57 protein-coding genes (1 of these 57 running past the window's edge) are annotated in these 54,990 nt (G+C 67.0%); 18 read left to right on the forward strand and 39 right to left on the reverse strand.

The features are described from left to right. The 8 genes from atpA to AGI3411_RS23555 form a co-directional block, all read right to left on the reverse strand. A protein-coding gene (gene atpA, locus AGI3411_RS23520) for a F0F1 ATP synthase subunit alpha (RefSeq protein WP_129529745.1) crosses the window boundary here: on the reverse strand, positions 1-428 show its beginning. It extends 1,114 nt beyond the left edge of the window; 428 of the gene's 1,542 nt are visible here — the first part of the coding sequence; its start codon is at positions 426-428; the stop codon falls past the left edge of the window. 28 nt (positions 429-456) lie between these two features. Next, positions 457-996: a F0F1 ATP synthase subunit delta gene (locus AGI3411_RS23525; RefSeq protein ID WP_129529746.1), complete on the reverse strand. Its 540-nt coding sequence runs from the start codon at positions 994-996 to the stop codon at positions 457-459. A gap of 12 nt (positions 997-1,008) precedes the next feature. Next, positions 1,009-1,479 carry a F0F1 ATP synthase subunit B gene (locus AGI3411_RS23530; RefSeq protein WP_013391129.1) on the reverse strand — a complete coding sequence of 157 codons (471 nt, stop codon included), beginning with the start codon at positions 1,477-1,479 and terminating at the stop codon, positions 1,009-1,011. 143 nt (positions 1,480-1,622) lie between these two features. Continuing rightward, positions 1,623-1,865, reverse strand: a complete 243-nt coding sequence (gene atpE, locus AGI3411_RS23535) for a F0F1 ATP synthase subunit C (RefSeq protein ID WP_003815363.1) — start codon at positions 1,863-1,865, stop codon at positions 1,623-1,625. Between the two features lie 118 nt (positions 1,866-1,983). Next, positions 1,984-2,865: a F0F1 ATP synthase subunit A gene (atpB, locus tag AGI3411_RS23540; protein WP_129529747.1), complete on the reverse strand. Its 882-nt coding sequence runs from the start codon at positions 2,863-2,865 to the stop codon at positions 1,984-1,986. Between the two features lie 84 nt (positions 2,866-2,949). Then, the gene (locus AGI3411_RS23545) at positions 2,950-3,417 is read right to left on the reverse strand and encodes an ATP synthase subunit I (RefSeq protein ID WP_129529798.1); all 468 of its coding nucleotides are present in this window, start codon (positions 3,415-3,417) and stop codon (positions 2,950-2,952) included. 313 nt (positions 3,418-3,730) lie between these two features. Further along, complete coding sequence (locus tag AGI3411_RS23550) at positions 3,731-5,290, reverse strand: DUF1254 domain-containing protein (RefSeq protein WP_129529748.1); 1,560 nt, start codon at positions 5,288-5,290, stop codon at positions 3,731-3,733. A gap of 458 nt (positions 5,291-5,748) precedes the next feature. Further along, on the reverse strand, positions 5,749-6,525 hold the full coding sequence (locus tag AGI3411_RS23555) for an enoyl-CoA hydratase (RefSeq protein ID WP_129529749.1): 777 nt from the start codon (positions 6,523-6,525) through the stop codon (positions 5,749-5,751). Between the two features lie 38 nt (positions 6,526-6,563). Between AGI3411_RS23555 and AGI3411_RS23560 the strand changes: the two genes are divergently transcribed. Beyond that, a complete protein-coding gene (locus tag AGI3411_RS23560; protein WP_129529750.1) occupies positions 6,564-8,336 on the forward strand; it encodes a M61 family metallopeptidase in 1,773 nt (590 codons plus the stop codon). Between the two features lie 37 nt (positions 8,337-8,373). On the opposite strand, the gene AGI3411_RS23565 is transcribed toward AGI3411_RS23560, so the two are convergent. After that, positions 8,374-9,261: a LysR substrate-binding domain-containing protein gene (locus AGI3411_RS23565; RefSeq protein ID WP_129529751.1), complete on the reverse strand. Its 888-nt coding sequence runs from the start codon at positions 9,259-9,261 to the stop codon at positions 8,374-8,376. Positions 9,262-9,379: 118 nt separating this feature from the next. Here AGI3411_RS23565 and AGI3411_RS23570 point away from each other — a divergent pair, with 118 nt between their 5' ends. Continuing rightward, entirely contained in the window at positions 9,380-10,339 is a 960-nt protein-coding gene (locus tag AGI3411_RS23570) for a Bug family tripartite tricarboxylate transporter substrate binding protein (protein WP_129529752.1), read from the forward strand. Between the two features lie 81 nt (positions 10,340-10,420). Continuing rightward, positions 10,421-11,182, forward strand: coding sequence for a maleate cis-trans isomerase family protein (locus AGI3411_RS23575; RefSeq protein ID WP_129529753.1), 762 nt, complete (start codon positions 10,421-10,423; stop codon positions 11,180-11,182). 16 nt (positions 11,183-11,198) lie between these two features. On the opposite strand, the gene AGI3411_RS23580 is transcribed toward AGI3411_RS23575, so the two are convergent. The 11 genes from AGI3411_RS23580 to AGI3411_RS23630 all read right to left on the reverse strand — a co-directional run bounded on the left by AGI3411_RS23580 (position 11,199) and on the right by AGI3411_RS23630 (position 22,978). Then, positions 11,199-11,828: an ANTAR domain-containing response regulator gene (locus AGI3411_RS23580; protein ID WP_129529754.1), complete on the reverse strand. Its 630-nt coding sequence runs from the start codon at positions 11,826-11,828 to the stop codon at positions 11,199-11,201. Beyond that, on the reverse strand, positions 11,828-12,982 hold the full coding sequence (locus AGI3411_RS23585) for a transporter substrate-binding domain-containing protein (protein WP_129529755.1): 1,155 nt from the start codon (positions 12,980-12,982) through the stop codon (positions 11,828-11,830). Before AGI3411_RS23585 ends, AGI3411_RS23580 begins: the two co-directional genes overlap by 1 nt. Before the next feature lie 97 nt (positions 12,983-13,079). Then, positions 13,080-15,053 carry a nitric oxide reductase activation protein NorD gene (locus AGI3411_RS23590; protein WP_244240436.1) on the reverse strand — a complete coding sequence of 658 codons (1,974 nt, stop codon included), beginning with the start codon at positions 15,051-15,053 and terminating at the stop codon, positions 13,080-13,082. A gap of 2 nt (positions 15,054-15,055) precedes the next feature. After that, complete coding sequence (locus AGI3411_RS23595; protein WP_129529757.1) at positions 15,056-15,862, reverse strand: CbbQ/NirQ/NorQ/GpvN family protein; 807 nt, start codon at positions 15,860-15,862, stop codon at positions 15,056-15,058. Positions 15,863-15,930: 68 nt separating this feature from the next. Further along, positions 15,931-16,968, reverse strand: a complete 1,038-nt coding sequence (locus AGI3411_RS23600; RefSeq protein ID WP_129529758.1) for an aliphatic amidase — start codon at positions 16,966-16,968, stop codon at positions 15,931-15,933. Positions 16,969-16,993: 25 nt separating this feature from the next. Beyond that, positions 16,994-17,683, reverse strand: a complete 690-nt coding sequence (gene urtE, locus AGI3411_RS23605) for an urea ABC transporter ATP-binding subunit UrtE (protein ID WP_129529759.1) — start codon at positions 17,681-17,683, stop codon at positions 16,994-16,996. A 14-nt stretch (positions 17,684-17,697) separates the two neighbouring features. Then, the gene (urtD, locus tag AGI3411_RS23610) at positions 17,698-18,459 is read right to left on the reverse strand and encodes an urea ABC transporter ATP-binding protein UrtD (protein WP_129529799.1); all 762 of its coding nucleotides are present in this window, start codon (positions 18,457-18,459) and stop codon (positions 17,698-17,700) included. 32 nt (positions 18,460-18,491) lie between these two features. Continuing rightward, complete coding sequence (gene urtC / locus AGI3411_RS23615) at positions 18,492-19,538, reverse strand: urea ABC transporter permease subunit UrtC (protein WP_129529760.1); 1,047 nt, start codon at positions 19,536-19,538, stop codon at positions 18,492-18,494. Between the two features lie 4 nt (positions 19,539-19,542). Continuing rightward, positions 19,543-20,445 (reverse strand): urea ABC transporter permease subunit UrtB, encoded by a 903-nt coding sequence (gene urtB, locus AGI3411_RS23620; RefSeq protein WP_129529761.1) that lies wholly within the window; start codon positions 20,443-20,445, stop codon positions 19,543-19,545. Between the two features lie 70 nt (positions 20,446-20,515). Beyond that, entirely contained in the window at positions 20,516-21,709 is a 1,194-nt protein-coding gene (gene urtA, locus AGI3411_RS23625) for an urea ABC transporter substrate-binding protein (protein ID WP_129529762.1), read from the reverse strand. Between the two features lie 354 nt (positions 21,710-22,063). Further along, positions 22,064-22,978, reverse strand: a complete 915-nt coding sequence (locus AGI3411_RS23630; protein ID WP_129529763.1) for a LysR family transcriptional regulator — start codon at positions 22,976-22,978, stop codon at positions 22,064-22,066. A gap of 100 nt (positions 22,979-23,078) precedes the next feature. On the opposite strand from AGI3411_RS23630, the gene pcaD reads away from it, so the two are divergent. Next, a complete protein-coding gene (gene pcaD / locus AGI3411_RS23635) occupies positions 23,079-23,876 on the forward strand; it encodes a 3-oxoadipate enol-lactonase (RefSeq protein ID WP_129529764.1) in 798 nt (265 codons plus the stop codon). Between the two features lie 5 nt (positions 23,877-23,881). Here the strand turns inward: pcaD and AGI3411_RS23640 are convergent, their stop codons facing one another. The 5 genes from AGI3411_RS23640 to AGI3411_RS23660 all read right to left on the reverse strand — a co-directional run bounded on the left by AGI3411_RS23640 (position 23,882) and on the right by AGI3411_RS23660 (position 28,256). Further along, positions 23,882-24,844, reverse strand: coding sequence for a Bug family tripartite tricarboxylate transporter substrate binding protein (locus AGI3411_RS23640; RefSeq protein ID WP_129529765.1), 963 nt, complete (start codon positions 24,842-24,844; stop codon positions 23,882-23,884). Between the two features lie 34 nt (positions 24,845-24,878). Continuing rightward, positions 24,879-25,577, reverse strand: coding sequence for a 3-oxoacid CoA-transferase subunit B (locus AGI3411_RS23645; protein WP_129529766.1), 699 nt, complete (start codon positions 25,575-25,577; stop codon positions 24,879-24,881). Position 25,578: 1 nt separating this feature from the next. Further along, complete coding sequence (locus AGI3411_RS23650) at positions 25,579-26,244, reverse strand: 3-oxoacid CoA-transferase subunit A (protein ID WP_129529767.1); 666 nt, start codon at positions 26,242-26,244, stop codon at positions 25,579-25,581. Next, a complete protein-coding gene (locus tag AGI3411_RS23655) occupies positions 26,245-27,213 on the reverse strand; it encodes a Bug family tripartite tricarboxylate transporter substrate binding protein (RefSeq protein WP_129529768.1) in 969 nt (322 codons plus the stop codon). Positions 27,214-27,353: 140 nt separating this feature from the next. Then, the gene (locus AGI3411_RS23660; RefSeq protein ID WP_129529769.1) at positions 27,354-28,256 is read right to left on the reverse strand and encodes an NAD(P)/FAD-dependent oxidoreductase; all 903 of its coding nucleotides are present in this window, start codon (positions 28,254-28,256) and stop codon (positions 27,354-27,356) included. Positions 28,257-28,380: 124 nt separating this feature from the next. On the opposite strand from AGI3411_RS23660, the gene folB reads away from it, so the two are divergent. Next, positions 28,381-28,740, forward strand: a complete 360-nt coding sequence (gene folB / locus AGI3411_RS23665) for a dihydroneopterin aldolase (protein ID WP_008164827.1) — start codon at positions 28,381-28,383, stop codon at positions 28,738-28,740. A 2-nt stretch (positions 28,741-28,742) separates the two neighbouring features. Then, complete coding sequence (gene ttcA / locus AGI3411_RS23670; RefSeq protein WP_129529770.1) at positions 28,743-29,708, forward strand: tRNA 2-thiocytidine(32) synthetase TtcA; 966 nt, start codon at positions 28,743-28,745, stop codon at positions 29,706-29,708. Between the two features lie 168 nt (positions 29,709-29,876). On the opposite strand, the gene AGI3411_RS23675 is transcribed toward ttcA, so the two are convergent. From AGI3411_RS23675 to apaG, 5 genes are all read right to left on the reverse strand, one after another. Further along, positions 29,877-30,833 carry a D-2-hydroxyacid dehydrogenase family protein gene (locus tag AGI3411_RS23675; protein WP_129529771.1) on the reverse strand — a complete coding sequence of 319 codons (957 nt, stop codon included), beginning with the start codon at positions 30,831-30,833 and terminating at the stop codon, positions 29,877-29,879. A gap of 64 nt (positions 30,834-30,897) precedes the next feature. Continuing rightward, positions 30,898-31,695, reverse strand: a complete 798-nt coding sequence (locus AGI3411_RS23680; RefSeq protein WP_129529772.1) for a DsbC family protein — start codon at positions 31,693-31,695, stop codon at positions 30,898-30,900. Between the two features lie 165 nt (positions 31,696-31,860). Continuing rightward, a complete protein-coding gene (locus AGI3411_RS23685) occupies positions 31,861-33,030 on the reverse strand; it encodes a UbiH/UbiF family hydroxylase (RefSeq protein ID WP_129529773.1) in 1,170 nt (389 codons plus the stop codon). Beyond that, a complete protein-coding gene (gene mltA / locus AGI3411_RS23690; RefSeq protein WP_129529774.1) occupies positions 33,027-34,325 on the reverse strand; it encodes a murein transglycosylase A in 1,299 nt (432 codons plus the stop codon). Before mltA ends, AGI3411_RS23685 begins: the two co-directional genes overlap by 4 nt. Before the next feature lie 36 nt (positions 34,326-34,361). Then, entirely contained in the window at positions 34,362-34,736 is a 375-nt protein-coding gene (gene apaG, locus AGI3411_RS23695; RefSeq protein WP_039882644.1) for a Co2+/Mg2+ efflux protein ApaG, read from the reverse strand. Positions 34,737-34,826: 90 nt separating this feature from the next. On the opposite strand from apaG, the gene rpe reads away from it, so the two are divergent. The 6 genes from rpe (at position 34,827) to trpC (ending at position 40,541) form a co-directional block, all read left to right on the forward strand. Next, positions 34,827-35,555, forward strand: a complete 729-nt coding sequence (gene rpe, locus AGI3411_RS23700) for a ribulose-phosphate 3-epimerase (RefSeq protein WP_129529775.1) — start codon at positions 34,827-34,829, stop codon at positions 35,553-35,555. Between the two features lie 15 nt (positions 35,556-35,570). Next, on the forward strand, positions 35,571-36,278 hold the full coding sequence (locus tag AGI3411_RS23705; protein WP_129529776.1) for a phosphoglycolate phosphatase: 708 nt from the start codon (positions 35,571-35,573) through the stop codon (positions 36,276-36,278). Between the two features lie 286 nt (positions 36,279-36,564). Beyond that, positions 36,565-38,085, forward strand: coding sequence for an anthranilate synthase component I (trpE, locus tag AGI3411_RS23710; RefSeq protein WP_129529777.1), 1,521 nt, complete (start codon positions 36,565-36,567; stop codon positions 38,083-38,085). Between the two features lie 60 nt (positions 38,086-38,145). Beyond that, positions 38,146-38,712: an aminodeoxychorismate/anthranilate synthase component II gene (locus tag AGI3411_RS23715; RefSeq protein WP_129529778.1), complete on the forward strand. Its 567-nt coding sequence runs from the start codon at positions 38,146-38,148 to the stop codon at positions 38,710-38,712. Between the two features lie 12 nt (positions 38,713-38,724). Next, positions 38,725-39,756, forward strand: a complete 1,032-nt coding sequence (gene trpD, locus AGI3411_RS23720; RefSeq protein ID WP_129529779.1) for an anthranilate phosphoribosyltransferase — start codon at positions 38,725-38,727, stop codon at positions 39,754-39,756. After that, complete coding sequence (trpC, locus tag AGI3411_RS23725) at positions 39,753-40,541, forward strand: indole-3-glycerol phosphate synthase TrpC (protein WP_129529780.1); 789 nt, start codon at positions 39,753-39,755, stop codon at positions 40,539-40,541. Before trpD ends, trpC begins: the two co-directional genes overlap by 4 nt. On the opposite strand, the gene AGI3411_RS23730 is transcribed toward trpC, so the two are convergent. Continuing rightward, the gene (locus tag AGI3411_RS23730; RefSeq protein WP_129529781.1) at positions 40,538-42,436 is read right to left on the reverse strand and encodes a sigma-54-dependent Fis family transcriptional regulator; all 1,899 of its coding nucleotides are present in this window, start codon (positions 42,434-42,436) and stop codon (positions 40,538-40,540) included. The genes trpC and AGI3411_RS23730 overlap by 4 nt on opposite strands. 328 nt (positions 42,437-42,764) lie before the next feature. Between AGI3411_RS23730 and adh the strand changes: the two genes are divergently transcribed. Continuing rightward, positions 42,765-44,294, forward strand: a complete 1,530-nt coding sequence (gene adh / locus AGI3411_RS23735) for an aldehyde dehydrogenase (RefSeq protein ID WP_129529782.1) — start codon at positions 42,765-42,767, stop codon at positions 44,292-44,294. A gap of 65 nt (positions 44,295-44,359) precedes the next feature. Beyond that, a complete protein-coding gene (locus AGI3411_RS23740; RefSeq protein WP_129529783.1) occupies positions 44,360-44,737 on the forward strand; it encodes a DUF779 domain-containing protein in 378 nt (125 codons plus the stop codon). Positions 44,738-44,759: 22 nt separating this feature from the next. On the opposite strand, the gene AGI3411_RS30185 is transcribed toward AGI3411_RS23740, so the two are convergent. The 3 genes from AGI3411_RS30185 to AGI3411_RS23750 are packed head-to-tail and all read right to left on the reverse strand — an operon-like array spanning position 44,760 to position 45,871. Further along, positions 44,760-44,918, reverse strand: a complete 159-nt coding sequence (locus AGI3411_RS30185; RefSeq protein ID WP_165359252.1) for a hypothetical protein — start codon at positions 44,916-44,918, stop codon at positions 44,760-44,762. 43 nt (positions 44,919-44,961) lie between these two features. Next, the gene (locus tag AGI3411_RS23745) at positions 44,962-45,615 is read right to left on the reverse strand and encodes a 2-hydroxychromene-2-carboxylate isomerase (RefSeq protein ID WP_129529784.1); all 654 of its coding nucleotides are present in this window, start codon (positions 45,613-45,615) and stop codon (positions 44,962-44,964) included. Between the two features lie 19 nt (positions 45,616-45,634). Further along, complete coding sequence (locus AGI3411_RS23750; RefSeq protein ID WP_341867921.1) at positions 45,635-45,871, reverse strand: DUF2917 domain-containing protein; 237 nt, start codon at positions 45,869-45,871, stop codon at positions 45,635-45,637. A 144-nt stretch (positions 45,872-46,015) separates the two neighbouring features. Here AGI3411_RS23750 and AGI3411_RS23755 point away from each other — a divergent pair, with 144 nt between their 5' ends. Beyond that, on the forward strand, positions 46,016-46,933 hold the full coding sequence (locus AGI3411_RS23755; protein WP_129529786.1) for a LysR substrate-binding domain-containing protein: 918 nt from the start codon (positions 46,016-46,018) through the stop codon (positions 46,931-46,933). Between the two features lie 21 nt (positions 46,934-46,954). Here the strand turns inward: AGI3411_RS23755 and selD are convergent, their stop codons facing one another. Next, on the reverse strand, positions 46,955-48,016 hold the full coding sequence (gene selD, locus AGI3411_RS23760) for a selenide, water dikinase SelD (protein ID WP_129529787.1): 1,062 nt from the start codon (positions 48,014-48,016) through the stop codon (positions 46,955-46,957). Between the two features lie 222 nt (positions 48,017-48,238). On the opposite strand from selD, the gene AGI3411_RS23765 reads away from it, so the two are divergent. Together AGI3411_RS23765 and AGI3411_RS23770 are read left to right on the forward strand one after the other, a co-directional pair. Further along, on the forward strand, positions 48,239-49,690 hold the full coding sequence (locus tag AGI3411_RS23765; protein WP_129529788.1) for a DUF1254 domain-containing protein: 1,452 nt from the start codon (positions 48,239-48,241) through the stop codon (positions 49,688-49,690). 50 nt (positions 49,691-49,740) lie between these two features. Continuing rightward, on the forward strand, positions 49,741-50,250 hold the full coding sequence (locus AGI3411_RS23770; RefSeq protein ID WP_129529789.1) for an acyl-CoA thioesterase: 510 nt from the start codon (positions 49,741-49,743) through the stop codon (positions 50,248-50,250). Positions 50,251-50,276: 26 nt separating this feature from the next. Here AGI3411_RS23770 and AGI3411_RS23775 read toward each other — a convergent pair whose 3' ends face one another. Beyond that, positions 50,277-51,242 carry a GlxA family transcriptional regulator gene (locus tag AGI3411_RS23775; protein ID WP_129529790.1) on the reverse strand — a complete coding sequence of 322 codons (966 nt, stop codon included), beginning with the start codon at positions 51,240-51,242 and terminating at the stop codon, positions 50,277-50,279. 106 nt (positions 51,243-51,348) lie between these two features. On the opposite strand from AGI3411_RS23775, the gene AGI3411_RS23780 reads away from it, so the two are divergent. Beyond that, positions 51,349-51,990, forward strand: a complete 642-nt coding sequence (locus tag AGI3411_RS23780) for an HD domain-containing protein (RefSeq protein WP_129529791.1) — start codon at positions 51,349-51,351, stop codon at positions 51,988-51,990. A 33-nt stretch (positions 51,991-52,023) separates the two neighbouring features. On the opposite strand, the gene AGI3411_RS23785 is transcribed toward AGI3411_RS23780, so the two are convergent. The 3 genes from AGI3411_RS23785 to AGI3411_RS23795 form a co-directional block, all read right to left on the reverse strand. Then, a complete protein-coding gene (locus AGI3411_RS23785; RefSeq protein ID WP_129529792.1) occupies positions 52,024-53,031 on the reverse strand; it encodes a sterol desaturase family protein in 1,008 nt (335 codons plus the stop codon). A 2-nt stretch (positions 53,032-53,033) separates the two neighbouring features. Further along, positions 53,034-53,825, reverse strand: a complete 792-nt coding sequence (locus AGI3411_RS23790) for a polysaccharide deacetylase family protein (protein ID WP_129529793.1) — start codon at positions 53,823-53,825, stop codon at positions 53,034-53,036. Between the two features lie 112 nt (positions 53,826-53,937). After that, complete coding sequence (locus tag AGI3411_RS23795; RefSeq protein WP_165359253.1) at positions 53,938-54,918, reverse strand: YVTN family beta-propeller repeat protein; 981 nt, start codon at positions 54,916-54,918, stop codon at positions 53,938-53,940. Between the last annotated feature and the right edge of the window lie 72 nt (positions 54,919-54,990).

The following is a 54,990-nucleotide window of genomic DNA, read 5'->3' on the forward strand; positions in this document are numbered from 1 at the left end:
GACACCGAGCGGCGGGCGATAACGCCAGGCGCCACTTTTTCGATGATGTCGGTAGCCTTGGCATTGACCGGGCCCTTGCCGTCGATGGGTTCACCCAGCGTGTTGACCACGCGGCCCTTCAGTTCCGGACCGACCGGCACTTCCAGAATGCGGCCGGTCGTCTTGACCTGGTCGCCTTCCGACACGCCGGTGTAGTCGCCCAGAATCACGGCGCCGACAGAGTCGCGCTCGAGGTTCAGTGCGAGACCGAAAACGTTGTTGGGGAATTCGAGCATTTCGCCCTGCATCACGTCGGACAGGCCGTGGATGCGGGTAATACCGTCGGTCACGGACACGACGGTGCCCTGAGTACGGACATCAGCCGAAGCGCCCAGGCCCTCGATGCGGCTCTTGAGCAGTTCGCTGATCTCGGAGGGATTGAGTTGCATATTGACTCCTGGAATCCTGTTAGTTGCCTTAAGCGGCGAGCTGATCGCGCATGCGGGCCAATTGGGCTTGTACGGAAGTATCGAGCACCTGGTCACCGACAGCCACGCGCACGCCGCCGATCAACGACGGGTCGACGGTGACGCTGGGCTTCAGCTTGAGACCGAATTTTTGTTCGAGCGCGGTAACCAGCTCTTTGACCTGGGCATCGCTCAGTTCGAACGCGCTGGTGATTTCCGCCTGCGCCGTGCCGTCGTGGCGATTCCGCAGCATCGCGAATTGCGCGGCGATTTCGGGCAGCAGCAGCAGCCGGTCGTTTTCGACCAGCAACGCGATGAAATTGCGGGCGGCGGGCGGCAGTTCGGCCTTGATCAGGCCGGAGAACAGCTCGACGCGCTGCTTGTCGCCCAGACGCGGGTCGGCCATGGCCTCGCGCACGTCGGGGTTGGAGGCGACCTGCGACATTTCGCCGACCAGGTCGGACCAGGCCGGCAAGCCGGCCTTGTCGTCGCGCGCCGCGCTGAAGAGCGCCTCGGCGTACGGCCGGGCAACAGTGGAAAGTTCAGCCATGGCGGTCCCGGATTAAAGCTGCGCGCGGAGCTGGTTGAGCAGCTCGGCGTGTGCGCGGGCGTCAACCTCGCGCTTGAGGATCTGTTCGGCACCCTTGACGGCCAGCGCTGCGACGTCGTCGCGCAGCAGGTCGCGGGCACGCTGGACTTCCTGCGCAGCGTCCTGGGCAGCCTGCGCCACGATACGGGCGCGTTCGGCTTCCGCTTCGCGGCGGGCCTGCTCGATCAGGGAGGCGGCTTGCTTCTCGGCCTCGATGATGCGTGCGTGGTTTTCGGACTTGGCAGAAGCCTCGATCAGACTGACACGCGCCTGGGCCTGGGCCAGATCGGCCTTGCCCTTCTCGGCGGCGGCCAGGCCGTCGGCGATTTTTTGGCGGCGCTCGTCCATCGCCTTCGTCAGGGGAGGCCACACGAATTTCATCGTGAACCAGCCCAGAACGAAGAACACGAGCATCTGGAAAATGATCGTCGCGTTCAGATTCACGGTCGTTCCTTTAACACCTTTCGGCTCCGGCCGCACCCGGGAGGGGCGCTACGGAGCACTCGATACCTTGCTGGGCGGCGATGCGCGGTAGACCTGCACCGCCGCCAGCGTCATGACCCGCCTTTTCGCCGGCGGGCGGTGCCTTAGCCGACGAACGGGTTGGCGAAGGCGAACAGCATGGCGATACCCACGCCGATCAGGAATGCCGCGTCGATCAGGCCAGCCAGCAGGAACATCTTCGTTTGCAGAGCGTTCATCAGCTCAGGCTGACGAGCCGAGGCTTCCAGATACTTGCCGCCCATCAGTGCGATGCCGATGCAAGCGCCGATAGCGCCCAGACCGATGATAAGACCGCAAGCGAGGGCAACGAAAGCGACGTTGGTCATGACAACTCCTTGGTTAGAAATCTGAAGTCAAAAATTGAAAAATAAGGGGTACTGCTCAATGCAAGATAATCTTGCTATCCCACGCTGGCCGGATGGCCAGCGCGGGAAATCGGGGGGATCAGTGACCTTCGTGAGCCTGGCCGAGGTACACCAGCGTCAGCATCATGAAGATGAAGGCCTGCAGCAGAACGATCAGGATGTGGAAGATCGCCCAGATGGAGCCGGCCAGGATGTGGCCGATGCCCAGGCCGATGCTGGCGCCGTTGAAGCCGGTCCAGGCGCCGCCCAGCAGGGCGATCAGCATGAAAATCAGTTCGCCGGCGAACATGTTGCCGAACAACCGCATGCCCAGCGAGACGGACTTGGCGGCGTATTCGATCAGGTTCAGCAGCAGATTGAAGGGAGCCAGGACCAGGGCGCCGATGCCATGTGCGTGGAACGGCGCGGTGAACAGTTCCTTGACGAAGCCGCCCGGGTGCTTGATCTTGATGCCGTAATAGAACATCAGCAGCAGCACGCCCAGCGACATGCCCATCGGCACGTTCAGGTCGGCGGTCGGCAGAATGCGGTGGTAGTAGAGCGGGTCGCCGTGTTCAGCGCCCAGGCCGGTCAGGCGCCAGATGGAGGGCAGCAGGTCGACGGGCAGCAAGTCCAGCGCGTTCATCAGGATGATCCAGAGGAACACGGTGAGCGCCAGCGGGGCGATGAAAAGACGGCTCTTGGCGTTGTGGACGATGCCCTTGGCCTGGTCGTCGACCATGTCGACGATCATTTCCACGAAGGCCTGGAAGCGGCCCGGAACGCCATTGGTGGCGCGGCGCGCGGCGCGCCACAGGAAGAAAATCACGATCAGACCCATCAGGCCGGACCAGAACAACGAGTCGTAATTGATGATGTCGAACTGAGCAATAGCGCTCTGTTTCTCGCCCGTATTGTTCAGATGCACCAGGTGATGCTGAATATACGCGGACTGAGGCGACACGTCGCTGGCAGCAGCCATTTGAATCCTACCCTATTTGCTGTATGCCCGACCCTTGCGAATCGGACGATTCCACGATTTCGTTTGCCGCAAACCTGCTCGGCGCTAAGACAACTTGCGGAACATCAAGAGCAGGAGATAACCCTTCAATGTGAGTATCAGACCGAGCAGCACGGCAGGCCATACGAGGCTATCCTGCGCCACACGCGAAAGCAGCCACAACAGCAATGCCGTTGCGAACAACTTGATCAACTCACCAGAGAGAAAGGTAAAGGGACTGGCTTTACCGGCCCGTACGCTGACAACAAGGCGCAATGCGAACAACGCATTGGGTATGAAATACGCCCCCGCCCCCGCCAGCGCCGACCAACCTGCCGCCGCCCCTCCGACAACCCCCGCAATTACCGCCGCTGCGAGCCCCATGGCACCTTGCGCAGCCAATGCCAATAGGAGCCCGCGGCTTGCTTGAGCATTCAGCGCCGCGCGGTCCGCGTCACTGAGTACCAGAACTTTATCCGCCTCGCCTTGGTCGAACACTTCCCTACCTCGGCTTTCAACCGGACCCTGCCGCATGTCGTGCTGCATGGAGTTCTGTTGCATCAAACTTCCTCGCTTTGCTTCTTGCCCCTATCAGAACCGGCGCATCCTGCCGCCACGTGTTCTTATCCCGCAAGCGTCAAACCCGCAGAGTATAGCTTGATTCTTTTTACCCGAGCAAATGACTTTCGGCCGTTTGTAAGGTGTAAACAACGCCCGGCCGGACGCAAGAAAATTAGGGACACGAACGGGGCCGAATGCCGCTTACGCCAGCGCCGTCTTGCCCCTGAAACACGGCGCCGGGCCGCCCCCCGGAAGGACGGCCCGGCGTCGGCGCGCCGCGCTGGACTCAGTCTTCTTTGACCGGCGGCGGCGCCCACTGGCCGTCCAGCGCCGTGTCCTGCGGCCAATACAGGCGCATGCTGAGCAGGAACGGCGCATCGGCGGCCGGGGCGGCCAGCCAGTTCGCGCGCTTGCGCTCGCCCGGATCGCGGCGCTGGATATAGATGTCCAGCGAACCGTCCGCGTTGTACTTCAGGCTGTCGGTGCTGCGCAGCACGTAGCGGTTGGCCGGGTTCTCGGCAAAGCCGTACTGGGCGTTATAGACGTGCAGCGACCAGAACGCGTTGGCCGGCGGCAACTGGCCTTTGTCGAAGTGCAGGACGTAGTCCTCGCGGGAATCCAGCATGCGGCCCTTGGAATCGGACACCGTCACCGGGTACAGAACGTCTTCCGGCGTCGGCGCGCCCAGCCCCGCATAGGCAATCGCGGCGCGGCGCGAATAGTCGGTGCCGTAGGTTCCGATGCCGGACAGCACGGTGTTCCAGCCATTGAGCGGCGTGCCCAGGCGCGATACGCCATCGGCGATGCGGCGCCCCGCCAGCGGCTGGGCCTCGGTCAGCGCCTGCTGCACGGCCGGGCTCAGGCTGCCGTACGAGAAGGGCCGCTGGCCGTCCAGGCCGATGCGGCGCATGCGATCGAGGATGGGCGCGTCATTGACGTGAGGCGGATTGTTGCGCAGCACGTCGAAAAACAACCCGAAAAAGGTAGCGGCGTCCATGGCGGCAGCCTGCTCGGCCGGCGTGCCGTCGGGCAGCGCCGGCACGGATGCCTGTGCCTGCAGCCCGCTGCCGATCGGAGCCGCCCCCACGCCGGGCCCCGTCTGCGGATACGCGGTGCCCGCATTGCGGCCGCGGGCAGGCCGCGTGACCGACGGCGCCGGCACGACCAGCGGGCTGGCGGTCATGGCGGCCTGGATCTGGTTGACCGCGGCATAGTCTTGCGGGCCGCCCGTCTGCGTCCAGCCGATCAGCCAGCCGGTGGCCGTCGGGCTGCGGATCACGTCCATGCCGGCGGGCGTGCTGCCCTGCCAGTTGGGGCCGACGATGACGAACGATTGGGCGCCCTTGCCGTTGGTGCGCGCGCCGCGCGAGGCGAACACGTCGCTCCACATGTCCAGCGCCGACAGTACCGAATAGCGGTCGCCCGTGGCGGGCAGGTTCACGATCAGCGGCGCCCGGGACACGTCGAACCACAGGCTGGAGTACAGCGCGTCCGCGCTGGGCCACGGCGTATCCGCGGCGCGCGGGTCCGGAAAAGAAGCCTTGTGGCCGAACTGGTTCATCGGCGCCTTGCCGTCCAGCGGGCTCTGCACCGCCGTGGCCTTGCGGCGGGCCAGTTCCATCAGGACCATCGGATAGGCGTAGACATAGGCATCGATGGCCGTGTCGCGCAACTCCTGCTCGCTCATTTGCGGCGCGGACGCCGAGGCGGCCGGATACGGCGTTTCAGACACGAGACGCAGGGTCGAACGCGGGGATTGAGCCTGGACGGCGGTGACGAAGCAGGCGCTGAGCGCGCCGGCGAGTACAGCGGCGGACCACCGGCGGGTAGCGATAGATGTACGCATGCAAGGCTCCTTCTTGGTGTTGTTGGCAGAAGAGCCGCCGCGCGGGACTTGCCAGTTCGGACAAGCCTCTCTGGCGCGGCACCTCAAGATGACGCCCATCCAGGATAGGACCGAACCCGGCAACAAGGTGCTGACCAAGCGTTTCAAGGCGCAACGCAGAGAAAATGGGCCCCCACGCCGCACTCGCTTCGCTCGCTTGCTGCCCCCCAAGGGGGCTGGCCCGCCCTTGGGGCGGCCCGGCGGGCGGGCCGGCCATTCTTGCGGAGGCCCCGTGGGGGGGCTGGGCCCCCTCGCCGCAATCGCTTCGCTCGCTTGCTGCCCCCCAAGGGGGCTGGCCCGCCCTTGGGGCGGCCCGGCGGGCGGGCCGGCCATTCTTGCGGAGGCCGTGGGGGGATGGCCACTCTCGCCGCAATCGCTTCGCTCGCTTGCTGCCCCGGTGGGGGCAGGCGTAACCAAGCTTAACGGTGTTTGAAGTCCGGTTTGCGCTTTTCGGTGAAAGCGGCCATCCCTTCCTTCTGGTCTTCCGTCGCGAACAGCGAGTGGAATACGCGGCGCTCGAACAGCAGGCCTTCGTTCAGCGAACCTTCGAAGGCGCGGTTGACGCATTCCTTGGCCATCATGACCGACGGCAGGGACATCGAGGCGATGATGGTGGCCGCGTCCATGGCTTCTTCCATGAGCTTATCGGCGGCGACCACGCGCGACACCAGGCCGGCGCGCTCCGCTTCCTCGGCGCCCATCATGCGGGCGGTCAGCGCCAGATCCATGGCCTTGGCCTTGCCCACCGCGCGCGGCAGGCGCTGGGTGCCGCCCGCGCCGGGGATCACGCCGAGCTTGATCTCGGGCTGGCCGAACTTGGCTGTATCGGCCGCGATGATGATGTCGCACATCATGGCCAGTTCGCAGCCGCCGCCTAGGGCGTAGCCGGCCACGGCGGCGATCACGGGCTTGCGGATGCGCTTGAGCGTTTCCCAGTTGCGGGTGATGTATTCGTTGCCGTACACGTCCATGTACGACCAGTCTTTCATCGCGCCGATGTCAGCGCCCGCGGCGAACGCCTTTTCGCTGCCGGTGATGACCACCGCGCCGATATCGGGGTTAGCTTCGAACGCCAGCAGCGCCGCGCCGAGCTCATCCATCAGTTGATCGTTCAGCGCGTTGAGCGCCTTGGGACGATTGAGCGTCAACAGGCCGACGCGGCCCCGGGTTTCGACCAGCACAAACGACTCGCTCATTGCATGTCTCCGAAATGGTATGAAAGTAAGATATGGCTATGGAAAAAGACCAAGCCCCGCCGCTACTTTACCGCCTCGCGCCCCATGATCCGGCCGGACACCGCTACCGGATAACCCTAACCATACCGGCGCCCTCCCCCGGCGGCCAGCGCCTGTCCCTGCCGGCCTGGATTCCGGGCAGCTACCTGATCCGCGACTTCTCGCGCCAGATCGAATCGCTGGCGGCCTATTCGGGCGCCCGCCGCCTGTCCGTCGACAAAACGGACAACCACACTTGGCAGGCGGCGCCCTGCGACGGCCCGCTGCGAGTGGAATACGTGGTCTACGCCTGGGACCTGTCGGTGCGCGGCGCGCACCTGGACGAAACCCACGGCTTCTTCAACGGCACCAGCGTCTTTCTGCGCGTGCATGGCCAGGATCACCTGCCCTGCCTGGTGGAGCTGGCCCCGCCCCGCGGCATCGACGGCTGGAAGGTCTACACCAGCCTGCCCGAGGCCCGCGGCCACCAGGGTGCGGCCCGCCGCCACGGCTTCGGCCTGTACCGGGCGCCGGACTACGATGCGCTGATCGACCATCCGGTCGAGATGGGTACGCCGCAAGTGTCGAGCTTCACGGCGCACGGCGCCGAGCACGAACTGGTGTTCACCGGCGTCGCGCCCAATCTGGACCTGGCGCGCATCACCGACGACGTGCGCAAGATCTGCGAAACGCAGATCGCGTTCTTCGAGCCCCGCACCCGGCGCGCGCCCTTCCTGGACAGCGCGGACCGCTACGTCTTCATGACGATGGTCACCGGCGACGGCTACGGCGGCCTGGAGCATCGCGCAAGCACGGCGCTGATGACGGCGCGCAAGGACCTCCCCGTCCTGGGCCAGCAGGGCCAGGGCGAAGGCTACCGCGGCTTCCTGGGCCTGGTCAGCCATGAATACTTCCATACCTGGAACGTCAAGCGGATCAAGCCGGAAGCGTTCGTGCCCTACGACCTGTCGCAGCCGGACCTGACCCGCCTGCTGTGGGTATTCGAAGGCTTCACCTCCTATTACGACGACCTGCTGCTGCTGCGCTCGGGCGCCATCACCCGCCCCGACTACCTGCGGCTGCTCGCCAAGACCATCTCCAGCGTGGCGCGCGCGCCGGGCCGCGGCAAGCAATCCGTGGCGGAGAGCTCTTTCGATGCCTGGACACGCTATTACAAGCAGGACGAAAACTCCCCCAACGCCCTGGTCAGCTACTACACCAAGGGCGCGCTCGTGGCCCTGGGGCTGGATCTGCTGATCCGCCGGGAAAGCGCCGGCGCGCATTCGCTGGACGACGTGATGCGGCTGCTGTGGGAACGCTACGGCCGCGACTTCTACCTGGGCAAGCCGCGGGGCCTGGCCGAAGACGGCCTGCCCGCGCTCATCCAGGAAGCCACGGGCGTCGACACCCGCCGCTTCATCGCCCGGCATGCCTACGGCACGGCCGACGTGCCGCTGGCCGAGCTGCTGGAATCGCAGGGCGTGACGCTGCAATGGAAGGCCGCAGCCAATATCCCGTCGCTGGACGTACGCACCCGCAAGCAGGGCGACTCGCTGGCGCTGGCCACCGTGCTGGAAGGCGGCGCGGGGCACAAGGGCGGCCTCTCCGCGGGCGACGTGCTGGTGGCGGTCGACGGCCTGCGCGTGGACGCGCCCGCCGGGCTGGACCTGCTGCTGGCGCAATACCGGGCGGGCGACCGGGTGACCGTGCATGTGTTCCGCCGCGATGAGCTCAGGACGTTCCGGGTGAGGCTCGCCGCGCCGGAAACCTCAGAGTGCGTGTTGACGGCCTGACGGGCTCCCTCGGGGCGGCGGCCGCGTGCCCGCCGCCTCAGGCCTTGCCGTCGCCCATCTGCGCTGCCGTCTGCAAAAAGGTGTCCAGCGCGCGCCGCCTGCCCTGACGCCGGGAGACGGCGTAGACCGTGGCGCGCGAGATATCGGCGGGCAGGCGGCACACCGCAACGCGGTCGTCGGCGTGACGGCAGGTCGAGCGGGGCACCAGGGCCACGCCCAGCCCCGCCGCCACCAACGCCAATTGCGCCGGCACCTCGGCCACCGTCTGCGCCACGGACAGCGGCAGGCCGGCGCGCGCGCAGGTCTCGGCCAGGAACCGCGCAAAACCGGAGGTGTCCTGTCGCAGCATGACGAAGGCATCGCCCGCCAGGTCGCTCAGTTCCAGGCGCTTGCGGCCGGCCAGCGGGTGCTGCCTGGGCAACACGGCCACCACGGGGTCGGGCCACAGGGGCATGGCCTGCAGCTCTTCGTCGTCGACTGCGGTGCGCGAAATGCTGACGTCGATGCGGTGCCCGCGCAGCGCCTCCAGTTGCGCCGCCGGATTCATCTCATTGAGCAGCACCGACACCTGCGGGTGCTCGGCCGTGTAGCGCGCGATCAGCGCCGGCACCGGCCCCAGGAAGTGCGACCCCGACAGCCCGACCTCGATGCGGCCCGCCAGCCCCTGGTCCACCGCGCGGACCCGCACCGTGGCTTCCTTCAGGCTCGCCAGCAAGGCGCGCACATCGTTCAGGAAGGCCTCCCCCGCTTCGGTCAGCGTCACCCGCCGGTTGTTGCGGTCGAACAGCCTGACGTCGAGTTCCCGTTCCAGCTGGGCGATCTGCAGGCTGAGCGGCGGCTGCGAAATATGCAGGCGCGCCGCCGCCCGCGTGAAATTCAGCTCTTCTGCCAGCACGGCGAAGTAGCGCAGTTGACGGATTTCCATGGCGGCCAGTTATTTGGAAAAGGTATGAAACCAGACAAAAACTATATTGGAAACTATCGTTCTCGGCGAGCAGAATAGGTCCCGCCATAGAGCACACGACAATAACCGGAGACCTGCCATGCAGAAACTGCTTGCCGCCGCCTTGCTGTCCGGGGCGGCATTCGGCGCCAACGCCGCGGAAGACTTTCCCAACCGCACCCTGTCCCTCGTCGTTCCCAACCCGCCGGGCGGGCTGGTGGACACGTCCGCCCGCATCGTGGCCGAGCCGCTGGCCGCCGCGCTGGGCAAACCGGTGGTGGTGGAAAACAAGGACGGCGGCAGCGGCAACATTGCCTATCAGTACGTCGCCCGCGCCAAGCCCGACGGCTATACCTTGCTGGTGTCGTACTCGGCCTATCACGTGGGCAACCCCAACCTCACGGCCAAGCTGCCCTGGGCGCCCAAGGACTTCGTGCCGGTCGGGCTGGTCACGGTGTCCAGCAATGTGATCGCCGTGCACCCGTCCATCAAGGCCACCAACATCACCGAGTTCGTGGCCGAGGTCAAGAGTTCGCCCGGCCGCTTCAACTACGCGTCGCAGGGCGTGGGCTCGCTGTCCCATCTGGGCACCGAAGTCTTCAAGCAGCAGACCGGCGCGGCGATGTTCCACGTGCCGTACCGCGGGTCGGGCGCCGCCATCCAGGACGTGCTGGCGGGCAATGTGCAGGTCTTCATCACCACCCCGCCGTCGGTGATGGGCCATGTGCAGACCGGCAAGCTGAAGGCCCTGGCGGTCACCAGCCCCAAGCGCCATCCCATGCTGCCGGACGTGCCCACCACCGCCGAAGCCGGCCTGCCCGAGTACCAGCTGGAATCCTGGGTGGCGCTGTTCGCGCCGGCGGGCACGCCGCAGCCGGTCATCGACAAGCTGGCCGCCAGCGTCGAGGCCGCGCTCAAGCAGCCGGCCACGGTGCAGCGCGCCCAGGCCGCCGGCATCGAAGCCCGCTTCGAAGGTCCTGAAGCGCTGAACCAGCGCGTCGCCACGGAACTGGCCTACTGGCAGCGCACCGTCGCCGCCGCGGGCATCACCGCCGACTGATTCCCACGCCGCATTGCCCCGTACCCTCGCGCCCGCGGCGCGAGGCGGGGCCTCTTTTCGCCTTTTTTCAGGAGCGCCGCCATGACGACATCCCCCCGCACCTTGCGCATCGGCCAGATCGTGCCCAGTTCCAACACCACCATGGAGACCGAGATCCCCGCCATGCTGCACCTGCGCGAAACCATCGCGGCCGAACGCTTCACTTTCCATTCCAGCCGCATGCGCATGAAACAGGTAACCGCCGCGGAACTGGCCTCGATGGACCGGGAATCGGACCGCTGCGCGCAAGAGCTCTCCGACGCCCGGGTGGACGTGTTGGGCTACGCCTGCCTAGTCGCGATCATGAGCCAGGGCCTGGGCTACCACCGCGTTTCCCAGGAGCGTTTGCACCAGGCCACCGTGGACAACGGCGCGCCCGCGCCCGTCATTTCCAGCGCGGGCGCGCTGGTCGAGGGCCTGCACGCCATCGGCGCGCGCAAGGTGTCCATCCTGACCCCCTACATGAAGCCGCTGACCCGCCTGGTCGTGGACTACATCGAAAACGAGGGCATCGAAGTGCACGACAGCCTGTCGCTGGAGATCGCCGACAACCTGAAGGTCGGCGCGCAGGATCCGATCGCGCCCGCCAGCCACGTGGCGCGTCTGGACACCCGCGGCGTGGACGCCGTGGTGCTGTCGGCCTGCGTGCAGATGCCGTCGCTGGCGTCGATCCAGCCCGTGCAAGACCGCCTCGGCCTGCCGGTAGTGACCGCCGCCGCAGCGACGGTCTATCGGATGCTAAAAGTACTGGACCTGGAAGCGCGCGTGCCCGATGCGGGCGAGCTGCTGACGGGCAAGTACTGAGCGCGGGCATACCGCCCTACTTGCCCAGCGACAGTATCTCGTTGGCGTTGACGATGGCGCCCGCGATCTCCTCGGTGGTCACGCGCTTGTTCATGGCCTGTTCCCGGATCAGGTCGTAGGCCTGGCCTTCGGTGACATTGCGCGTGCGCATGAGGATGCTTTTGGCTTCGGCGATGCGCCGCACGCCCAGCAGCTTGCCCTCGAGCTTGCGCAGGCGGCGGGCATGCGACTTGATGTCGTCGTAGACCTGCCGCGCCACCACGAGGGAAGACAGCAGCCCGAACGAGCGCACCGGCGAAGGCAGCACCGCCTTGGCGCCGATGCGCAGCACCGCTTCAACGATGGTGGGATTCTCGTAGGTCACGATGGCGATGACCATGGGCGCGTCTTCGCTCTTGGCCCATTCGAAGCCCAGGTCGATCACGTCCGGCCTCACGGCTAGAAACACCGCGTCCAGCCCTTCCGGCAGCGTGGGCGCAGGCGGCCAGAAGGTCTGCACCTGGCAGCCGATCCGCTGCAGTTGCTGTGTCAATTGGCGGCCATCGGCATCATCTGGATGGTAGACGGCGATCCGCAGCGTACGCAGGTCCTTGAGCAGGGAAGGCGTCGCGCGCACCGCGCGCTGGCGGCTGGCGGTCTCCCCCATCAGATCTCCAGCGAGCTCAGGGTGGCCGTCCAATCGCCAAGCGAATGGGTGACCAGATACGGATCGGGATGCACGGGCCGCGTGGCCTCGCGCACGATGGTGAACTGGCCCTTGGCATTGACCCGGCCGACGCGGGGATACAGGCAGGTGTGGTGGTTGGTGGGGTCGATGCGCACGCGCCCCTGGGGCGCCTGGAACTCGCTTTGCAGCACGCGCGGCAGGATTTGCGCGATTTCGTCGGTGCCGGTGTCGCGGAAGGCGTTAGCGAAGATGTGCATCTGGAAATACGCCGCCTCCCAGCACAGATTGGGCACGCAATCGTGGCCGAAACGCCGGCGCAACCGCTCCAGGCAGCGCCGGTTGACGTCGGAATCGATGGATTGGAAGTACGGCGCGGACGTGAAGTGCCCGGCCGCCACCTCGGGCTCCATCTGCGAGATCTCCGCCTCGGAGGTCGTGAGGCTGGCGATGGGCATGGCCTTAGGGTCGAAGCCCGCGTCGGCATAGGCGCGGTACAGGCAGGCGGTCGAGTTGCCCACCACCGTCGAGAAAATAAAGTCCGGGCGCTTGTTGCGGATGTCGTCCAGGATTTCCCGATAGTCGCGCTCGGTCGCGGTCAGCGGCACGTAGCGCTCGCCCAGCTTGGCGCTGTCCTGGCGCTGCAGCACCAGTTCACGCATGATGCGGTTGGATTCGTAGGGATAGATGTAATCCGACCCGATCAGGTAGACGCGGGCGCCGAAGTTGGCGGTCATGAACTCTGCCAGCTGCACACTGTTCTGGTTCGGCGCGGCGCCGGTGTAGATGATGTTGTTGGAAAACTCGAACCCTTCGTACAGCGTCGGGTAGAACAGCAGCTTGTTCCATTTTTCGACCACCGGAAGCACCGCCTTCCGGCTGCTGGACATATAGCAGCCGAAGATGACGTTCACCCGGTCTTGCGTGATCAGCTTTTCGGCCAGCACACTGTAGGTGCCTGGGTCGGATCTCGGGTCGTAGCGCACCGGCACGATCTCCCGGCCGTCCACGCCGCCGGCCTCGTTGATCTCGTCAATGGCCAGCAGCGTGCCCTGCAGCTGGGAACGGCCTATGGTCGATGTGGCCCCCGTTTCGGAGAACAACACGCCTACACGTATCGGATCTTTGTTTGCCATGATCGAGACGCCGGCTGACGCGGGCATCCTTCCTTTGTCGAGGTCAACAGTTTCAGCACAGGCGCATGCGGCGTCAACACGTGGATTCCTGGGGTCGTCATGACGTCGCGCGGGCGCAGGCGCGTACCAGCGCTGCCGGCAGCGCCGCCGGGTTCGTCACGATCCGGTATCCGCGGAAACCGAACATTGCGCGCAACTGCGGTTCGGCCCTGGCGTCCAGCGCCACGCAATGCACCCGCAGGCCTCGGCCGCGCAGTTCCAGCACCGCCTCGCGCGCGTCGTCAACCAGGTAGCGCGGATCGTGCGCGTCCACGTCCGATGGCTCGCCGTCGGTGACGACAATGATGGCGCGGCGTTCGCCCGGCGTGCGCAGCGCCAGCGCGCCGGCGTGCCGCAAGGCCGCGCCCAGGCGCGTCGAATAGCGGGCCTGGGCCGCGCCGATGCGCTCGACCGCCGCCGGCGCCGGAAAATCGCCGGCCTCCAGCAGGCGGTAGTAATACACGGCCGCGCGCGTGTCCGAGCAGAACCCATGCACGGCGATGCGATCGCCCTCGCCCGGCACGGCCCGCGCCAGCAGCGCGGCCGCCTGCTTCTCCAGGTCCAGCACGGTCGTCCCCGCCTCGGGAGCCGGATCGTTGGCCGACGCCGACAGGTCCAGCAGCAACAGCGTGCTGCACGCGCAGGGCTGGCTCCCGGGCCGCATGAAATAGCGGGCGTCCGGCGCCAGGTCCAGGCGCCGGTCGATCAGGACCTCGATCGCGGCATTCAGATCGATATCGTCCCCCTCCCACTGCCGCCTCAGGCGCCGCGCGCGGCTCAGCCGGCGCGAGCGCGGCAGGGCCAGGCGCTGCGCGCGGCCGGCGGGCGCGGATGCGACGCCGTTCCAGGCGGGCAGCGCCTCGATTACCGTGCACCAGTCGGGCCGGCTGCGGCCCAGTTTGTAGTCCCATTCGGGATAGCGGTAGCGCCCCAATTCCACGTCGGCGGCGGCTTCCATCGGCGCATCCTCCTGCACGGCATCGCGGCGTCCGGATGCCGCGCCCTGCATGCCCAGGGCCAGCTCGGACGCAGGATCCGCCGGGTCCCCGTAGTCCCACAGGCAGGCATTGTCGTCGCGGTAAGGAATGGGCACGGCATATTGCTGCGGGTTGAAGCGTACCCGCATCTGTCCCAGGTCGTTGGCCAGCACCGAGGCCAGGCGCCGGAAGGCCGCAGTGTCGCGCAAGTCCGCGGCCTGCGCCTCGAAGAGCGTCCGCGCCTTGTTCACCCAATGGTTGCCGTCGCGCAGGGCCGGGTCCATCAGCAGGCGGCTCATGCGCTGGATCAGCGCGGCGAACCCCAGGTCGGCGGGATCGGGCGCCGCCGGCACGAAGGGCCTGAACCAGCGGCGCACGCCAGGATAATCGGCCGCCAGCAGCCGTTCCACCCGGGCATCCTCGATGGCCGACACCACCGCCACGCCCATCGGCTTCAGGCCCTGGACCGGCTGCGCGGCCGGTGAATAGCGCAGGTGGGCAGCCGCGTGCGCCACCGCCGCGCGGTGCAGCGCCTGCCGGTCGGCGCCGTCCAGCACGGTATAGCTATCCGGCACCAGCAGGTGCGAAGGCGCCAGGACGGGGCGCGACGGCGGCCCGTCCAGCGCCGGCCGCCGTAAAGGCTCGACCGCCAGCTCCCGGCCCGACAGCCCGCACAGCAGCCACGACAGGCTCGCCTGCTCGGCTTCCAGCGCCTGCGCGCCCGCTTCGCCATTCAAAGCCTCGCGAGCATAGGGATCGCGCAGCTGGAAGTAGGCGCGCTGCAGCGCGGGTTGACGCTCGTAGCGCCGCAACCCCGCCAGCATCCAGCGCCCCAGCCCTCCGGCCGTGAGTTTCGCCATCAGCAGGTCCAGCCGGTCCGCCACCGCCTGGGCGCATTCGGAATCCTCGTTGCGCAACGCCTCGATCCATCGCCGCGCCTCGGCGGCCTGGTCCTCGCCGCTGCGCGCGGCCAGCCGTTGCAGCTTGTCGCCGAGCGTATCGGCCAGGCGCCTCCCGGCGCCAGCCCCCTCCTCCGCGGACAGAATGGCTCGCATCGTCATTCCAGGTTGGCATCGACGAGCGCCCGCAGGGCCGCGGCCATGTCGGGGTCGTCGGTCAGCGCGCGGGTCATGGTCATGTCGCAGCTGTCGACTGGGCTGACACCGTCGCGGATCAGGATGCCCGCATAGATCAGCATGCGGGTGGACACCCCTTCGTCGAGTCCATGGCGCTTGAGCTCGCGCGAACTGTGCGCGATGCGCACCAGCCGGTCCGCCAGCGCGGCATCGATGCCCGCCTCGTGCGCCACGATCTCCGCTTCCCGCTCCGCGTCCGGATAGTCGAAATCCAGCGCCACGAACCGCTGGCGCGTGGACGGCTTCAGATCCTTGGCGCTGCTCTGGTAGCCGGGGTTGTAGGACACGACCAACTGGAAGTCGGGATGCGCCCGCACCACTTCTCCCTTCTTGTCCAAGGGCAGGATGCGCCGCGCGTCGGTCAGCGGATGGATGACCACGGTCGTATCCTGGCGCGCCTCCACGATCTCGTCCAGGTAGCAGATGCCACCGTGGCGCACCGCCAGCGTCAGCGGGCCGTCGTGCCAGGCGGTGCCCGCGGCGTCCAGCAGATAGCGGCCAACGAGGTCCGACGCCGTCATGTCCTCGTTGCACGCCAGCGTGACCAGCGGAAGGCCTAGTTTCCACGCCATGTACTCTACGAACCGCGTCTTGCCGCAGCCGGTTGGGCCCTTCAGGATCATCGGCAGCCGGTGCGCGTATGCGTGCGCATACAGGGCGGTTTCCTGGCCGGTCGGGCGGTAGAACGGTTCTTGCGCGATCCGATAGGTATCGAGGGGAGACGGCACGGTTCATATCCTCGCTCAGAGTCCGGCCGGCTGGAAGCCTGGCCGGACGGGATGGGTGGCGGACGCGCCTAGCGGTGCTTGGAGGCTTCGTTGGGAATGCCTTCCATCGGGCATTCCGGCGTCCCCACCGTGGACCGGGTGAAGGACTCGACCATCTTGCGCGTGCCCTCCGGATCCTTGATCCAGTTCGCATAGAAGGTGTACGGGCAGACTGCGACGCCGTTGACCTCTTCGCCGGAGTTGATCTTGCCGGTGTATCCGCGATGGACCAGCTTGAACAGATGGTTTTGCGATTGCATGTTCTTGCGTGCGTCGCGGATCAGGCCGATCGAGAGCTCCGCGTACTGCACCCCCATGTCTTCCTCGCCGCACTCGCCCAGCGTGCGCCCGTCGAATCCGATGATGGCCGAATGGCCGAAGTAGGAGTAGACGCCGTCGAAACCCGCCGCGTTGGCCACGGCCACATAGACGTTGTTCATCCAGGCCATGGCCTTGGACACCATCACCTGCTGCTCCTTGGCCGGATACATGTAGCCCTGGCAGCGCACGACCAGTTCCGCCCCGCGCATCGCGCAATCGCGCCAGATTTCAGGGTAATTGCCGTCGTCGCAGATGATGAGGCTGATCTTCAGGCCCTTGGGGCCTTCCGACACGTAGGTGCAGTCGCCGGGATACCAGCCTTCGATGGGCACCCAGGGCATGATCTTGCGGTATTTCTGCACGATCTCGCCCTGGTTGTTCATGAGGATGAGCGTGTTGTAGGGCGCCTTGTTCGGATGCTCCTCGTGCTGCTCGCCGGTCAGCGAGAACACCCCCCATACATTGGCCTTGCGGCAGGCCTCGGCGAACACGGCGGTCTCCTCGCCGGGAATGGCCGACGCGGTCTCGTACATTTCCTTGGCGTCGTACATGATGCCGTGGGTGGAGTATTCCGGGAAGATCACCAGGTCCATGCCCGGCAGGCCCCGCTTCATGCCCACGACCATGTCGGCGATCTTGCGGGCGTTCTCCATGACTTCTGCCCGGGTATGCAGCCGCGGCATCTTGTAGTTCACGACGGCCACGCCCACGCAATCGTTGCTGCTGGAGATATCTCCGTGTCTCATGACAATGCTCCTCGGTGGTTGACGGTCATACCGTCAGGAAAGATCTGACTTTGTCCTGGTCCAGGCTCGTCCGGCATGCCTCGTGCACGATGCGGCCGCGATCAATCACCAGGAACCGGTCGGCCAGGTCCAGCGCGAAACCCAGCATCTGCTCCGATACGACGATGGCGAAGCCGCGCTCCTCCCGCAATGCGTTCAGGACCCGTGCGATGTCCTTGATGATGGAAGGCTGGATCCCTTCGGTCGGCTCGTCCAGGATCAGCACGCGCGGGTTCGAGATAAGCGCCCGGGCGATCGCCAATTGCTGCTGCTGCCCCCCGGACAGGTTGCCGCCCTTGCGCCGGCGCATCTCGTGCAGCACCGGGAAAAAGCGGTACAGGTAGTCCGGCACGGCCTTGAGCCCGCTGCGCTCCGCGCCGGTCAGGATGTTCTGTTCCACAGTCAGGAACGGAAAGATCATGCGTCCCTGCGGCACGAAGGCCAGCCCGTTGCGCACGCGCCGGTAGCTCGCCATGCCCGCCAGTTCGACACCGTCGAGCCGGATGCTGCCCGAACCCGAGGGCAGCATGCCGATCAGCGCCTTGAGCAAGGTGGTCTTGCCCATGCCGTTGCGGCCCATGATGGCCAGTGATTCCTTGGGCGCCACCTCGAAGCACACATCGTGGACGACGTGGGACTCCCCATAACTCACGTTCAGTTTGTCGATCCGGAACACGGCGCATCCCCTATTCAGTGGCCCAGGTAAACGTCCAGCACGCGGGGATCGGCCTGCACCTCGGCCACCGTCCCTTCGCTCAACAGGCGGCCCTGGTGCAGCACCGTGACCTTGTGCGCGATGCGCTTGACGAAATCCATGTCGTGCTCGATCACCACCACCGACTTGCCGCGCGAGATGCGCGCCAGCAGCTCGGCCGTCTGCTCCCGTTCGCGCGGGCTCATGCCCGCCACCGGCTCGTCCAGCAACAGCAACTGCGGGTTCTGCATCAGCAGCATGCCGATCTCGAGCCACTGCTTCTGCCCATGGCTCAGGCGGCCCGCCTTCTCCGCCAGCCGTTCCGCCAGGAAGACCTGCTCGGCCATGGCCTGGATGCGTCCGTGGATCTCGGCGGTGCGCCGGAACCGCAAGGAACGGATCACGCCATGCGCGTTCGGCAGCGAGATCTCGAAGTTCTCCCGCACCGTCAGGTCCTCGTAGACGGACGGCGTCTGGAATTTGCGGCCGACGCCGGCCCGCACGATGTCGAACTCCACCATCCTCACCAGATCCCGGCCCTGGAACATCACGCGCCCCGAGGACGGCCGCGTCTTGCCGCAGATAATGTCCAGCAGCGTGGTCTTGCCCGCGCCGTTCGGGCCGATGATGACGCGCAGTTCGTCCCGCGCCACGCGCAGGCTAAGGCCGTCCACAGCCCGGAAGCCGTCGAACGACACCGTCAGATCCTCGACGCTCAGGATGGCGCCGGGCGCCGGGCGGTCGCTGCTCATGTCCATGCTGGCGGACTCCTGCAGGTCCAGGGCGGCGCTCATCGCGTGCTCCCCGCGGCGCGGCGCGCCTGAATCTGGCCGAATACTCCCGCCAGGCCGTTGGGCATGGCCACGACCACCACGATGAAGATCGCGCCAAGGAAATAAAGCCAGACTTCCGGGAACGTCTCGGACAGGTATGACTTCAGAAAGCCGATCAACAGGGCCCCGATCACCGCGCCGGGAATGGACAGCCGGCCGCCGACCGCCGCGTAGATCACCATCTCGATCGAGGCCACCACCCCGATGGCCCCCGGAGAAATCAGGCCCACCTGCAGCGTGAAGAAAGCGCCGCCGATAGAGGACAGGACCGCGGCCACGCAGAATACGCAGGCCTTCACGTGCGCGGTGTCGTAGCCTGAAAATCGCACGCGGTCTTCGCGGTCGCGGATGGCGATCAGGATCTTGCCCAGCCGGCTGCGCACGATCGCCAGCGCCGCAAGCATCGCCACCGTCAGCGCGCCGGCCTCCACAAAGTAAAGCGCCAGTTTGCCGTCGTCGCCGACGATGTCCCAGCCCAGCAGCGTGCGGAAATCGGTGATGCCGTTAGCGCCGCCCGTGTCGCCCTGCTGGCCGACGATCAGCACGGTCAGCGTCATTGCCAGAGCCAGTGTCACGATCGCGAAATAAACGCCGCTGACCCGCTTGCGGAAGATTGCCAGCGAAAAGAGGTAGGCCGCCAAGCCGGGCAAGGCCACGATCAGCAGCAGGGTCAGCGTCAGGGAATGGAAGGGCTGCCACCACACGGGCAGACTCTCCACGCTGCTCCACACCATGAAGTCGGGCAACTCCGGAGCGGACGCCTCCAGCTTCAGGAACATGGCCATCATGTAGCCGCCCAGCCCGAAGAAGATGCCCTGCCCCAGGCTCAGCACGCCGCTATAGCCCCAGGTCAGCACGATGCCGATCGCCACGAAGGCGAACGCCATGTACTTGCCGACCAGGTTGAGCCGGAACGGATCCAGCGCCAAGGGCAGCACGGCCAGGATCAGCGCCGCGACCAGCAGGATCGCGATCTCCTCGGTTTTCCGGTGTAGAGATTTCATCGCGTCATCCCCGCGTCTTGTTGGCGAACAGCCCGTTCGGGCGGAAATAGAGGACCAGGATCACCAGCACCAGGATCGTGACCTTGGCCATGGAGCCGCTCATCAGGTATTCCAGCGTGGTCTGGGACTGCGCGATGGCCAGCCCGGAGAACGCAGTCCCCAACAGGCTCTGCACGCCGCCGAACACCACCACGATGAAGGAGTCGACGATGTAGAGCTGCCCCGTTCCCGGGTTGGTCGATCCGATCATCGTGAAGACACAGCCGGCTATGCCCGCCAGGCCGGAACCCAGCGCGAAGGTCAGCGCGTCCACCCGCCGCGTGTTGATCCCCACGGCGCCCGCCATCGCCCGGTTCTGCGTGACGGCGCGTACCCGCAAGCCCCACGCGCTGCGGTAGAGCAGCAGGTAGACGCCGACGGCCACCAGCAGCGTCAGGCCAAGGATGAAAATGCGGTTCAGCGGGAATTGCAGATCGGGGGTGGGCTCCCAGGCGCCGCTGAGCCACGACGCCAGCGGCACGCTAACCTCTTGCGCGCCGAACAACGAACGGTAGGTCTGCTGCAGGATCAGGCTCAGCCCCCAGGTCGCGAGCAGCGTGTCCAGCGGACGGTTGTAGAACCAGCGGATAAAGCCCCGCTCGAGCACATAGCCGAAGGCGAACGTGACCAGGAATGCCAGCGGGATGGCCGCGAACAGGTATATGCCCATCCATCCCGGCGCCCAGTGCTGGAACACCACCGAGACCAGATAGGTCGTGTACGCGCCCATGGCCATGAGCTCGCCGTGCGCCATGTTGATGACGCCCATCAGGCCGAACACGACGGCCAGGCCGATCGCCATCAGCAGAAGGATGCTGAACAGGCTGATCCCGTTGAACAGCTGCATTGCCGCGATGTCGAGATTCATGGTCACGTTCCAGGCTGCGCCGGCGGCATGGCCGCCGGCCGTTGGCTTGCCAGCGTCTTGCGGCGCCGCGCTACAGCTTCGGGAAGGGATTGGGCTCGATCAGATCCGCGGATTCCCAGACGATGTCGAACTGCCCGTCTGGCCGGGCACGGCCTACGCGCACCTTCTTCCAGACGTGGTGGTTGGTGTCATGCACGCGCACGGTGCCTTCGGGCGCCTGCAAGGTCAGTCCCGCCGAAGCGGCGATGACCTTGTCCGGCTCGAACGAGCCGGCCTTCTCCACGCCGAGCTTCCACAGGTACACGCTGTTGTAGGCAACCTCCATCGGGTCGCCGATGACGCGGTCCTGCCCGTACTTCGCCTTGAACGCCTTGACGAACTTCTCGTTGGCCGGATTCTGCAGGCTCTGGAAATACCCCATGCAGGCGTAGTAGCCCGCCGCATTGTCCTTTCCGATGCCTTCGATCTCGTTCTCGGACACCACGGTGGACAACAGCACGACCCGCGTGCCGTCGAGGCCGGCGGCGCGCAGCTGCTTGTAGAACGCCACATTGGAGCCGCCGACCACCGTGCTGTAGATGCACTCCGGCTTGGCCGCCTTGATCTTGTTGATGATGGAGGAGAATTCGGTGTGCCCCAGCGGCGCGTACTCTTCGCCCACCACCTTCGCACCCGTACGGGCGATGGCCGGCTTGGCGATCTTGTTGCACGTGCGGGGATAGATGTAGTCGGAGCCGACCAGGAAGAAGGTCTTGCCCTTTTCCCGGGCCATCCACTCCACCGCGGCGATCACCGACTGGGTCGCCTCCTGGGACGGATAGAACACGCGGGCATCCTGCTCCTGGCCCTCGTAATACGTGGGGTAATAGAGCAGCCCCTTGCTGCGCGACAGCACCGGCAGCAGCGCCTTGCGCGAAGCCGAGGTGTAGCAGCCGACAATGGCCGCGACTTTGTCCCGGTCGAGCAGCTTGCGCGCCTTCTCGGCGAATACGGCGTTCTCGCTGGCGCCGTCCTCCACTACCGGCTCTATCTTCCTGCCCATCACGCCGCCCGCGGCGTTGATTTCCTCGATCGCCAGCTTCTCCGCGTCCACCAGCGACGCCTCGGCGATGGCAATGGTGCCGGACAAGGAATGCAGCAGGCCCAGTTTTACGGTGTCTTGGGCGGAAGCCAGGCGGGGCAAGGTTGCCATCCCCGACGCGGCGCTCAGTAGGACCATCGAGCCGCTGTGCTGCAGAAAGCGGCGGCGGTTGTATTCGCTCATCATTGCGCTCCTGTGCGTTTCTGAAGGCAAGCCTCCGGCCAGGGCTTGCTCGCAAGCCCCAAACTGCCCGGGATTGGGCAGGCGCCTTTGCCGACCACATCGCGACGACCGCCGTCCGTCCGCTGCACCCTCGTTTCTCCGGGCAAAGCTCCGCCCACGGCGCATCGAAACGCCATTCGAAGAAAAGCGATGGACAAACGGAAAACGAAAAGGCCCGAGCCGGAAATTCCGGCTCGGGCCTTTTTGCCCTACGCCTGACTGGCAACACTGGCAGTCGGCGAAAATTTGAAGACGAACTCGCGTCTGGAAGGCATTCTGAAGAAGCGTACCGCGCTATGCCATGCGTATTTTCCCTTATCGTTTGCGCAACGCGCGCCGCAAGGCGGGCGCGGCATTCTGCAAGTAGCGCCACAGACGAGTCGATACCGGCCCTTGCGCCCGGTCCGTGCGCCGCACCATTACCAGCTCCTCGACGCTTCCCGGCAAATGGGGATTGGCGATCGAGCGCAGCCGGCCATCCTGCAACTCTTCCTCAATGAGAAAGCGCGGCATGTGGCCCCATCCCATGCCTTGCAGGATGATCTCTTTCTTCATCAGCTGGTCCGCGACCGTGCACTGCCGCGCGCCCGCGATGGTGAAGTAGTCGCGCGGCGGCGTATGCCTCGCGGTGTCGCGCATGACGCATTGCGTGTACTCGCGCAGATGCGCCGGGCGGACCGCGCGCGGCATGGGTTCGCGCAGGAAGCCTGGCGCCACCACGGGCACGAAAGGAACCTTGGCCAGGTCGACCCATTCGATCCGCGCATCGCTCTTGTCCACGCGATGCAGGATAAGGTCGGCCTCGCCGTCGTCCAGGCGTTCCCAGGGGCCCGCGACCGCCTCGAAGTACAGGTCCAGGCGCGTTCCGGGGCAGCTCGCGAAGAACCGGCTCAGCAGCCCCAGCACGTACGGCCGCGGGCAGAAATCGCCGATCACCACGCGCAGCTCGGTTTCCTCGCCCATGGCCAACTGGCCCGCATGCGCACGCAAAGCGGTCAGTTCGCGCAGCAGCGCCTGCGCGCGCTCGTGGAAGGACTGCCCGGCGCCTGTCGGGCGCACGCGGTAGCCGCTGCGGTCCAGCAGCGCGAAGCCCAGCTGCCGTTCAAGTTTCGCCACCGCCGCGAACACCGCCGGATGCGAGCGATGCAGCGACGCAGCCGCGGCCTGGAAACCGCCCTCGCGCACAACGGCGTCGAAGCATTGCAGGTCGTGCAAGGTGAATTCGCTCATGTCAGTTTTTCCAACAATGACTGTGCAAACTTTGTAATTTCTTCTTGAACGCCGCGCAACTACGATTTGCCTACCCCATCCACCGCGAGGCAGATCCATCATGCAGAGCACATCCTTCTTCACCACGGGCGACGGCGCCCGCATTGCCTACCGCTTCGACGGAGACGCCAGCCTGCCCACGCTGGTGCTGTCGAACTCCATCGGCACCACGCTGCACATGTGGGATGCCCAGATTCCGGCGCTGACCCGCCACTTCCGCGTGCTGCGCTACGATACCCGCGGCCACGGCGCATCCAGCGTGCCGGCGGGCCCGTATTCGCTGGACCGCCTGGGCCGCGACGTGGTGGAACTGCTGGACGGGCTGGGCATCGCCAGCGCGCATTTCCTGGGGCTGTCGCTGGGCGGCATCATCGGACAATGGCTGGGCGTACACGCCCCAGAACGGATCGAACGCCTCATCCTGAGCAACTCGTCTTCCTACCTGGGCCCCGCGCCGCAATGGGACGAGCGGATCGCCGCCACGCTGCAGGCGAGCGACATAACGGAAACCGCCGAGATCTTCTTGCAGAACTGGTTCCCGGCCGCCATGCTCGAGGCCGGCGGCCCCGCCGTGGAGAAGTTTCGCGGCATGCTGCTGCGCACCGACAAGCATGGCCTGGCGGGCGCGTTCGCGGCCGTGCGGGACGCCGACCTGCGCCGGACCATCGCCCTGATCCCCAATCCCTCGCTGGTCATCGCCGGCCTGCACGACACGGTAACGGCGGCCAGCCATGGCGAACAGATGGCCGCCACCATCCCGGGCGCCAGGCTGGTGGTCCTGCCCGCCGTACATCTGTCGAATATCGAATTGCCGCAGGCGTTCGAGACCGCCGTGCTGGAATTCCTGCTGGCGGCCTGAATCAGCTAGTTCAGCTTGGCGCCGGAGGTTTCGACCGCCCGCTTCCAGGTGACGAGTTCGCGGTCGATGTGACTGGCGAACTCGGCCGGGGTGGAGCCCACGGTTTCATAGCCGTATCCCTGCACCTGCTGCTTCAAGGCGGGCACCGCCAACGCTTCGGCAATGCCTCGGCTCAGGGCATCGACAATGTCGGGCGGCGTGCCCGCCGGCGCCAGCACGCCGTACCAGCCGTTCACCACGAACCCCGGCACGCTTTCGGCCACCGTCGGCACATCGGGCAGCAAGGGAGAGCGCCGCTCTCCCGTCACGGCGATGGCCTTCAGCTTCCCCGCCCGCACCTGCGGCAGCGACGTAGAAATGCTGTCGAACATCAGCGACACCTCGCCGCCCAACAGCGCCACCACGGCCGGACCGCTGCCCTTATAGGGCACGTGCATCATGTCCGTGCCAGTCTGGTTCTTGAACATCTCGGCGGCCAGGTGGCTAGTGTTGCCGTTGCCCGCGGACGCGAAGCTGAGCTTGCCGGGGTGGCTCTTGCCGTAGGCGATCAGTTCGCCCACGGTATTGGCCGGCGTGCTCAGGGGCGCCGCCACCAGCATCGGCAAGGTGGCCACCAGCGATACCGGCGCGAAATCGCGGCGCGTATCGTACGGCAGCGACGGATACAGGCTGGGATTGATCGTGTGGGCTGCCAGCACCATCAGCAGGGTGTAGCCATCGGGCTTGGCGCGCGCCAGCTGCGCGGACGCGATCGTTCCGCCCGCGCCCGGCTTGTATTCCAGCACCACGGGCTGGCCCCACTTCTTCTGCAGCTCCGCGCCCAATGGGCGCGCCAGCATGTCCGCGCTGCCGCCGGGCGGATAAGGGATCAGCAAGGTGATTGGCTTATCGGGATACGCGGGCGCGGCCTGCGCGGCGCCCAGGCACACGACGCCAAGCGTGGCTGCGGCCAGTAGGGAACGGATCATCAGAATCTCCTTGGCCCGGTTCGGGCGCAAAGCGTCAGGCGTAGCGGGGCGTGCCCGCGGCATCCACCACGATGCGGCGAGGCGCTGCCGGAAACTGCAGCGGCGCCCCGGTGGCCGAGCGCAGGAAAGCTTCGTCGATGCCGGAATGCATGGCGTGGACGCTCAGGCCTTGCGGCGTCACGTCGATCACCGCCAGGTCGGTATAGATGCGCGTCACCACGCCCTTGCCCGTCAGCGGATAGGTGCATTGCCTCAGCAATTTCGGCGTACCGTCGCGGCCGCGATGCTCCATCGTGACCAGCACTTGCCGGGCGCCCACGGCCAGGTCCATCGCGCCGCCCACGGCGGGAATGGCGTCGCCCGCATCGGTCTTCCAGTTGGCCAGGTCGCCTCGTTCCGACACCTGAAACGCCCCCAGCACGGCGTAGTCGAGATGGCCGCCGCGCATCATGGCGAAGGAGATGGTGTGCTCGGTGATCGACGCGCCTTCCCGCAGCGTGATCGGCTGGCGGCTGGCGTTGATCAGGTCTGTATCCACCGCCTCGCCGCTGGCAGCGGGCCCCATGCCCAGGATGCCGTTTTCGCTGTGCAGGAGAATGTCCTTGTCGGGCGGGAGGTAGTCGCCCACCAGGGTCGGCATGCCGATGCCCAGGTTGACGATGGATCCGTCCGGAATATCGCTGGCCAGCAGCTGCGCGATCTGCTGCCGGGTCAAGCCGATGGTTTCTTGCATGTCAGGCCTCCACCCGCACGACGGACTTCACGAAGATGCCCGGCGTCATGACCTGCTCGGGCACGAAAGCGCCCAGCGGCACCACCTCATCGACCTGCGCGATGGCGTGGGCTGCGGCCATGCACATCACCGGGTTGAAATTGCGCGCGGCGTGCCGGTACATGAGGTTGCCCCAGCGGTCGCCCAGATGCGCGCGGATCAGTGCGTAATCCCCCCGCAGCGGTTGTTCCAGCACATAGCCCACGCCGTCGATCACTTCCTGGCGACGGCCTTCGGCCAGTTCGGTGCCGTAGCCGGTGGGCGTATAGAACGGCCCCAATCCCGCGCCCGCGGCGCGCAGGCGTTCGGCCAGCGTGCCCTGCGGCACGCATTCCAGTTCGACCTCGCCCGCGCGGTAGGCGCGCGCGAACGCCTCGGAGTTGGGAGGACGCGGATGAGAGCAGATGATCTTGCGCACTTGCTTGCGGATCAGCAGCGCGGCGATACCGCGTTCGAACGTGCCCGCGTTGTTCGAGATGATGGTGAGGTCGCGCCGCCCCAGCTCCGCCAGGCAGTGCAGCAGTTCGTAGGGCACGCCCGCCTCGCCGAAGCCGCCCACCAGCACCGACGCGCCATCGGGAATCACCGCCACGACCTCGGCCATGGATGCTTGAATCTTGTCGATCACTTATTGCTCCTGCACCAATCCGGCCGTGTCCACGATCTGCTTCCAGCGGGCGCGTTCCTGGTCGATGAATACCGAGAATTCCGCGGGCGTGTTGCCTCCCGCCTGCCCGCCCATGGCTTTGAAGCGGCCGCTGATGTCAGGGCTGCGCACGACGTCGCGCGTGGCGACGTAGAGCTTGTCGATGACGGCCTCTGGCGTGCCGGCCGGCGCGACCAGGCCGAACCAGGCGGTGACCACCATGTCCTTTACGCCGGCCTCGGCCATCGTCGGCACGTCCGGCAGTTCCGCCAACCTCCTGTCGCTGGTGACGGCCAGCGCGCGCAGCTTGCCTGCCTGGATGTAGGGCATCGAACTGGGCAGGTTGTCGATCATGAAGGTGAACTGCCTGCCCAGCAGCGCCGCCACCGCGGGCCCCGCACCCTTGTAGGGAATGTGCGTGCCGGCGATGTCCGCGCGTTGCTTGAAGAGCTCGGCCGACAGGTGCGGCGACTGGCCCGCGCCGGAACTGCCGAAGGACACCTTGGACGGATCCCGCTGCGCCTCGGCCCGCAGGTCCGCCACCGTGCGCGCGGGCGAGGCTTCGTTCACCACCAACACGTTGGGCACCGAGATCACCAGCGTGACCGGCGCGAAGTCGGTCGGCTTGTAGGGCAGTGTTTTGTACAGGGCGTAGTTGATGGCGTTGGGGCCGATGTTGCCCATCAGCAGGGTATAGCCGTCGGGCTTGGCGCGCGCCAGCGCCTGCGCGCCGATGATCCCGGCCGCGCCCGCGCGGTTCTCCACAATGACCTGCTGGCCCAGCTTGGCGCTCAGTTTGTCCGCGATCAATCGCGCGGAGATATCGGTGGTGCCGCCTGGCGCAGCCGGGATGATGAGCGTGATGGGCCGTTCAGGCCAGGCGGCGTGGGTCGGGCTTGCGATGGCGGCGGCCATCGCGCCGGCAGCCAGCCAGCGATGCGCGTGCAACATGCTTGTCTCCCAATGCGATCATTGTTCGATCAACTTGTGGCACAGAGTGTGGGCGCCGCGCAGGCAAATGACCATTCTCCAATCTGGAGGAGAGGCTTCGCCTGAGCTTAACGCCGCGCCCGCCGGCGGAAGGTCCGCGGTTACGCGCCGGCCCGTTCCCAGCGCCGCTGGATAGCCTTGGCCGCGACCACGCCATCGGCCATGGACGTCACCACGCAGGGATGCATGCGGTTGGCCACCTCGCCCACGGCGTAGATGTCCGGCACGCTGGTTTCGGCGGTGGCGAAATCGGTGCGGATGTAGCCGCGCTCATCGCGCGCCAGTTGCAGGCTGTCGGCAAAGCCGGCCTGGGGTTCCCAGCCGTAGAAGACCAGGATCAGGTCGTACTGGCGGCCGTCGACGCTGCGGGCGGCGGGATCGACCTTGTACGGCCCGATGTGCACGCCGTCGCGGCCGGCGCGCGTTACCCATTGCTGCTGGGCGCGGACGCTGCGGGCATAGAGGTGTACGGCGCGGGCGCCGCGGTTGCGCACGTAGACGTAATTCTCGAAAGCGTTGTCGCCCCCGCCCAGCACCGCCACGGACAGGCCCGAATAGTCCTGCGCCACGATGGGCGAACCGGGTCCGATCAGCACGCCGGGCCACGACGAGCCCGGCGGATGATCGGGCAGGCCCTTGGCCCGCACGCCGGAGGCGATGACCAGGGTGCGCGCCCGCGCCAGCGTCTCGGCGCCATCCGGACCCGCCAGCGTGGCCTCGATGCCGCCCTTGCAGGGCCGGACCCTGGTGACGCGGGTTTCCAGGCGCAGCGGCACGCCGGCCGCGCGGACGCTCTCGTCGATGTTGGCGGCCACTTGCTGGCCCGTGACACCCGGCAGCACGGCGATCCAATCGTCGGCGAACGGATTGTCGTTGCCCAGCCCTCCCAGCCGGGCGCTGGCTTCGACCAAAAGCGGGGACAGGCCCAGCCTGGCCAGCCACAGGGCGCAGGAGGCGCCAGCCGGGCCGCCGCCTACAATGACCGAATCGTGCATCTGTTGCATTTCACCCCTTATTGACTGCGCCGGCGCCTCGCGGACGCCCGGACATGGCCGGATTGTAGCCAGCGGGCCGCCTCCTTCCCGCGTCCGCCTTACAATTCCCGCCTACCCCACCCAGGTTTTCATCATGCCTACACGCCGCATCATCCTTTCCGGGCTCGCGCTTGACGCCCGCATCGGCATCCTCGAGCACGAGCGCCGCGCCACCCAGCCCCTGCATGTCGACGCCGACTTCGACGTGGACATCCAGCGCTCGGTCGACGACCACGACATCCACAGCGTGCTGGACTACCGCCGCCTGCGCGAAGCCATCGTGGAAGAATGCACGCAGGCCCACGTGAACCTGATCGAAACCCTGTCCGAGCAAGTTGCCGCGCGCCTGCTCGCCGACTTCCAGGAAATCCGCGCGCTGCGCCTGCGCATCAGCAAGCCCATGGCCTTTTCGGACTGTGCGGCGGTAGGCGTGGAAATCCAGATCACGCGTTGACCATGAACGATATTGCATCCCCCGGCATCCTCACCGGCGCCGACGAGAAAAAGGCTCGCCACGAAGGCAACAAGCTGACCAAGCGGCTTGCCCGCGAAACCACGCGCGCCCTGTCCGACTACAACATGATCGAGGCCGGCGACCGCGTCATGGTGTGCCTGTCGGGCGGCAAGGACTCCTACGCACTGCTGGACATCCTGCTGCAGCTGCAAAAGCGCGCGCCTTTCCCGTTCGAGCTCATCGCGGTCAACCTGGACCAGAAGCAGCCGGGCTTCCCGGCCGACATCCTGCCGCGCTACCTGACCGAACTGGGCGTGCGCTTCCACATCGAAACGCAGGACACCTATTCGATCGTCACGCGCGTGCTCGAGGAAGGCAAGACCATGTGCTCGCTCTGTTCGCGCCTGCGCCGGGGCATCCTGTACCGCGTGGCATCCGAGCTGGGCGCCACCAAGATCGCGCTGGGCCATCACCGCGACGACATCCTGGGCACCTTCTTCCTGAACCTGTTCTACGGCGGCAAGGCCAAGGGCATGCCGCCCAAGCTGGTGTCCGATGACGGCCGCCATACGGTGATCCGCCCCCTGGCCTACGTACCGGAAACCGACCTGATCGCCTATGCGGAACTCAAGCGGTTCCCCATCATTCCGTGCAATCTCTGCGGCTCGCAGGAAAACCTGAAGCGCAAGGAAGTCGGCCGGATGATCAAGGAATGGGACAGGCAGCACCCGGGCCGCTCGTGGAACGTGTTCAACGCGCTTTCACGCGTCGTGCCTTCGCACCTGATGGACCGGGATCTGTTCGATTTCGCGGGCCTGAAGCCCACCGGTGTGCCCGACACCAACGGCGACACGGCGTTCGATGCCGTGGACCCGGAAGAGGACGGCGCCGAAGCCTGCGGCGATACGCCCCAGGCCGAGGAGCCGGGCGCCATCATCGAGAAGAAGGTGGTGTTCTCTCGGGGGTGAGACTTCCGTGTCTGACACCCTGGCGCGATGCTGCTGCGGTCCATACGGGTGGCCAGAGGGTGTCAGACACCCGATGCGAGGGCTTCGTGCATAGGCAGGTCGTCTCACCAGGGCGTCAGACACTGGCCTCACCGTCGAGTACCTGACACTGGCGCCCGCCGGGTATTGCTACCCGTTCAGCACACGTATCGGCTTGCCTGCGTGCCACGCCTGCACGGCTTCGAGCGCGTTCTGGTAGAACGCCTCGAAATTCTCGCGGCTGACATAGCCCAGGTGGGGAGTCAGGATCACGTTGTCGAGGTCCCGCACGGAATCCGTGGGCGACAAGGGTTCTTCGGGATAGACGTCCAGCCCCGCTCCCGCGATACGGAACTTCACCAGCGCGTCCATCAGCGCCTCCTGGTCCACCAGTCCGGCGCGCGAGGTATTGACCAGATAGGCGGTCGGCTTCATTGCGGCCAGCGCGGCGGCGTCGACCACGTGGCGGCTGCGTTCGGAAAGAATCAGGTGCAGGCTGATGACGTCGGACGTAGCGAAGAGCTCGTGCTTGTCCACCCGCTTCACGCCGGCGGCCTCGGCGCGCTCGTCGGTCAGGTTGGGGCTCCAGGCCACCACATCCATGCCGAAGGCCAGGCCCACTTTCGCCACCGCCGTGCCCAGCTTGCCCAGGCCGAGCACGCCCAGGCGCTTGCCTGCCAGGGGCTCCGGCATGGCCGTCTGCCACATGCCGCGGCGCATGGCGGCATCTTCGGCAGGCAGGTGCTTGAAGAGGCCCAGGATGTGCGCCCAGGCCAGTTCCGCCGTCGCGGTGTTGGCGTCGGCGCTGCCGGGCGCGCCGCAGACGATGATGCCCTGCTCGGCGCAGGCCTGCAAGTCGATGGCGTTGTTGCGCATGCCGGTCGTGATCAGCAGGCGCAGCTTGGGCAGCGCGCGGATGCGCTGCGCGGGGAACGGCGTGCGCTCGCGCATGGCCACGATCACGTCGAAACCGTCGAGCGCGGCCTCGACCTGTTCGGCCGGGATGAAATTATTGAAGATCTGCACCTCGGCGTCACCGCCCAGCGAGGTCCAATCCGCATAGCGCCGGGCTACGTCGTGGTAATCGTCGAGTATTGCGATTTTCAAGTGTTGTCTCCGGGTGGCGTGGCGCCTATGGCGCCAGCCTCCCGGCCGGCGCGCATGGCGCCGGTCAGTTCAAGCGGGCTTTGAGTTGCTCCAGGGGCAGCGCGCCGCTGGTGCGCGAGCCGTCTGCGAAAAACAGGGTGGGAGTGCCCCGCACCATCAGTTGCTGGCCCAAGGCCAGCAGCTTGTCTTCGGGCACGTCGCAATTGGCGGTGGCGGGCTTCTTCCCACGCAACATCCAGTCGTCCCAGGCCGCGCCGGGATCCTTGGCACACCAGACATCGCGCACCTTCACCTTGGAATCGGGTGACAGAATGGGATAGAGGAAGGTGTAGACGGTCAGGTTGTCCACTTCTTCCAGCGTCTTGCGCAACTGCTTGCAGTAGCCGCAATTGGGGTCTTCGAAAATCGCCACCTTGCGCGAACCGTCGCCCTTGACCTGCTTGATGGCCAGGTCCAGCGGCAGCTGGTCGAACGTCACGGCGCTGAGCCGTTCCTGCGATTCCCGGGTGACGTCGCGGCGCGTCATGGCATCGATCAGCGGACCTTCCATGACCCAAGTGACTTTTTCATCCGTGTAGATCAGGTCCATACCCAGCTGCACTTCGAACAGGCCATAGGGCGTGCGGCGCACGGCCGTAACGTCCATGCCCGAGAAACGCTGCCTGAACCGGTCCTTGACGGCATCCGCCACAGGATCGGCCGGCGCCACCTGGGTCGTCGAATAGCGCTTGTCGCCCTTGGCGGGCTGCTCCGGCGTTTGCGTGGAGACGGACTTGCCGTCCTGCGCCATTGCGCCCGTGGACACGCCCAGCCCCGCGGCCAGGAAACCAGCCGCCAGGACGGCGGATATGCGGAAATTCATCAGTACTCCTGTACTTGTCTATCGTGTTCTACCGGGGAAGCGTAACCGATCCCCCCAAGGGCCGGCCCGGCGGAACCGTCTTAAAGTCAGACGTCCGCCCGCGTCCAAGGTTCCACCCCGCTACGGCGGCCGGGCGCCCGGCTGGAAGGCGCCCGCTTCCTGGCGCTAGTTGGTGGAGGCGCCGGCGATCAAGCGGCGCTTGATGAGCGGCGCGCGCTCCACCCAGTGCATGCCGGCGTTGCGCAGCCAGACCAGCGGCGTCGCTCGGGAGGCGAACAGCTTGTGCAGGCCGTCGGTCGCCAGGCGCATGGCCAGCACCGGCTCAGCCCGCGCGCGCTGGTAGCGGTGCAGGACCCGCAGGTCGCCCGCTGCACGGTAAGGCTCGCGTCCGGCGACCGTGCGCGCCAGGGCCTCGACGTCGCCCAGGCCCAGGTTCAGGCCCTGGCCCGCCAGCGGGTGCAGGCGGTGCGCCGCATCGCCGGCCAGCGCGATGCCCGGCGCCACCATCTGGGCGCGCTCCAGCGTCAGCGGGAAGCCGTGGAGCTTGCTGCGGACCGTCAGCGTCCCCAGGCGGCCTTCGGCGGCGTCGGCCAGCAGGGCTTCCAGGCGCGCGGCCTGTTCGGCGGGCGGCAGGGCCAGCAAAGCCTGGGCGCGCTCGCTGCGCATGGACCAGACCATGGAGACTTGCGGACCGCCGGCGGTGTCGGGCAAAGGCAGCAGGGCCAGCACGCCATCGTCGCGGAACCATTGGAAGGCGGTGCCCTGGTGCGGACGCTCCGCGTTCAGGTGCACCACCAGGCCCGTATCGTCGTAGGACTGGGACTCGTGCTTCAGGCCAGCCGCGGTGCGCAGCGGCGAAGCCGCGCCGTCGGCGCCCACGAACAGTTCCGCCTGGATGCGGGCGCCGCTTTCCGTGTCGACGGCGCCGTTGTGGTATCCCGTGCAGCGGTCTTCCAGCCAGGGAATCCCGAACATGCGCACGGCCTGGATCAGCACGCGCTCGATTTCGCCAGACTCGACGATCCAGGCCAGCTGCGGCAGCGCCGCCTGCCAGGCATTGAGATTCACCTGCCCGTCGGCATCGCCGTGGATCTCCATCGCGCTGACCGGCATCAGCCGGGCAGCGGGCATGGCGTCCCAGACGCCCAAATCGGCCAGGAAGCGCTGGCTGGCGGGCGAAATGGCGTAGACGCGCGGATGGTAGCGGTCGGGATCGGCCGCCGGCACATGGGCGCGCGGCGCCAGCACGGCGACGCGCTGGCCGCGGCGGGCCAGCGCCAGGGCGGTGGACAGGCCGACGATGCCGGCCCCGCAAACGACGATCTGATGGCTCATCTTGCTGTCGGCTCCCCGGCTTGCTTGGGCCACAGCACCCACATCTGGCCGCGTTGTTTCATGCGCCCCGCCTGCTGCCCGGCCTCGTCGCCGTAACCCCAGTAGAAGTCGGCGCGCGCCGCGCCGCGGATGGCCGTGCCCGTGTCCTGGGCAAACACCAGGCGCTGCAGGGGCCGGTCGGACGCCGGGTAGGTGGTGGCCAGGTAGACCGGCGTGCCCAAGGGCACGAAGGTTGCGTCGACCGCCACCGAGCGCATCGGCGCCAGCGGAATCGCGTATGCCCCCTTCGGCCCCTGTTCCGGGTCGACCACGGGCTCTTCGCGGAAGAACACGACGGCCGGATTGGCATTGAGCATTTCCGGCACGCGCTTGGGATTGCGCTGGGCCCAGGCCCGGATGTTCTGCATCGACGCCTGGTCCGCAGAAAGTTCGCCACGGTCGATCAGCCAGCGGCCGATGGATACGTAGGGCTGGCCGTTGTGGTCGGCGTAGGCCACACGGATGGTCTTGCCGGTATCGGGACCGTCGGTGAGCTGCACCCGGCCCGAGCCCTGCACCTGCAGGAAGAAGTTGTCTACGGGATCGTCCACCCACACCACCACGGGCGGGCGGCGTCCGGACGATTCGATGGCGGCGCGCGTGTCATAGGGCACCACACGCTTGCCCTCCAGCTTGCCGCGCACGCGCTTGCCCGCCAGGTCCGGATACACCGCCCCCAGATCGATGGTCAGCAGGTCGGCGGGCACCGCGTACAGCGGCCATTGGTAGTTGCCGCCCTGGCGGCGCGAACCGCGCACCAGGGGCTCGTAGTAGCCCGTGACCGTATTGCTCGCCGGCTTGCCGTCGGCCGCGTTCAGGCGCCAGGGCTGGAGGTAGGTTTGCAGGAAGCGGCGCACGCCCTCGCCATCGCCGGCGGTGGGCGCCCGGGCCGGATCCACGGCGGCCGCGCAGACGGGCTGCCAGGCCCGCGGCGTGGCGCGCGCGGGCGCGGCCAGATTGCCGGACGTCGGCCGCATCAGCCCGCGGCAATTGCGCAGGAAAAGCGGCCAGAACCGGGACAGGTCATCGCTGGTCCAGCCGGGCAGCTCGGCCCAGGTCCCGGGCTTGAACTTGCCCGCCAGCGCGCGCGGCGGGGTATCGGGCAGCGCCGTCAGCGGCGGCACCACCAGAGGGCCGCCGGCGGGAAGGCGGGCGCCGGGCGTTCCAGAGGGGCCGGACTCAGGCGGGATGTCGGAAGGTGTGGTGCATGCCGCCAGCAATACCGACAGCACGGACAGACTGAGAATGCGCTTCATGAACAGTGGAAAAACGTACGACGGGGGCCGGGCCATTCAATGCAGGGTGCGCGGCATGGCCAGGACGAATTCGGAGATCGGCACTTCGAACGGAATGCCGTTCTCGCCGACGCAGTGATAGGTGCCTCGCATCGTGCCCACCGGCGTGGGCAGGGGACAGCCGCTGGTGTATTCGAAGGTCTCGCCCGGCGCCAGCAGGGGTTGCTGCCCCACGATGCCCAGCCCGCGCACTTCCTGCACGCGCTGGTTGCCGTCGGTGATGATCCAGTGGCGGCTGATCACCTGGGCGGGATGCTCGCCCGTATTGGTGATGCGGACGGTATAGGCGAATACGAACTGCTGTTCGCCGGGATCGGACTGTTCTGGCACGAAGCGCGGAGAGACAGAGACGCTCAGGTCGTAAGGTTTCACAGTCCTTCCCTGTGTAGCAGGCGCAGTTCCCGGACCCGCCGGACCGGGCCATTCCCGGTACCGCGCCTCAAACTGCAATAATGGCACATTATGCCCTCCCCGACCCCGAACATCATGTCTACCCAATCGGTCTCCACCCGCATCACCCCCAGCATCCTGTCGGCTGACTTCGCCCGCCTGGGCGAGGAAGTCCGCAATGTCGTCGCCGCAGGCGCCGACTGGATCCACGTGGACGTGATGGACAACCACTATGTCCCCAACCTGACGATCGGCCCGATGGTGTGCGCGGCAATCCGTCCCCACGTCTCGGTGCCCATCGACGTACACCTGATGGTGGAGCCCGTGGACGATCTGGTCCCGATGTTCGCCAAGGCCGGCGCCGACTACATCAGCTTCCACCCGGACGCCAGCCGCCACGTGGACCGCACGCTGTCGCTGATCCGCGAGAACGGCTGCAAGGCCGGCCTGGTATTCAATCCCGCCACCCCGCTGTCCTACCTGGACTACGTGATGGACAAGATCGACCTGGTCCTGATCATGTCGGTGAACCCGGGCTTCGGCGGCCAGAGCTTCATCCCCGGCGCCTTGGCCAAGCTGCGCGAGGCCCGCGCCCGGATCGACGCCTGGACCCAGGCCGGCGGCCAGGATATCGTCTTGCAGGTGGACGGCGGCGTCAAGATCGACAACATCGCCGACATCCGCCGCGCGGGCGCCGACACCTTCGTGGCCGGCTCCGCCATCTTCGGCAAGCCGGACTACGCCGGCATCATCACGTCCATGCGCGAGCAGATCGCCATCGGCGAAACCACTGCCATCTAAAGACCGGGAGCCGATATGACCGCTTTTCGCGCCGCGCTGCTGGATCTCGACGGCACGCTTCTCGATTCCATCCCCGACCTGGCCTTCGCGGCCAACGCCATGCGCGTGGAGCTGGGCATGACCCCGCTGCGCGAGGACGTGGTGGCCACCTTCGTGGGCAAGGGCGTGGACAACCTGGTCCGCCGCAGCCTGGCGGGCAGCCTGGACGGCGCCGACCCGGAACCCGCCGAATTCGACCGCGCCCGCGAGGCGTTCTTCCGGCATTACCACCTGGTCAATGGCGAAAAGGCGGTGGTCTACCCCGGCGTCATCGACGGCCTGAAGCACCTGCGCGACCACGGCCTGAAGCTCGCGGTCGTCACCAACAAGCCCACCGAGTTCACGCTGCCGCTGCTGCAGCGCACGGGCCTGGCGGGCTTTTTCGAGGCAGTGGTCTGCGGCGACACCTGCGCGCGCCGCAAGCCGGATCCCGACCAAGTCCTGCATGCCTGCGAACTGCTCGGCGTCTCCGTGCGCGAAGCCGTGACCATCGGCGACTCCCTCAACGACGCCCAGGCCGGCCGCAGCGCCGGCACGCAGGTCCTGGTGGTGCCATATGGCTACAACGAAGGAAGGGACGTGCGCGAGCTGGATGTCGATGGTATAGTTGACACGCTAGTCGACGCCGCCCAGTGGGTCGCGCTCTGGAATCAGAACCAGAACGCGGCAAAAACCGGCTCTTGAACGCCTCTGGCGGCTCGCGGCAGGCATATCGCGAATTCATACCGAATACCGCTAAACCGAATACCAGCTCAATGAACGTTTCCATCCAGAACCAAATGCTTGGCGCCTCGTGGCGCTGGTGGCGTTTGTCTTCCGGGTGGCGATGATCCCTCCCGGCCCTGGACGCGTATGCCGCCTAGTGCCGTAGCTGTGTAAACACAGAGCCAAGCCCGGAACCAGTAACCTGGACCGGGCTTTTTGTTGTGCGCCTGGTCCGATAGCAAATCAATCGCTGACGAGACCCGACATGACCGAAATCGAATTCAAGGCCCTTGCCGCGGAAGGCTATAACCGCATCCCGCTGATCGCCGAAACCTATGCCGACCTGGACACCCCCCTCGGCATCTACCTGAAGCTGGCGCACGCCGGCCCACTGGCCGGCCGCATGACCTGCCTGATGGAATCGGTGGTGGGCGGCGAGCGCTTCGGCCGCTATTCCTTCATCGGCCTGCCGGCCCGCACGGTGATCCGCGCCAGCGGCACCCGCACCGAAGTGCTGCACGACGGCAAGGTCGCCGAAACCCATGACGGCGACCCGCTGGCCTTCATCGAGCAATACCAGCGCCGCTTCAAGGTCGCCCTGCGCCCCGGCATGCCGCGTTTCTGCGGCGGCCTGGCCGGCTACTTCGGCTACGACACGGTGCGCCACATCGAGCCCTGCCTGGGCCCAGCGGTGAAGCCGTTTCCGGCGGGCATGGAGGGCGGCACGCCCGACCTGATGCTGATGCACGTGGACGAACTGGTCATCGTGGACAACCTGGCCGGCCGCATCTACCTGATGGTCTACGCGGATCCCAGCCAGCCCGAAGCCTACAGCCGCGCGCAGCAGCGCCTGCACGACCTGCGCGTCCGCCTGCGGCGCCCGGTCGAGATTCCGTACAGCCATGCCAGCATGCAGACCGAAGAACGGCGCGACTTCAAGAAGGAAGACTATCTGGCGGCCGTGCGCCGCGCCAAGGAACACATCGCCGCGGGCGACCTGATGCAGGTGCAGATCGGCCAGGTCATCGCCAAGCCCTTCCGCGACTCCCCCCTCTCCCTCTACCGCGCCCTGCGGTCCCTCAATCCCTCCCCCTACATGTACTTCTGGAACTTCGGCGACTTCCAGGTCGTGGGCGCGTCGCCGGAAATCCTGGTGCGCCAGGAACGTGTGATGGAGAACGGCGAGCCGAAGTCGCAGATCACGATCCGCCCGCTGGCGGGCACCCGCAAGCGCGGCGCGACGCCTGAGGAAGACGCCGCCCTGGCCGCCGAACTGAAGGCCGATCCCAAGGAAGTGGCCGAACACGTGATGCTGATCGATCTTGCCCGCAATGACGTGGGCCGCGTGGCCGAGGTGGGCTCGGTGAAGGTCAGCGACACCATGGTCATCGAACGCTACTCGCACGTCATGCACCTGGTATCCAACGTAACCGGCAACCTGAACCCCGGCATGAGCAGCATGGACGTGCTGCGCGCCTCGTTCCCGGCCGGCACGCTGACCGGCGCCCCCAAGGTCGAGGCGATGAAGATCATCGACGAGCTGGAGCCCGTGCGCCGCGGCATCTACGGCGGCGCGGCCGGCTACCTGAGCTACGGCGGCGAAATGGACGTGGCCATCGCGATCCGCACCGGCGTCATCAAGGACGGCACGCTGTACGTGCAGGCCGCCGCCGGCATCGTGGCCGACTCCAGCCCCGAAGCCGAATGGGCCGAGACCGAGGCCAAGGCCCGCGCAGTGCTGCGCGCGGCGGAGCAGGTGCAGCACGGCCTGGACGAACCCATCTGAGGCCCTTGCGGCCCACCCCGGATCCCCCCGGGCCGCCGGACGGCCCGACAGGAGAAAACAATGCTGTTGATGATCGACAATTACGACTCTTTTACCTACAACCTGGTCCAATACTTCGGCGAACTGGGTGAGGACGTGCGCGTGGCGCGCAACGACCAGATCACGCTGGAAGAGATTGCCGCCATGAACCCGGACCGCATCTGCGTGTCGCCCGGCCCCTGCTCTCCCGCCGAGGCGGGCATCTCGGTGCCCGTCATCCAGGCTTTCGCGGGCAAGACGCCCATCCTGGGCGTGTGCCTGGGCCACCAGGCCATCGGCGCCGCCTATGGCGGCGACATCGTCCGCGCGCAGCAGATCATGCACGGCAAGACCGTGCAGATCTCGCACACGGGCACCGACATCTTCGCCGGCCTGCCCACCCCGTACACGGCGATCCGTTACAACTCGCTGACCATCGACCCCGCCACCCTGCCCGACTGCCTGGCGGTAACCGCGACGGCGCCTGACGGGGACATCATGGGCGTGCGCCACAAGACCCTGCCGCTGTACGGAGTACAGTTCCATCCCGAATCCGTGCTCAGTGAGCATGGCCATGCCCTGCTGCGCAATTTCCTGAACCTCGCCTAAGAAGGAAGCATCGTGACTATTTCCACCACCGAAGCGCTGACGCGCTGCATTGAACACCGCGAAATCTTCCACGACGAGATGCTGCATCTGATGCGCATGCTGATGCGCGGCGAGATGTCGCCGCAGATCGCAAGCGCCCTGCTGATGGGGCTGCGCGTGAAAAAGGAAACTATCGGCGAGATCACCGCCGCCGCGCAGGTCATGCGCGAGTTCGCCACGCCCGTGGTCACGCCCAACCCGGAAGACCTGCTGGACATGTGCGGCACCGGCGGCGACGGCAGCCATACTTTCAATATTTCCACCACCGCCATGTTCGTGGCGGCGGCGGCCGGCGTGCCGATCGCCAAGCACGGCAACCGCAGCGCCTCGTCTTCCAGCGGCAGCGCCGACGTGCTGGAAGCCCTGGGCGCCAACCTCGTACTGACGCCCGAAGAGGTGGCCGAATGCATCCAGGCGACCGGCATCGGCTTCATGTTCGCGCCTGCCCACCACGGCGCCATGAAGAACGTGGCCGCCGTGCGCAAGGAGCTGGCCGTCCGGACGATCTTCAACATCCTTGGCCCGCTGACGAACCCCGCCGGGGCCGCCAACCAGTTGATGGGCGTATTCCACCCCGACCTGGTCGGGATCCAGGTCCGGGTGCTGGAACGCCTGGGCTCGCGCCACGTGCTGGTCGTGCACGGCAAGGACGGCATGGACGAAGCCTCGCTGGGCGGCGCCACCCTGGTCGGGGAACTCAAGGATGGAAAAATCCTCGAATATGAGATTCACCCCGAGGACTACGGGCTATCCATGATGTCCAACCGCAGCATCAAGGTGTCCAATCGCGAACAATCGCGCGAGCTTGTCATAGAGGCGCTCGAGAATGTCGAAGGCACCGCCCGCGACATTGTCGCGCTCAATGCCGGGCTCGCGATCTATGCAGGCAATAAAGCCGATTCCATTCCCGCAGCCTTAGCGCTAGCATTTGAACTGATTTCCACCGGCGCGGCGCGAGCCAAGCTGGAAGAATTCTGCGCCTATACCCGGAAATTCCAGAAATGAACGATATTCTCGCGAAAATCCTCGCCGTCAAGGTCGAGGAAGTCGCCGCCGCCCGCCAGATGCGCAGCGAAGCCGAAGTCCTGCGCGAGGCGCAGGCCCGCCAGGACGTCCGCGGCTTCGCCCAGGCCATCGAAGACAAGATCTCGCAGGGCAAGGCCGGCGTCATCGCCGAAATCAAGAAAGCCTCGCCCTCCAAGGGCGTGCTGCGCGACACCTTCAACCCCGTCGAGATTGCCGCCTCCTATGCGGTGCACGGCGCGGCCTGCCTGTCCGTGCTGACCGACGTGCAGTTCTTCCAGGGTTCCCACGACCACCTGCGCCAGGCCCGCGCGGCCTGCCCGCTGCCGGTCCTGCGCAAGGACTTCGTGATCGATCCCTACCAGATCATCGCCGCGCGCGCGATGGGCGCGGATTGCGTGCTCCTGATCGTGGCCGCGCTCTCCCCTTCCCAGCTGCGCGACATGGAAACCCTGGCGATGGAGCTGGGCATGGACGTGCTGGTGGAAGTGCACGACGCCAAGGAACTGGACATCGCGCTCGACATGAAGACGCCGCTGCTCGGCATCAACAACCGCAACCTGCGCACCTTCGAGACCAGCCTGTCGAACACGCTGGACCTCCTGCCGCGCATCCCCGCGGGTAAGCGCGTCGTGACGGAAAGCGGCATCCTCACGCCGGAAGACGTGAAGCTGATGCGCGGGCACAAGGTCGACGCCTTCCTGGTAGGCGAAGCCTTCATGCGGGCCAAGGATCCGGGAGTGGAGCTTGCGCGCCTGATGGGCTAGCCCGTCCCCCGCCGCGTACGTGGCGGCGAGGCAAGCGCCGCGGCGCGCCGGTACAAGGTGCTGCGGTGCAGGCCCAACGCGCGGGCCGCGCGGCTGACGTTGCCCCCGTGCGCGGCCAGCGCATCGCGGATCGCGGAATCCGTCATCGCCTGCAGATTGGCATTGGCCGGATCGCCCCTTTCCGAAGGCGGCGCACCGGCTTGCGCGCCGCGGATATCGGCGGGCAGCATATCGGCATCGACCCTGCCCGCCGGCCCGGCCAGCACATGCAGGGTACGCAGCACGGCCACCATCTGACGATAGTTGCCAGGCCATGGGTACGCGTCCAGGATAGCTTCGATATCGGGAGGCAAGACCGGCCCGGCGCCATGCGCCGCCCACAGGCTGCGCAGCAGCTCGAGGCGGTCCGCGCGTGCACGCAGCGGTTCCAGCGTCACGGTGTATTCGGCGATCCGGAAGTACAGGTCGGGCCGCACCGGGGCATCGGCCCCCTCATGCGCCAACGGACGATGCGTTGCACACACCAGCGTGAAATCCACCGGCACCGGCCTCGCCGCGCCCAGCGGTGACACTTCACGCGTCTGCAGTACGCGGAGCAAGCGCGATTGCAGCATCAACGGCATATCGCCGATTTCATCTAGGAACAGTACGCCGCCATGCGCCTGCCGCAGCAAGCCCTTGCTGCCCTGGCGACGCGCGCCGGTGAACGCGCCGTCCTCGTAGCCGAACAATTCCGATTCGATCAGGCTTTCGGGCAGCGCGGCGCAGTTCACCGCCACGAACGGCCCCGATGTCCGTTTGCCGCGAGCGTGCAGCTGCCGCGCGAACACTTCCTTGCCCACACCGGTTTCCCCTTGCAGCAGGATCGACACGCCCGCGTCCGACAAGTGCACCGCGCGCGCCAGCGCGCCCAGCGTCGCAGCGTCGAAATTCGGGGCGCCGGACCGCGCGGCATCGGCGGCCGGCAACGCCGGCAGGACCGGCGCCTGGCGGGCGCGAGCGCGCGGCCAGCGCAACCGCGCGTGGTAGACCGCCCCCGAGCGCGCCTGCACTCTGCCCGCGGCATCGGGACAGCGTTCGATATCGCCATCGAAAACATCCGTATAGCGATACACGCCCAGCGCGGTCGGGGCCATGCCCAGGGCCTGCAAGGCGCAGCGGTTCGCGCCGATCAGCCGGTCGCCCTCGAAAGCCAGCAGCCCCTCGCCCGGCATGCCCAGGCCCGAATGATCCACGTGCAGGCGCAGCACCGCATATTGCTCATAGGCTTGCTCGAACAACTGGTGCTCGATCATATCCACCGCCGCGCGCACCAGCGCCAACACCTCGGGACGCACCTCGCGCGCCTGGCTGGACAGGTCCAGCACGCCCAGCGTGCGGCCCTCGCCGTCGGCGATGGGGATCGCCGCGCAGGTCAGGATGCGGTTCGGTTCGAAATAGTGTTCCGCGCCATGGACGGCGATGGGCCGGCCTTCCACCAGCGCGGTGCCGATGGCGTTGGTGCCCGCCGCGGCCTCGTCCCAGGGCGCGCCGGGCATGAGCGCAACGCGCGAGGCGCGCTGGGCGAAATCGATGTCACCGCCGCTGTCCAGGACCAGCCCCTGCGCATCGGACAGGATCACGAGGCTGCCGCTGCCGCCGGCCTGGCGGCGCAGCAAGGACATGGCGGGCTCGGACATGCGGCGCAGCGCCTCATTGCGCTGCTGGGCCTCGCGCAGTTCACCCTGCGTCATGAGTTCGGCGCGACGCACGCCGCGCATGTCGAAGCCCAGGTCGGCGCAGCGCCGCCATGATCGCAGGATGGGCTCGGCGACCATGCCGCCGGGCACGGCGCCCTGCTGGTTGAACAGCAGGCGCGCTTGCGTCAGCGCGTGCTGACGGGAATGAGTGGCCATGCATGTCTCCTTGGACAGGCATTCTGCGACACCTGTTCCGCGACACTGTCGCAAAACGCGACAGTGCTAGTACCTCCACGTAGTACTCCCACGCCGCACCCGCTGCGCGGGCTTGCTGCCCCCCGAGGGGGCCGGCCCGCCTTGGGGCGGCCCGGCGACGGGCCGGCTTCCTGGCCGCGCCCGCTGCGCCGCACCCGCGATGCGGGCTTGAAAATCTACTTTCGCATGCAGGAAGCGGACTGTCCAGCGGAGAAGCCCGGACTGGCACGCTCCTTGCTTGATACAGGTCAGGCAGCCGACTGCCGCCCCCACAATACCGGAGACAAGCATGGACATCGCGACCCGCGTTACCCCCGACACCTATGGCACGCGCCTCGACCTCAAGACCCAGTACGACAATTTCATCGACGGCAAGTGGCAGAAGCCGGCTGACGGCGAATACTTCGACAACGTTACGCCGGTCACGGGCCAGGTCCTGACCCGCAACGCGCGCTCCAAGGAGCGCGACATCGAGCTGGCGCTGGACGCCGCGCATCGCGCCGCGCCCAAATGGGGCGCCACGCCCGCCGCCGAGCGCGCCCGCATGCTGATGCGCATCGCCGACGTCATGGAGGCCAACCTAGAACGCCTGGCCACGGCCGAGACCTGGGACAACGGCAAACCCATCCGCGAGGCCCGCGCCGCCGACATCCCGCTGGCGATCGATCATTTCCGCTATTTCGCCTCGTGCATCCGCAGCCAGGAGGGCGGGCTGTCCGAGATCGACCACGACACGGTGGCCTACCACTTCAACGAGCCGCTGGGCGTCGTGGGCCAGATCATCCCGTGGAACTTCCCCATCCTGATGGCCGCCTGGAAGCTGGCGCCCGCGCTGGCCGCCGGCAACTGCGTGGTGCTCAAGCCCGCCGAACAGACGCCGCTGGGCATTCTGCTGCTGATGGAACTGATCGGCGACATCCTGCCGCCGGGCGTGATCAACGTGGTCACCGGTTTCGGCCTGGAGGCCGGCAAGCCGCTGGCTTCCAGCAAGCGCATCGCCAAGATCGCCTTCACCGGCGAAACCACCACCGGACGCCTGATCATGCAGTACGCGTCGCAGAACATCATCCCCGTGACGCTGGAACTGGGCGGGAAATCGCCCAACATCTTCTTCGCCGACGTGGCCGCGCAGGACGACGATTTCCTGGACAAGGCCGTCGAAGGCTTCGTCATGTTCGCGCTGAACCAGGGCGAGGTCTGCACCTGCCCCAGCCGCGCGCTGATCCAGGAATCCCTGTACGACAAGTTCATGGAACGCGCCTTGAAGCGCGTCGGCGAGATCAAGCAGGGCAACCCCCTGGACGCGGACACTATGCTGGGCGCGCAGGCGTCCACCGAGCAGCTGGAGAAGATCCTGTCGTACCTGGACATCGGCAAGCAGGAAGGCGCCGACGTGCTGGCCGGCGGCTCGCGCGCGCAGATGCAGGGCGCGCTGGAAGGCGGCTACTACGTCCAGCCCACGGTTTTCAAGGGACACAACAAGATGCGCGTGTTCCAGGAGGAAATCTTCGGCCCGGTGGTGGCGGTGACGACCTTCAAGGATGCCGATGACGCGCTGGCGCTGGCCAACGATACGCTCTACGGCCTGGGCGCCGGCGTATGGTCGCGCGACGCCAACACGTGCTATCGCATGGGACGCGCCATCAAGGCCGGCCGCGTGTGGACCAACTGCTACCACGCCTATCCGGCGCACGCAGCGTTCGGCGGCTACAAGCAGTCCGGCATCGGGCGCGAGAACCACAAAATGATGCTCAACCACTACCAGCAGACGAAGAACCTGCTGGTGAGCTATTCGCCGAAGAAGCTGGGGTTCTTCTGATCCCCAACCCGCGACCAGCGGGCGCGCCGGGCCTCGCGACCTGGCGCGCCCGAAAGGACGACATCATGGCAGAGCACACGCCGCGCGTAGTCGCGACCGACGAAGCGCGCCAACTGATCGATACCCTGCGCGCCAAGCACGGCCCGCTGATGTTCCACCAGTCGGGCGGCTGCTGCGACGGCAGTTCGCCCATGTGCTATGCGCTGGGGGAATTCATGGTGGGCGGCTCGGACGTGCTGCTGGGCGACCTGGAAGGCTGCCCGTTCTACATGGGCGAGGACCAGTTCGCCTACTGGGAACACACACAGCTCATCATCGACGCCGTCCCTGGCCGGGGCGGCGCGTTTTCGCTGGACAGCGCCGAAGGCAAGCGCTTCCTGCTGCGCTCGCGGCTGTATTCGGACGATGAGTGGGCGCGGGTGGCGCCGGTGACGAGAGGCTAAGCCGGAAACCGTCAGGGCCAGGCTACGTTCCGCCCTTCGGGTCGCGCTTTCCCGTTGGATCCGCGCGTTCGGCCAGCTTCCACTGGAACGACACGCGCCGGATGCGGGCGGCGCGGAATTGCGTGAACGAACGGCCGCCCGGCATGGGCGCGCCGCGATAGGCACTGCTGGCGTTCTTCATTTTTTGAAGGAGCGTTGAGGAAAAACTTGCGTGGCGCCTGGGTTCAGGCGCGGGCGGCGGGCGGCGTCCAGGCGCTGGCGTCCGCCGGCCGGCGCGTCCAGTCCAGCGCGTCTTCCAGGCGGTCGTTGCCCCAGAACATCTCGCCATCCACGAAAAACGTGGGCGCGCCGAACAGGCCCAGGTTGCGCGCGCGGTCGACCTGACGCCGCAGCGCTTCTTTTGCGGCCTCGGACTTGCCTCGGGCGATCAGCGCATCCGCGTCCAGCGCAAGGCCCGTCAGCAGCTCGTGCACCACGTCCTCGGCCTGGATGTCCTGGTCGTACTGGAAATTGGCGCGGAACACCGCCACGCAGAAATCGCGGCCCCAGGGTTCGTCCTGGCCCAGGAGGGCAATACGCGCGGGCAGCACGCTCATGCGCGGAAACAGGCGCGGTCGGTTGTAGACCACGCCATATTTGTCCGCGAGGCGGGCGATATCGCGCATCATGTACGCGCCCTTGCCGGGAAAGAGCCGGAACGGCGTGTCGTTCCAGCCCTGGGCCTGGAAGATCGGCCCCAGCAGGAAGGGACGCAAATCGACCCGGATGCCGGCGTCCTGCGCCAGCGCGTCGATGCGCTCGATGGCCAGATAGCTGTAGGGGCTGGCGAAATCGAACCACATCTCGATGCGGGGCGTATCAGGCAGGGACGCAGTCATTACGAACTCCGGAAGGACCCTAGGAAATTAGCGCGACCTGCGCATCCGGCAGGCCGCTGAGAACGACGTCGCGATCGCTGCCGACGGTAACGGATTCGCCGGCCTGCAGCACGCTGTCATCGAAGCGGCGGTATTCGGAGATCCACAAGGTGCCGGCGCGACACACGATGCGGAGACCCGATGCCTGCTTGAGCAGCATAGTCGACCTGCCGGACAAACGGAATGACATTCCCGCAGTGCAACATACCTGGATCATGGCCTTCCTCCCGCGCCGCGGCGGCGGCGATCACGGCGGATCGCAGGGCTACCGCTCATTGATCCATCGTCTGAGGCCTATTGAACGCCCTCGGAGTACTATTGCTCAAGCGACATTTCTGTCCGATACGCATGAGTTTTGCGAATGCCATATCCACTGGCCAAACTTCCACCGCTTGATCTCGTCCGCGGCTTCGTGGCCGTGGGCCGCCGGATGAGCATCACGCTGGCGGCCCAGGACCTGCATGTCACCCAGTCCGCCGTCAGCCGCCAGATCCGGGCGCTGGAAGCGCATTTGGGCGTGCCCCTGCTGGTGCGCGGCTTCCGCAGCGTGTCGTTCACCTCCGAAGGCGCCCAGTTGTTCCGTATGGCCGACGTCTGGCTGGGCCAGCTGGGCGATTTGACCGAACAGCTGCGCGCGCCCGAACGCCGCACGCCCGTAACCATCACCACGACCATCGGCGTGGCCTCGCTCTGGCTGCTGCCCCGGCTGGGCGACTTCCAGGCGGCCCATCCGCATATCGACGTGCGCGTGGCCGCGGACAACCGGCTCATCGACATCGACCGCGAAAACGTGGACATCGCCATCCGTTACAGCCTGCGCGACAGCGTGCCGGACAGCGCGGTCTGGCTGTTCGGAGAATCGGTGGTGCCGGTGGCGCACCCTTCCCTCGGGGCGCGCGAACTGGATGCGCGCGAGCTGCAGCGCCACGTGCTGCTGGAATTCGACGATCCAACGCGGCCCTGGCTGCAATGGTCGGAATGGCTGAATGCGCGCGGCCTGGGCCGGGTGGCCGCCAAGGGCATGCTGCGCTTCAACCAGTACGACCAGATCGTGCATGCGGCGCTGGCGGGCCATGGCATCGCGCTGGGGCGGCTGGCGCTGATCGCGCCGATGCTTGCCGACAAGCGCCTGGAGGCCGTCGGCGGGCAGGCCGCCCGCGCCACGGAGCTTGCCTACTGGCTGGTCCGCAATGCGCGCCGCAGCACGCCCGATGCGGAAGTCGTCATGCAATGGCTGGTGGAGCAGGCCGCGGCAACCGCGCGCGACCTGACCGCGTAGGGCCGGCCACCCCCCGGGGGTTCATTCCACGCACACGACGGGCTCGCCGGCTGTCATCTCGCCGATGACGGCGGCCTGATCGAAGCCTTGTTCACGGAACAGATCCAGCACCGCGCCGGCGGTCTCCGGCGCGCACGACACCAGCAGGCCGCCGGACGTCTGCGGATCGGTCAGCAAGGCGCGCTGGGTATCGGTAACCGCGGCGCCCAAACGGATGGATGCGCCGTAGGACGCCCAATTGCGGCCGGACGCGCCAGTGACGACGCCTTCCGCCGCGTAGGACTGCACGCCGGGCAGCCACGGCAGGGACTCCAGCCGCAGGCGCGCGGTCAGTGTCGCCCCGCGCGCCATTTCCAGCGCGTGGCCCAGCAGACCGAAGCCGGTAACATCGGTCACCGCGTGCACGCCGTCCAGCGCGGCCAGCGCGGCCCCAGGCCGGTTCAGGCGGGTCGTCGTATCGATCATGACGCGGTAACCCGCGACGTCCAGGAGATTCTTTTTCAGCGCCGCCGACAGGATGCCCACGCCCAGGCCTTTGCCCAGGATCAGCACGTCGCCGGCGCGGGCATCGGCGTTGCGCTTCACGCGGGCAGGATGCACCAGCCCCATCGCCGCCAGGCCGTAGATGGGCTCGACGGAATCGATGCTGTGGCCGCCCGCCACCGGTATGCCGGCATCCGCGCATACGGATTCGCCGCCGCGCAGGATATCCGCGATGACGCTGTGCGGCAGCACATTGATCGGCATCCCGACGATCGCCAGCGCCATGATCGGGGTGCCTCCCATGGCATACACGTCCGACAGCGCGTTCGTCGCCGCGATGCGGCCGAAATCGAACGGATCGTCCACGATCGGCATGAAGAAGTCCGTGGTGGCGATCAGCGCCTGCTCGTCGTTGAGCCGGTACACCGCCGCGTCATCGGCGGTTTCGGTGCCGACCATCAGGTTCGGGTAGCTGGCCGCCGGGCCAAAGCGCGCCAGCAGCGCCGACAGCACGCCCGGCGCGATTTTGCAGCCGCAGCCGCCGCCGTGCGAAAGCGAAGTCAACCGCGGCACCGCGCCGCTCGCAACATCCTGGGGCATTTCGATCTCCATACGCCAATCAAAAAGCATAGCACCGGCGCCCGGCGGATCGTGCGCGCTTGCGGCAGCGCGCGGCCACGGACAGCGGCCCGCCTTCCACGGATGCCGCCCTATCGCTGGAATTGGCGTCGGAATCCTGTTTTTTCGCGGATTTTGGCCCTTCCCGGCGCTGCTACGATGGCCGCCATCCCCGTCTTTTTCCGCAAGTCCGTAGGAACGCCGATGCGCCGCCTTGTTGCCCTGGCCCTGTCTTTCGCCGCCGCGCTCGCGCCCGCCGCTTCCGGCGCGGCGCCTGCCGTGCCCACCCCGGCCGCCGCCGCGACCGAATCGGCCCGCCAGACGGCCATGGAAGGCTATCTCTATTTCTATCCCTTGGTGACGATGGACCTGACCCGCCGCCAGGCCACCCATCCGTCGCGGGGCGCGCAAGGCGCGCCAGCCAACACCTTCCTGCACGGCCGCGCCTTGCCGGCGCCGGGCGCCGCCGCGCCCTGGGCCAACCCCGACATGCTGCGCAGCGCCGCCTGGCTGGACCTGACGGCCGGGCCGGTGGTGCTGTCCACGCCGGACACGCAGGGGCGGCACTACACGCTGACGCTGCTGGACATGTGGACCGACGCCTTCGCCACGTTCGGCAAGCGCAGCACGGGCACGGCCAAGGGCAATACCGCGATCGTGCCGCCGGGCTGGACCGGCACCCTGCCCTCGGGCATGGCCCGCATCGACGCACCCACCGCCCATGTGTGGGCCAGGAGCCTGATCCAGGCCGACGGCCCGGCCGACTATCCCGAGGTCCATGCCTTGCAAGACGGCTTCATCCTAACGCCGCTTGCGCAATGGAACCTCCCGGCGCAGGCACAGCGGCTGCGCGCCGATCCGTCCCTGGACCTTGCCACTCCGGTGCGAGAGCAAGTGGAATCCATGCCGACGGACGCCTTCTTCACCTACGCGGCCGAGCTGCTGCGCAGGAATCCGCCGCACCCCACGGACCAGCCCGTACTCGCCCAGCTGCGCCGCGTCGGCCTGATCCCCGGCCGGCCGTTCGATTTCGACAAACTCGACCATCCCGCCAAACAGGGCATGCGCCGGGGGCTGCGGGCCGCCCGCGAACGCATGGCGGCTGCCGCGGGCGGCACCGTGCGCGGCGTGAACGGCTGGCAGCAGGAAACCGGCAGCATCGGCGTGTACGGCAACGCCTACCTGCGGCGCGCGCTGGCTGCGCAGGCGCAGCCGGGCTCGGGCCTGCCCGAGGACCTGACCGTACTGCTGCTGGCCGCCGACAGCCAGGGCGCACCGCTGGACGGCGCGCACGGCTATGCGCTGCGCTTCGAAAGCGGCCAGCTTCCGCCCGCGGGCGCGCTGTGGTCGCTGGCCGCCTACGACGCCAACGGCATGCCCGCCGCCAATCCCCTGGGCCGCTACGCGCTCGGCAGCCGCGATCCCCTGCGCTACAACGCCGATGGATCGCTGGACGTGCGTATCAGCCATGCGGCCCCGGCGCCCGACGCGCAGTCCAACTGGCTGCCGCTGCCGCCTTCGGGCCCCGTCAGCGTGTTGCTGCGCGTCTACCGGCCCGAACCGGCGTTGCTGGACGGCTTGTGGGTGCCCCCGGCCGCGCTGCGGGACGCGCCGCAGGAAGAAAACGCGGAGGACGCCGAAAAGACGGAGCCATGACGGGCGCCTGCCGCTACCATAGGCGTTTTATCCGAGATTCAACGCCCGCCATGGACGACGCCTTTAGCCACCAATTGTCGATGACCATCCTGATGACGCCCGACATGGCGAATTTTTCAGGGAATGTGCACGGCGGAACCATCCTCAAGTATCTGGACCAGGTGGCCTACGCCTGTGCCAGCCGGTACGCCGGCCAGTACGTCGTGACCCTGTCCGTCGACCAGGTCGTGTTCCGTGAACCCATCCACGTAGGCGAGCTGGTGACCTTCCTGGCCGCCGTGAACTACACGGGCCGCACATCCATGGAAATCGGGATCAAGGTCGTCACCGAAGACATCCGCAAGAAGCTCGTGCGCCACACCAACAGCTGTTACTTCACGATGGTGGCGGTAGACGACCAGGGCGCCCCCACCGCGGTGCCGCCGCTTGCGCCGCGCACGCTCGAGGAAAAGCAGCGCATGGAAGCAGCCAGGCTGCGCCGCGAACTGCGCCAGGAAATGGAACGCCGGCACGGCGAGATCAAGCGCGAGACCACGCACGACGCCCTGCCCGGCGCCTGATCCTCCCGCGGGCAGCCGGCCTGCGTTCAGTCCGGGCCGCTGCCGTGGTGCCGCCGGTACGTCGCGGGCGACACCCCCACGTGCTTGACGAAGGCCCGGCGCAAAGTATCCACGTTGGCGAAACCGCACTGCGCCGCCACCTGCTTGGGCGTGGCGACGCCCCCCTCCAGCAGGGCCCGGGCCGCCGACACACGCGTCATTTCCACCCAGGCCGCCGGCGTGATGCCGACCTCCGCGTGGAACAGGCGCGCGAAGTGCCGCGGGCTGAGGCCCGCATGCGCGGCCAGGGCCTCTACCGACAACGGCAGCTGCGGGTGCGCCGCCACCCAGCGCTGCACCTCCTGCAACACCGACCTGCCGACCGGTCCGGCCTGACCCTTGCGGCTGAACTGAAGCTGCCCGCCGGGGCGCTTGAAGAACATCACCAGCTGCGACGCCACTTTCGCCGCCACCTCGCGCCCCAGGTCCTCTTCGACGAGCGATAGCGCCAGATCCAGCCCGGCCGTCACGCCGGCCGAGGTGCGCAGCTTGCCGTCGCGCACGTGCAGCGCATCTTCCTCGACCTCGACACGCGGATAGGCCAGGCGCAATTCCCGGGCCGCGTTCCAGTGCGTCGTCACCCGGCGCCCGTCCAGCAAGCCCGCGGCGGCCAGCACGAAGGCGCCGGTGCAGACCGACCCGTAGCGCCGGGCGTCTCGCGCCGTCGCGCGGATCCATTGCAGCGCCGGTGTGCTTAGCACGGCGCGCGACGCATGCGGCGTGCCGGCGACCAGCAGCGTGTTCACGCGCGGCAACGGCTCGCCCACGACTGCGTCGGGCAAGAGGCAGACGCCCGACGAGCTGCGCACGGGCCCCGGTTCGTAGGCCACCACGCGCAGCGTGTAGTACGCGCGCCCCAGCTCCGCGTTGGCCTGGGCGAAGACGTCGAGCGGGCCTGACACGTCAAGCATCTGAACGCCCGGCAGGGCCAGCACGGCTATGGTTTTGGTCATGGCAGCAGATCGCGGTATTTGGCAGCAATTGGCGTATTACGCCTATTGAGGCCATTTTAGTGCGGCAGCAAAATGAATTGCCAACCTCTACCGAAAGGCTTCTGCCATGACTTTCTCCATCGACGACATCCAGATCCCCGACAGCCAGCTTGCCCGTGAAATCACCGAGCTGGTGCGCGATACCGAATCGCCGCTGCTGTTCCACCATTCGAGCCGCGTCTATTACTTCGGCGCGCTGGCCGGCAGGCGGCGCGGACTGAAGTTCGACCCGGAACTGCTGTACTGCGGCTGCATGTTCCACGACATGGGGCTGACGCACCGGCACAGCAGCGGCTGCTGCCGCTTCGAAGTGGACGGCGCCAACGCGGCGCGCGATTTTCTGCAAAGCCGCGGCATCGGGCCGCGCGACATCGAACTCGTCTGGACGGCGATCGCGCTGCACACCACGCCCGGCATTCCCGAATTCATGGACCCTGTCGTCGCGCTGGTGACCGCGGGCGTCGAAATGGATGTGCTGGGCCTGACCTATGGCGAATACAGCGACGCGCAACGCGAAGCCGTGGTGGCGGCCCATCCGCGCGGGCCGCGGTTCAAGGAGGAGATCATCCAGGCCTTCTACGACGGCATCAGGCACAAGCCGCAAACGACGTTCGGCAACGTCAAGGGCGACGTGATCGCCGACAAGGAACCGGCCTTCCGGCCCGGCAATTTCTGCGATGTCATCCGCAATTCGCGCTGGGCGGGCTGACGCCGGGGCGGTTCGCCGCCGCCGGGACGCGCGTCAGGCGCGCTCGGCGGCGGGCGGCGGATCCGACGGCACGCCCGCGGGTTCCCGGTCGCGACCCGTCAGCCGCTTGAGCCCCAGCCACTGCTGGGACCAGAAGCCGCGGCCGTAGTCCCGTCCGCCGGCCTCGGGCTGCTGGTCGTGGATGCCGGTGGGGCCGTAGCCCACGCCGAAGCGGGCGGTGCGAAACAGCACGTCCCAGATGGGGAACAGCGCGCCGAAGTTGTAGCCGCCCGCGGGGCCCGGCGACGAGGCGTCGTAGGCAATGGAATGATGGTGCCGGTGGAAACGCGGGCTGACCAGCAGCCGTTCGCCCAGGGCGCCGAAATGCATGCGCAGGTTGGCATGCGAAAAGCTCTGCGCCAGCTGGGTAATGGCCACCACCATCACGAACTGCGCCGGCGGCACGCCCACCAGCTGCGACACGAACACCACCAGCACGTCGCGCAGCATGTCGTCCAGCAGATGGTTGCGGTCGTCGCTCCAGATCGTCATCTGACGCTGGCTGTGATGCACGGCATGCAACGCCCAGAGCCAGCCGAAGCGGTGCTGGGCGCGATGGTAGAAGTAGTCCACCGCGTCGAACAGCAGCAGATAGATGATCAGGCTGACCCAGGCCTTGTCGGTCACGCCGGGCCAGTACTGGTCCAGCTGGAACCCCGCGAAGCCCCATACGTGGAGCTGGCCGAACACGCTGTCCCATAGCGGGTCGATGGTGAAGAACAGCACCAGCCGGAACGCGCCCAGCCGGTGGACCAGCGTGTACAGCACGTCGATGCCGATCTGGCGGCGGTCGGTGACGGGCTCTACCGGCCGCAGGCGTTGCAGGGGGCCGAAGACCAGGACCAGCACCGCGACCTGCAGCAGGCCGACCAGCAGCCACATCGTGGCGTCATAGCCGTCCTCGATGAAGTTGCTCAGGCCCAGATGAAACAGCGCGGGCTGAATCGCCGTCTCGAAGATCCATTGCTGGCATTCTCCGAAAAGTTGACTAAGCGTATCCATGGTCAATGATGGGTGGCGATCCAGCCGCGATAGGACGGATGCGTGTTCAGAGTAGCGAAACAATAGCCCTTGCGCTGCAAACCTTCAATCAGCGGCTCGAGCACGGCCGGCGCCCAGGGATCCTGGCGCGACCAGATGCCCAGATGGGCAAGCAGGATGTCGCCGGGCTTGATGGTGCGCAGCGCCTGGTCCAGCAGGCGGGCATTGGGGTATTTGTCGCTGGGCAGTTCGTCGCCCAGGAAGCCGGCGGGCGCCCAGCCCACTTGCTCGAACCCACAGGCCTTGGCGGCCCGCAACAGCGCGGGCGACGTCTTGCCGCCCGGCGCACGATACAGCGGAAGCATGTTCTGCCCCGTCATCTCGTGGAAACGGGTGACGGAGCGCTTGATCTCGGCGCAATACTGTTCGGCGGTCCATTCGGCGCGCTTGCCCGCATCGGGGCCGGCGCTGGGCTTGACGCGGAACTTGCCGCCGGGCAGGTCGCCCTGCCAGTAGACGTGATCGTAGGTGTGCGAGCCGAACGCGTGGCCTTCCGCCGCGCGCGCCTTCCACCACGGCGCCCAGACGTCATCCAGGCTGGAGCCGCCGGTCAGCGTGCGTTCGTTGGCCAGGAAAAACGTGACCTTCACATGATGCCGCGCCAGCACCTCGGCCACCAGCGGCGCCACGCCCATGTGGCCGGTATCGAACGTCAGGTAGACGGGCTTGTCGCAAGTGGCCTGCTCCGCGGCGCCTGCAACGGGAACAAGCAGCGCCAGAACCGCCGCTGCCGCGAACTTGCGCGGCAAGCCCATGAAAGCACGCGCGGCGTGGGGGCCTTCTTTTGCCGCAGGGCCGCCCCAAGGCAAAAGACGCCCCCTCGGGGGGCAGCAAGCACGCGCAGCGTGCGCAGCGTGGGGGCTCTTTCTATCGGGTCGGCGCATGGTTCAGCGTCCAGACGCCGTGCGGGGACTTGCCCACCGGCACCTGATTGGAGACCTTCTTCTGCTCCAGGTCCACCACGGTGAGCTTGCGCGCCCAGCGCGACGTGACCAGCAGCGTCTTGCCGTCGGCCAGCACGTCCATACAGTCCGGGCCGCCGGGCACCGGGAAGGTGTCGGTGACGGCAAGCGTCTGCATGTCGATGCGGCTGATGGAATTGGCCGTGCGGTTGCTCACGAACAGGTGGCGGTGGTCGCCCTGCGCGCGGAAGGCGTGCGCGCCGGCGGCGGTTTTGATGCGCGTCACCAGCTTGGCCGGGCCGTTGCTGACGTCATAGGCCTCGACGTAGGAGTCGCCGGTCAAGGCGACGAGCAGCGTTTTCTGGTCGGGCGTCAGGAACACGTCGGCGGGGGTCTTGCCCACGGGCACCGTCCATTTCGGCGTCTGCGTGGCCAGGTCGATGGCGATCAGCTCGTCGCTGTCCTGCAGCGTCACGTAGGCCGTCGTGCTGTTCTTGTCGATCATGATATGGCTGGGCGTCTTGCCCGCCGGGATGCGCTTGACGAGCGTCAGGTCGAATCCCTTTTCCAGCGGCTTCCATGCGTAGATATCGATGTGGTCCAGGCGGTTGGCCGCCGTGACGAACCACTTCATGTCCGGCGAAAACTGCAGCTGGTAGGGATCGACGATGCCCGTCAGGGTACGCTGCACCTCGCCCGTCTTGGGGTCCATCAGCGTGATCGTGTCGCCCGTGGCATTGGCCACCATGAGGGACTTTTCGTCGGGCGTGAGATACAGGTGGTGCGGCTCCTTGCCCGTGGGCACGCGCCGCAATTCCTTGTAGGTGGCCGGATCGATGATGCTGACGTTGGCGTCCAGGGAGTTCAGGACGAAAATCGGGGCAGATGCCGCCGCGGCGCTAAGCGCCATCCCTACGCCGAATAGGGCGTAGCGGACAAAATGCATGGGGTTCAATTTCTAGGTCCGGCAAGGGGAAATCGGGCTAGGTCCCGATGCTCGCCATTGTAGGCACGGCGG

This window comes from Achromobacter agilis (genome assembly GCF_900496965.1).
Lineage (GTDB): Bacteria > Pseudomonadota > Gammaproteobacteria > Burkholderiales > Burkholderiaceae_B > Achromobacter > Achromobacter agilis.

What these genes read in the sequence shown, in the direction of transcription:
- AGI3411_RS23525 (WP_129529746.1), bottom strand. Translation starts at nt 996, where the DNA reads ATGGCTGAACTTTCCACTGTTGCCCGGCCGTACGCCGAGGCGCTCTTC.
- atpE (WP_003815363.1), bottom strand. Translation starts at nt 1,865, where the DNA reads ATGACCAACGTCGCTTTCGTTGCCCTCGCTTGCGGTCTTATCATCGGT.
- atpB (WP_129529747.1), bottom strand. Translation starts at nt 2,865, where the DNA reads ATGGCTGCTGCCAGCGACGTGTCGCCTCAGTCCGCGTATATTCAGCAT.
- AGI3411_RS23545 (WP_129529798.1), bottom strand. Translation starts at nt 3,417, where the DNA reads ATGCGGCAGGGTCCGGTTGAAAGCCGAGGTAGGGAAGTGTTCGACCAA.
- AGI3411_RS23550 (WP_129529748.1), bottom strand. Translation starts at nt 5,290, where the DNA reads ATGCGTACATCTATCGCTACCCGCCGGTGGTCCGCCGCTGTACTCGCC.
- AGI3411_RS23555 (WP_129529749.1), bottom strand. Translation starts at nt 6,525, where the DNA reads ATGAGCGAGTCGTTTGTGCTGGTCGAAACCCGGGGCCGCGTCGGCCTG.
- AGI3411_RS23560 (WP_129529750.1), top strand. Translation starts at nt 6,564, where the DNA reads ATGGAAAAAGACCAAGCCCCGCCGCTACTTTACCGCCTCGCGCCCCAT.
- AGI3411_RS23565 (WP_129529751.1), bottom strand. Translation starts at nt 9,261, where the DNA reads ATGGAAATCCGTCAACTGCGCTACTTCGCCGTGCTGGCAGAAGAGCTG.
- AGI3411_RS23570 (WP_129529752.1), top strand. Translation starts at nt 9,380, where the DNA reads ATGCAGAAACTGCTTGCCGCCGCCTTGCTGTCCGGGGCGGCATTCGGC.
- AGI3411_RS23575 (WP_129529753.1), top strand. Translation starts at nt 10,421, where the DNA reads ATGACGACATCCCCCCGCACCTTGCGCATCGGCCAGATCGTGCCCAGT.
- AGI3411_RS23580 (WP_129529754.1), bottom strand. Translation starts at nt 11,828, where the DNA reads ATGGGGGAGACCGCCAGCCGCCAGCGCGCGGTGCGCGCGACGCCTTCC.
- AGI3411_RS23585 (WP_129529755.1), bottom strand. Translation starts at nt 12,982, where the DNA reads ATGGCAAACAAAGATCCGATACGTGTAGGCGTGTTGTTCTCCGAAACG.
- AGI3411_RS23590 (WP_244240436.1), bottom strand. Translation starts at nt 15,053, where the DNA reads ATGCGAGCCATTCTGTCCGCGGAGGAGGGGGCTGGCGCCGGGAGGCGC.
- AGI3411_RS23600 (WP_129529758.1), bottom strand. Translation starts at nt 16,968, where the DNA reads ATGAGACACGGAGATATCTCCAGCAGCAACGATTGCGTGGGCGTGGCC.
- urtD (WP_129529799.1), bottom strand. Translation starts at nt 18,459, where the DNA reads ATGGACATGAGCAGCGACCGCCCGGCGCCCGGCGCCATCCTGAGCGTC.
- urtC (WP_129529760.1), bottom strand. Translation starts at nt 19,538, where the DNA reads ATGAAATCTCTACACCGGAAAACCGAGGAGATCGCGATCCTGCTGGTC.
- urtB (WP_129529761.1), bottom strand. Translation starts at nt 20,445, where the DNA reads ATGAATCTCGACATCGCGGCAATGCAGCTGTTCAACGGGATCAGCCTG.
- urtA (WP_129529762.1), bottom strand. Translation starts at nt 21,709, where the DNA reads ATGAGCGAATACAACCGCCGCCGCTTTCTGCAGCACAGCGGCTCGATG.
- AGI3411_RS23630 (WP_129529763.1), bottom strand. Translation starts at nt 22,978, where the DNA reads ATGAGCGAATTCACCTTGCACGACCTGCAATGCTTCGACGCCGTTGTG.
- pcaD (WP_129529764.1), top strand. Translation starts at nt 23,079, where the DNA reads ATGCAGAGCACATCCTTCTTCACCACGGGCGACGGCGCCCGCATTGCC.
- AGI3411_RS23640 (WP_129529765.1), bottom strand. Translation starts at nt 24,844, where the DNA reads ATGATCCGTTCCCTACTGGCCGCAGCCACGCTTGGCGTCGTGTGCCTG.
- AGI3411_RS23645 (WP_129529766.1), bottom strand. Translation starts at nt 25,577, where the DNA reads ATGCAAGAAACCATCGGCTTGACCCGGCAGCAGATCGCGCAGCTGCTG.
- AGI3411_RS23655 (WP_129529768.1), bottom strand. Translation starts at nt 27,213, where the DNA reads ATGTTGCACGCGCATCGCTGGCTGGCTGCCGGCGCGATGGCCGCCGCC.
- AGI3411_RS23660 (WP_129529769.1), bottom strand. Translation starts at nt 28,256, where the DNA reads ATGCAACAGATGCACGATTCGGTCATTGTAGGCGGCGGCCCGGCTGGC.
- folB (WP_008164827.1), top strand. Translation starts at nt 28,381, where the DNA reads ATGCCTACACGCCGCATCATCCTTTCCGGGCTCGCGCTTGACGCCCGC.
- ttcA (WP_129529770.1), top strand. Translation starts at nt 28,743, where the DNA reads ATGAACGATATTGCATCCCCCGGCATCCTCACCGGCGCCGACGAGAAA.
- AGI3411_RS23680 (WP_129529772.1), bottom strand. Translation starts at nt 31,695, where the DNA reads ATGAATTTCCGCATATCCGCCGTCCTGGCGGCTGGTTTCCTGGCCGCG.
- AGI3411_RS23685 (WP_129529773.1), bottom strand. Translation starts at nt 33,030, where the DNA reads ATGAGCCATCAGATCGTCGTTTGCGGGGCCGGCATCGTCGGCCTGTCC.
- mltA (WP_129529774.1), bottom strand. Translation starts at nt 34,325, where the DNA reads ATGAAGCGCATTCTCAGTCTGTCCGTGCTGTCGGTATTGCTGGCGGCA.
- rpe (WP_129529775.1), top strand. Translation starts at nt 34,827, where the DNA reads ATGCCCTCCCCGACCCCGAACATCATGTCTACCCAATCGGTCTCCACC.
- AGI3411_RS23705 (WP_129529776.1), top strand. Translation starts at nt 35,571, where the DNA reads ATGACCGCTTTTCGCGCCGCGCTGCTGGATCTCGACGGCACGCTTCTC.
- trpE (WP_129529777.1), top strand. Translation starts at nt 36,565, where the DNA reads ATGACCGAAATCGAATTCAAGGCCCTTGCCGCGGAAGGCTATAACCGC.
- AGI3411_RS23715 (WP_129529778.1), top strand. Translation starts at nt 38,146, where the DNA reads ATGCTGTTGATGATCGACAATTACGACTCTTTTACCTACAACCTGGTC.
- trpC (WP_129529780.1), top strand. Translation starts at nt 39,753, where the DNA reads ATGAACGATATTCTCGCGAAAATCCTCGCCGTCAAGGTCGAGGAAGTC.
- AGI3411_RS23730 (WP_129529781.1), bottom strand. Translation starts at nt 42,436, where the DNA reads ATGGCCACTCATTCCCGTCAGCACGCGCTGACGCAAGCGCGCCTGCTG.
- adh (WP_129529782.1), top strand. Translation starts at nt 42,765, where the DNA reads ATGGACATCGCGACCCGCGTTACCCCCGACACCTATGGCACGCGCCTC.
- AGI3411_RS23740 (WP_129529783.1), top strand. Translation starts at nt 44,360, where the DNA reads ATGGCAGAGCACACGCCGCGCGTAGTCGCGACCGACGAAGCGCGCCAA.
- AGI3411_RS30185 (WP_165359252.1), bottom strand. Translation starts at nt 44,918, where the DNA reads ATGAAGAACGCCAGCAGTGCCTATCGCGGCGCGCCCATGCCGGGCGGC.
- AGI3411_RS23745 (WP_129529784.1), bottom strand. Translation starts at nt 45,615, where the DNA reads ATGACTGCGTCCCTGCCTGATACGCCCCGCATCGAGATGTGGTTCGAT.
- AGI3411_RS23750 (WP_341867921.1), bottom strand. Translation starts at nt 45,871, where the DNA reads ATGATCCAGGTATGTTGCACTGCGGGAATGTCATTCCGTTTGTCCGGC.
- AGI3411_RS23755 (WP_129529786.1), top strand. Translation starts at nt 46,016, where the DNA reads ATGCCATATCCACTGGCCAAACTTCCACCGCTTGATCTCGTCCGCGGC.
- selD (WP_129529787.1), bottom strand. Translation starts at nt 48,016, where the DNA reads ATGCCCCAGGATGTTGCGAGCGGCGCGGTGCCGCGGTTGACTTCGCTT.
- AGI3411_RS23765 (WP_129529788.1), top strand. Translation starts at nt 48,239, where the DNA reads ATGCGCCGCCTTGTTGCCCTGGCCCTGTCTTTCGCCGCCGCGCTCGCG.
- AGI3411_RS23770 (WP_129529789.1), top strand. Translation starts at nt 49,741, where the DNA reads ATGGACGACGCCTTTAGCCACCAATTGTCGATGACCATCCTGATGACG.
- AGI3411_RS23775 (WP_129529790.1), bottom strand. Translation starts at nt 51,242, where the DNA reads ATGACCAAAACCATAGCCGTGCTGGCCCTGCCGGGCGTTCAGATGCTT.
- AGI3411_RS23780 (WP_129529791.1), top strand. Translation starts at nt 51,349, where the DNA reads ATGACTTTCTCCATCGACGACATCCAGATCCCCGACAGCCAGCTTGCC.
- AGI3411_RS23785 (WP_129529792.1), bottom strand. Translation starts at nt 53,031, where the DNA reads ATGGATACGCTTAGTCAACTTTTCGGAGAATGCCAGCAATGGATCTTC.
- AGI3411_RS23790 (WP_129529793.1), bottom strand. Translation starts at nt 53,825, where the DNA reads ATGGGCTTGCCGCGCAAGTTCGCGGCAGCGGCGGTTCTGGCGCTGCTT.
- AGI3411_RS23795 (WP_165359253.1), bottom strand. Translation starts at nt 54,918, where the DNA reads ATGCATTTTGTCCGCTACGCCCTATTCGGCGTAGGGATGGCGCTTAGC.